The sequence below is a fragment of the Sorangium sp. So ce281 genome, assembly GCF_051527395.1.
Classification (GTDB): Bacteria; Myxococcota_A; Polyangia; order Polyangiales; family Polyangiaceae; genus Sorangium; species Sorangium cellulosum_B.
This window is the reverse complement of record NZ_CP150322.1, coordinates 7,957,543-8,014,775: the sequence shown is the minus strand read 5'-3', so window position 1 is coordinate 8,014,775 and position 57,233 is coordinate 7,957,543. Positions and strand designations below refer to the sequence as shown.

Genomic DNA, 57,233 nt, shown 5'->3' with positions numbered 1-57,233 from the left:
GCTGCCAGGCCCACCGGGGCCTCCGCTGCTCTGCAGTCCCACGCCGCCGACACCGCCGAGCGAATCGTCGCTCGGATCGTCCGGCGTACCGCAGTTGTTCACCGTGACATCGCCGCCGAAGATCATGTTGGCCGAGCAGGCCGCGTTCCCCGCGCTCCCGTCGCCCCCTTGCTGCGCCGGCTCCGCGTGCGCCGCGCCCTCTTCACCCGGCGCCCCATCGCCCGCCTCCAGCGCGCAGCGCGCGAGCTCCACCGCCACCGCCTCCGCCACCGCGGCGATCGACGAGAGCCCGCGCTTCTCCGGATCGCTCGCGTCGATGCTCCGCGCCACGATCGCCACATCCTCGATCCGCGCCACGCCCTCGCCGCCCCGCAGCGCCAGCGGGATCACGCCCCCCGCCGCCGTCAGCGTCGTCCTCGCGCTGTCGCTCGCTCCCGCGTAGGCCCAGCCGTCCGCGCAGTCGAGCCCGCCGTAGAGCGTCACCCCCGCCGGCATCTCCACCGGCGCGTCGACCTCGAACGTCTCGGCGCACGCATATACTCGCGCCGTCCGGTTCTCCCGCGCCCGAGCGATCGCCGCCCCCAACGTTCCCAGCGGCGCCGCCTTCGTCCCCTCCGCGCCGTCGTCGCCGCCCGCCGTCACGAACACGCCGCACGCGTCGTCGACCGGCGCTCCGCGCTCGCTCGGCACGCACGTCGATGGCGCGCCGCCGCCCTCGGTCGCGCCCGACGCCTCCGGCGCACAGGTCTGCGACCGCTCGCACGGCGAGCTGCATCCCCCCGCCAGGCTGCTCCCTGCCGCCGCCGCCATGCCGAGCGCCGCGCTCGCCACGGCGACCTGCCAGCCCCTCGCCTTCGGCCTGCTTCGCATCGGCTCCCTCACCGCCTCCAACGCTTCACCCTTACGTCGTTCCGCCACGTCAGAAGCGCCCCGCTACGCCGACCCCTCCGCCTCCGGGCGCAAGCCATGGCGCTGCCATCACCTGCGCCTTGCCATGGCTGTCCCCCGCGGACCTCGACCACAGCACGTACCCCGCCGTCGCCGCGATCGCCGCGCCCCCCACCACGTACCCGACGACCGCCGTGGTCGTGAACGCATCGAGCTCGTCCACCGCGTCACCGAGCCGCACGCACGCCGCGCTCTGGCTCCGGTAGCAAGCCGACCGATCGCCGTCGCCAACGCGCAGCGGCCCGTCGACCTCCGCTGCCTTCGCGTTCGCCGCCAGCGTGAATCCCAAGCCCACGCCGAGGCCCACCACCCCGAGCGCTCCGCCGATCACCAGCGGCACCACCGGCACCCGCGCACCTCCCGCCGGCCGCTCCGGCGCCGTGCTCGCCGCCGGCTCCGGCGCTGCGCTGGCCGGTGGCTCCGCGCGCGGCGGCGTCGTCGACATGTTCAGGTTCCCTTCCTCGAGCACCACCTCCACCGACGCCGCGCCGCCCTTGTCGACTTGCACATTGCGCGCTGCAAAGCGTTGGCCTCGCCGCGCCGACACCGCGTGCATCCCGGGCTCCACGAACACCGGAGCCGAAAGCGGCGCGACCCCCACCACCTCGCCGTCGACCAGGATCTCGGCGCCGTTCTCGGAGGCCGCAATCGACAGCGCGCCCACCTGCGCGCTCGCCTCCGCATACAGCGCCTCGGCCGCCTTCACCTCGGCCGCCGGCGGCGGCGGTTGCTCCTTCGGTGCCTCGCGCAGGTAGTGGGCAAGGTGCTGGGCCGCATCGCGGAAGCGGCCGAGCTTCATCTCGGCCTCGGCGAGGTTGCCCGCGATCTGCAGGCGCCTCTGCAGCGCCCACGCCGCGAGGTACGCCACGCGCGCCCGCTCGAAGTCGCCGCGCGCGTAGTGCGCGTTCCCTTCTTTGTGCAGCTCGCGCACCTTCTCGGTCATCACGTCGTCCTGCGCGCTTCCCGGCGCTGCCAGCGCGACCGCCGGCGCGGCCGTGACGAGCGTGATGGCGACCGCGATCCGTGCGATGGACTCTCGAAGCATCGTTCAGTACCTCGGCGGCCCCGCGAAGGGCCCTGGCATCGATGTCGCCGGCGCCGCCGCGGACGCTCGCGGCGGCGGCATCCTCTGCCCTGGATCACTGGGTGCTGCAACGGTGTTCGCGCCGCGCGCCGGCACGCGGCGCGCGATCGTCGACGCAGCGCCGCTCGGGGTTGGCGCAGCGGATGACGGCGCAGGCGGAACCGTCACCGCGGTGGCGCTGCTCTCGGCAGGCACGCGTGGAGTCGCCACCACCGGAGTCGGTGCCGGCGCGCTCGGCGACACGAGCGGCGCCCGGGGCGCCGGAGCGCTCGACGACAGAAGCGGCACCGCGGGTGCCGGTGTGGCGGTGGCCTCGACGGGGCCGGACGGTGCGTCGCGCGGCACGAACAGCCAGTAGATAAGCAGTGCAGGCGCGGTGACCGCGGCGGCGGCGCCGGCGATCCACCCGAGGAGACGCCATCGACTCGGCCGCCTGGGCTCCTTCCGATGCACCTCGCGGCGCACCGCGGGGCGCGCGAGCGCGGCGCGTGCGGCGGGCCCGAGCCGATCCGCGACGACCGGCGGCACCTCCTTCACGCGCGCAAGCGCCCGCCGCATGTTCTCGTCCGAGGCGGCTCGATCCGCGACGCGGCGGAACGTCTCCTCGGTGGGCAGGTACTTCTTCAGATCCTCGTCGCTCATTCCGTCGGACCTTCTCTAAAACGGGCGGCGCGGCGTCGGCGTGCGGCGCGGCGCTGATGGCGCAGGGGGCGAGATGCGCGGCGACGGCTTGAAATGAGGCTTCTCCTTCATGAGCTTCTCCTCTTCTTCCGCCCACGTATCGTTCGTCTGTGGCGCCCTCGCCGCGCTCGGCGCCTTCATCGGCTTCGCCTTCGATGCGGCGCTGCGCGGCGTTGTCCCCGCCTGCGCCGCGGAGGGACGGCCCGCAGCCGGACCGGCGCCGCGCAGCACCGCCGGCGCGGCCAGTGATGGCGTGGTGGCGCGAGGAGCCGCGTCGAGCGCCACCGGCCGTGGCGCGGCGGGCTCGGGAACCGCGGGCGCCGGCTGCGGCGCTGGGCGGTGCGCTCCGTCGACCGGCGCAGGTGAGCCCACCGACGACGGCGCGCCGCTCGGCGCATGCGAGCCTATCGGCGATGGCGGTGCATCCTCGATGCCTGAAGAGGAGAGCATGGCGCCATCGTGCGACGCTTCTACCGATGGTGTCCGTCGAGGGACGATCCACAACGCAGCGAGCGTGCAAGACAGCGCGCACGCGCCCGTCACGAGACCGATACGACGCTTACGCCGCGTCTCGGCCGCCGCCTGGCTCGGCGCATCCGCTATGCCGTACTCCCACGGCGACGAGCGCCTGCCTTCCGGCGCGGCCTCACGCACGGGTTGCACAGGCAGCACGGCCGGCGTCGCCTCGATTGCTGGCGCTGCGGCGTCCGACGACCTGCCCACTGCCTCGCCTAGCGCGGCCTCGCTCCATCTCGCCGAGGCAGCGGTGACCATCTCGCTCGACGCGATCTCGCCCTTCGCAGCAGGCAACGGCGACGTCGGCCCCGCCGTGAGTGGCGCCGCGGCCCCATCGCCAGGCGGCTCGCTCGGCGCCCTCCCTGGCAGTCTCGGCGGCGCGGACGGCATCCGCTCCGTCGTTAGCCAGCGCGAGCCCCGCGCTACCGCGCCATCCGGCGCCGCTCCGCTCGCAGCCGCGCCCGCCGTGAGCGTCTCCTGCCCGGGCCGCTCCGCAGAGGACCGGGCTGGCGGCCGGAACGGGAGCACCGCCCCGGGCGGCCGGTACCCCGCGTCTAGCGGCGCCGTCGCGAGGTGGACGGCCTCCGCCGCCGGGATCAGGCGCAGCAACGGGATCGAGGCGCGCGCCTTCGGATCGAGCACGAGGGATCCCTCGGTCTGCGCGGCCTGCACGGAGGAGCCGTCGAACTCCCTCGTGAGCGCGTCGAATGCCTCGTTCGCGCTGGGCCGCTCGTCCGGGGACTTTGCCAGCATGCGCGCCACGAAATCGCTCAAGCGCCTCGGGGCGATCTCAGGGATCGCCTCGGCGAGCGGCGCCGGCACGGCGTGCACCTGGTTCGCCCAGACCTCGTTCCGTGGCGGCAGCTCGCCGGTCCTCTCGGCGAACGCGTGTTTGCCGGCGAGCATCTCGTACAGGATTAACCCAGCAGCGTAGATGTCCGCGGGACGCCCGACCGGCCGCCGGAGCGCCTGCTCGGGCGACATGTAGTGCACCGTGCCGAGGTCCGAGAACACGTCGCTCGACGCAGGGCCTCCGACTCGTCGCGCCAGGCCGAAGTCGACGACCTTGACCAGGCCGCTCTGCATGACGAGAACGTTCTCGGGCTTGAGATCGCGATGCACGATGCCGCCCTCGTGCGCCACCCGGATCGCGTCCACCACCTGGATTGCGATCGAGAGCGCGGTGCGCACATCGAACCGGCGCATCGCGTGGAGCATCTGGCGCAGCGAGACGCCGTCGACGTGCTCCATTGCGATGTACATGACACCGTCGTTGGTGACCCCCGCGTCGTAGAGGCGCACGATGTTCGGGTGGTTGAGGTCGGCGAGCACGCGCGCTTCCTTGCGGTGCCCGCGGAGGAAGTCGGCGTCGCTCATCCGTTCTGGCCGGACGACCTTGAGCGCGACGGTCCGGTCGAGGTACTCGTCCACCGCCTCGTAGACGCGCCCCATTCCGCCCTCGGCAATGAGCTTCACCAGGCGGTATTTGTGGCAGCGGCCGCTCTCTTCGAGCCGATCGTCACGGCGCTCCATTCGGGTCCCCTGCCTGCTTGCAGCGCACGATGCCGGTCCAGGTCAGCACGGTCATCCGCCCCGCTGGACCAGCGCACCGCGCCATGCCCACTGATGAGCTTGCGCGTCAAGGGGAACCTGTCGGAGTCAGGATGATGCGGAGCGCCGGCAGCGTTCCGCGAGCCCGCAGCGCAGCGGGCGAGAATAAACCACGATAGGGCGCGCTGGTGTCACCACAAGAGCGCTGGCCCGAGCTCGCCCAGGCGGGCCCTCCTTGCCTCGTAGTCGGGCATCACCCTGCCGAGGGCTGCCCAGAACTCCCGCCCATGGCGGTCGTGGATCAGGTGCGTGAGCTCGTGGGCGAGCACGTAATCGACAAGCGGCCTCGGTGCCTGCACGATGCGCCAGTTGACCCGGAGAACGCCGCGGGAGCAGCTCCCCCAGCGCTTGGCCTGGTCGGTCACGAGGATGCGCCGGAACGACACGCCGAGCTTCTGCGCCCACGGCTCGGCCCACGCGGGGAGGCGCTCCGTGGCATGCCGCTTGTACCAGTCGATCAGCGCGGCGCGCGCGTACGCGCCGCGGTGCTCGGGCGCGAGCCCGCGCGGGAGCGGCAGCTGGAGCCAGCCGCCGTGGAGAGCCAGCGGGCGCGGGTCCTGCTCGGGGAGCAAGCGGAGCCGGGCCTGCCGCCCGAGGTAAAGGAGCGACTCGCCGCTCACGAACTCTCGCACGCTGCTGGCGGGCGGCCGCTCGCTCTGCCGCTTGAGCCGCGGGACGATCCAGGCGGCCTTCGACCGAACCACCGAGTCCAGTCGCGCGATCGGCGTCGCCTGGGGCGCCGTCACGACGAGCCCGAGGGCCGGGTCGATCGCGATCGACACCGTGGATCTCCGGGCGCTCCGCCGGATCTCGTAGGCGAGGTGCGTCGTGCCCCACGTCACCTCGGACCGCTCCGGGAGCATCACCGGCCCTTGCGATGCTTCATGAGGTCGACGATGCTCCCCGCCGTCGCATCGATCTTGTCCTCGTCGCCGAACCCCGCCGCCCGCAGCTGCCGCTTGATGCGTCTGCGCATCTCCCGTTGCACATCGTCCTTGTGCACCCAGTCGACGAGCGACACCTGGGGCTCGAGCTGCTCTTCCAGCAGCGAGGCCAGCTCCTTCTTGGACTCATCCACCTTCCCGTAGGCGTTCCCCGTCCTCTCCGCGGCGGTCAGGGGCTTGCGCTCGGAGATGAGTCCATAGATGGCGAGCCCTGTCTCCGAGAGGCCCAGCGTCTCGGCCGTCTCCGCCCGCCCGCGGATCTTCTTCCGGATCTCGTCGAGCACTTGCAGCTCCTTGGCCGCGTCGACGCGCTTCGCTTTGCGGTCCTCGATGAGCTGCTCGAGGCGCTCGCGCAGAGAGGTGAAGAACACGGGGTCGTCGTCGAGCCGGACGTGGATCTCGTCCCGGATCGCGTGTTCCATCTCGCTCGCCCGCGCCTCCGGCGTCTTCAGCTTCTTGAGCTTGTCCTCGAGCTCCGGTGCAAAGAGCGAGATGGGCTTGACCAGGATCTCGATCCCGTCCGCCACGACCGCTTCCTCGATGAGCTTCCGGACCTTGGCCCCGCAGTCGGCGATATCGATCTTCGCGTCGCGGAACTTGGCTGCTGCCGCCTGCCGGATCTTTCCGAGCCAGCGCGCGTCCGCGACATAGGGGAGCGCGCTCGGGTCCGGCAGTAACATGTCGAGGCTCTGCGAGAACCGCTTGAACGCCGCGTCGAACTCGGCCCGGACGTCCTCCGGCTCCAGGACGGCGACACATGCGTCGAGGTCGTCCTTGTCCTTCACCCGGACGAGGAACCGCACGGCCGCCGCGTGCCGCGCCTGGAGCCGCGGGAGCTCGTCGCTTATCGGCGTCATGGCGCCCTTTACCTCAGAGGGGGCGAAGATCTCGAGCGCCTCGGTGAGCGCCTCCGAGACACCCCAGTAATCGACGATGAGACCGTACCTCTTCCCGTCGGCGGTCCGGTTCACGCGGGCGATCGCCTGGAGCAGCGTGTGCTCCTTCAGCGGGGAGTCGAGGTACATGACCTGCTCGATCGGAGCGTCGAAGCCGGTGAGCAGCATATCGCAGACGACGAGGACCTTGAGCGGGTCGTCCTTCGCGAGGAAGCGGTCGATCAGGGCCGTCCTTTGCTCCTCGCTCGTGTGGTGCCGGACGAGGTGCACGGCGTCCTTGTTCGACCCCGAGATGATGATCGCTGACAGTGGTCCGTGGAGGCGATCGAGGGTCTCCTTGTACAGCACGGCGTTCTCGCGGGTGCAGGCCACGATCTGGGCCTTGAAGCCGCCGGGCTGGATGGCTTTTGCATAGTGGTCGAGGAGGTCGAGGCAGATCGTCTCGACCCGCTTTGGCGCCCCGGCGAGCGTCTGCTCGTTCGCGTACTTCTTCTTGATCGCCTCGCGCTCTTCGTCCGACCGATCGGCGAACACGCGGTCGAAGATGGCGTCGAGCGTGTTGCCGATGATCCGCAGCGCGGGGAGCCGGCCCTCGTAGAAGATGGGCACGGTGGCCCCGTCGGCGACGGCCTGCTCGATGGTGTATGTGTCGATGTACGGGCCGAAGGTCGAGAGAGTCGACCGGTCCTTCTTGTCGATCGGCGTCCCCGTGAAGCCGAAGAAGGCCGCGTTGGGGAGCGCCTTGCGCATGTTCGCGGCGAGCCCGCCGTACTGGGTGCGGTGGGCCTCGTCGGTGAGGACGAAGAGGTTATGCGCGTCGGAGAGGACGGGGTGCTCCTGCCGGGCGGCGCGCTTTCCTGGCTTCCCGCCGGCGGCGGCGAGCTCCTGGAACTTCTGCACGGTGGTGAGCACGGTCTTGCCGGGAGGGCCCGAGAGCAGCTCGCGCAGGTGCCGTACGCTCTCGGCCCGCTCGGGGTTGGGGAACTTGCAGGCCTGGAAGGTCCCGGTGATCTGCGCGTCGAGGTCCTTGCGGTCGGTGACGAGCACGAGGGTGGGGTTCTCGTGGAGCGGGTCGCGGCGGAGCTTGAGCGCGAGCCACAGCATGGTGAGGCTCTTGCCCGACCCCTGCGTGTGCCAGACGACGCCGCCGCGGTCGGCCGGCTTCTTGGCCGTGCGGGCGCGCGCGATCGCCTTGTTGACGGCGGTGAACTGCTGGTAGCGGCAGAGCTTGCGGACGACCCGGCCCGTGTCGCGGTCGCGGTCGAAGACAACGAAGTTCCGGACGAGGTCGAGGAGGTTCTGCGGGGCCAGCAGCCCCGCGAGGGTGACGTCCTGCGCCGTCGGTTCGCGGCCGACGAGGGCGTGGAGCTTCTCCGGGGCCATCGGCCAGGCGGTCTTCCACTCGGCGAAGAAGCGATACGGGGTGGTGACCGTGCCGTAGACGGCGGCTTGACGGCAGGTGGCGATGAGGACCTGCACGGTCTCGAACAGCCTGGGGGCGCCGAGCTCGCGGTACTTGTCGTCGAGCTCCTGGTACCGGCTGAACTGGTCGATCGCCTCGAGCTTCCAGGCCTCGCCGAGTTTAGGGCTTTTGCACTCGATGACGGCGAGCGGGATGCCGTTGACGAAGACCGCAATATCGGGGCGGATGGTCTTCTTGGCGCCCTTCACCGCGTACTGGCGCGTGACGAGGAACTCGTTGCTGGCGGGCTTGTCGAAGTCGATGAAGCGGACGTCGTGGCTCTTCCGGCCGTCGCCGAGGTCCTGCTCGAAGGAGCGGGTGTAGGCGATGGTCTTGTAGACCTCCTCGCTCGCCTCGATGAGCGTCGCCGCCTGGATGGCGCCGACGGAGCGAACGGCCTTGTGCAGGTTGTCGTCGGAGAGCCAGGGGTTGAGCTTTTTGAGGGCCTTGGCGAGGCGGGCGGTGAGGAGCGGCTGCTTGAGGCTCTCGCGTTCTGCTTCGAGGATCTCGGGGGCGACGTAGCGGAAGCCGAGCTTCTGGAGGAGGGCGACAGCGGGGTCCTCGGAGAGGGAGAGCTCGTTCCAGGCGTTGCCGGGAGGACTCATGGGGCGGCCTCGTCGGCGGTAACGCGGATTTCGCCGGTGAGGAGGGCGGATTGAAGGGCGACCTTAGACGACCTTAAAGTACACAAGTTGGCTCGCTCAGCTCTGATTCGGTCACCAATGACCGAACAGGCGAAAACGACGTCAGCCTGCTCTCTTGAAGAAGGAAGCGGCAAGAGGAGCTTTGCGAGGTTTGTGCTCGACAGATTTTTCTGCACCCCACCCGCAGCCATAGCCTGAATTCGAACTTGTACATCGGGATTCATCATTGCTAGCCGGATATATTCAGGGTTCGCATCAGGGCCGAGGCGGAAGCGAATAAGGAACGCGCCTGGAATAACTTCGAAGTCCTGACGCTTGAAGACGCAGACCACGCCACAGGTGCCTGAGCGGGTAACCACGATGTCCCTGTCTTGAAGTACATGCGATCGAAATTGTTCCGGGTTCAGGTTGGCACGAGGGATAGTGGAATAGTCAATGTCCCAGTCGTCTGTGATGTCTGTTGTTCGCAGGGTCCCATAGTTGCCGCACGTACTATAGTCTCAGGATTGATCATATTTCCCCCACCTCCCTCGCGGCGCTCCAGCCCTGGACGAGGGTGAGGAGCTGCTCGTAACCACGGCCCAGGGTCTGCCAGCCGGGCTCGCCGTTTCGCCGCAGGTGTCCGCCGAGCCCGGCGATTGCCAGGAAGGCATCGCGGGCCGTGGCGTTCTCGGGCAGGGGCTTGCGCGCGAAGACCCGCAGCACCTCGAGCTGGGTGGGCGTGAGCACGGCGGTCGCGGGCTGCTCCGGAGCGCGCCGAGCCTCGCTGCGCAGCAGCAATAGCTGCCAGGCGATGGGCGCGAAGAGCGCCAGCACGTTGCGCAAGCCGTGCAGGTCCTCGATCTGGCGCTTCTCGTAGGCGCATCCGGTCTTCAGGGCCTTGAAGAACTCCTCCACCATCCAGCGCGCCCGGTACCAGTCGACCAGCTGCGTCAGCTGCTCGACGGACTCGACCGGCTCGCTCGTGAGCAGCACCCACTCGACCGGCGCTTCGCCCGGCGGCGGCTCGAGCTCCCAGACGCGTACGACCTGGAGCGAGAGCGTCGCAGGCAGCTCGCGCGGCTGGGATCTCGGTCGCCGCAGGGTCACGCGCGTGCTTCCAAGAGCGAGCTTGGCCAAGCGTCCTGCGCGCGGAGGATGCAGCCGTTTCTGTTGAGGGCTGCGATTGCCCGCCGGCCGCGGCGAAAGCTCTACCTCGCGTACGGCCACCGCTTGAACATGCGCGAGCGCCTGCTCGAGCTTGGCCTCCTCTCCGAGGGCGTCAGCCTCGACGAGGCGATTGTGCGCGAGCCGAATCACGAACCGATGCCGTGCGCTCAACAGCTGCGCGAACAGGCCGTAGTCGTCTCCTTCGCGGTCCATGACGTGCACCACATCGTGCGGAGCAGCGCCCAGGGCCGCGACTCGCTCCACCTGCTCTCCCCAGCGGTCGTGCTCGTTGTCCGTCGTGCCGTCGTCGCGCACGTGCGTGCTCAGATCGAGCACGCCGAGCGGGCGGCGCGTTCCATCGCCGCTGACCGCCAGCGTGAAGTGGGCGAAGAACGTCTGCCCCGAGGAGCGCAGCCGTCCGAGCCCCTGCCGCTGGCCGTCGGAGCGGAAGGAGAGGGTCGTGGTGTCATGGATGGCGAGCACGACCGGCTCGGCCTCCATGCGCGCGAGGGTGGCGCGCACATGCGGAGCCAGAATCGCCGCGGGCGTGACGGCGTCGTTGCCGAAGAAACGGTACGCCGCCTCCAGCTCGCTGTCGGACAAGAGCGAGGGGAAGCTCTTGTCCGGCGCCTGCGCCAGCTTCTGCACCAGCTTGCTCTGGCGCTTCGAAAGCCGCGCATCGCCGAAGTGCGCGTCGCTCATCTCCTCGGCGAGTGCCGCTGCGTGCTCTGCTGCAGGTGAACCCATCCGCAGCTTTGATCACGTCGCCCAGTACACATCAAGCGAGATGTGTAGGATCCTGAGACTATAGTATGTAGCTGGGAAACGCGGTCCAAAAGCGCTCTCGCTAGTAATTCCTCCCAAGGAGACGACCTTCCACTCCTCCGGCACTTCCCCGATCTCGGTCTTCCTAAACCGCGTGTGCCGGCCGGGAAGCCCTCGCGTCAGCAGCTCGGCCATCATCGCCTTCTTGACGACCTGGAGCTGGTCGATGACCGTCTGGGTGGCCTCAATGGCGCCGTCCACGGAGCAGAGGATGGCAGCGATCTTTCGCTGCTCGCCGAGCGGGGGGAGTAGGAGCGGAAGTTTGGCGAGGATGCCGGTGTTCAGGTTCAGCATTGTTTGGCCTACCGCATGGTCCGTAAGCCACTCAACGCTCGGCGTTGCTGTTAGTGCGTGGATCAAGAACGAGGGGGACGTTTGCGTGACGTCAACTCGGGCACGCAAGCAGCCTGTGCCACACAGCCAGTCTCGCTCGTCTTCCGTCACAAGGCCACATCGGCCGATGTCGCCGCGACGACCGAATAAGATGTCCCCCGGGAGAACACGATGCCTGGCAAGCTTATCGGCGAGCGACTCTGGAACCTTGGCGATGGTGCTCGTGACGATTCTGCCATTCGCCAAGTCTTTAGGCATCACAACCGGAACTCCATCGGTCGAGTAGTCCGCGGCGTGCAGTTGTGACCCGAAAGGCCCCGTTTGGAGGCCGGTATCAGCTGTTACTATCTGTCCGAGCGTCGATGCAGACCATGCCTCAGGCGTCATACCCCAGCTCCTTGAGGTAGGCGTTCATCCTAACCTCGGCCTCGCCCCGCTTCTTTTCCAGCTCGCGCAGCTTTTGCAGCGCATGCGCCACCTCGACCCTCTCCGCCGCCTCGGCCGTCTCGACGTACCGCGAGATGTTCAGGTGGAAGTCGTTCTTCTCGATCTCCTCGAGCCCCACGACCCGCGCGTACTTGTCCACATCCTTGAAGGCCTTGAACGTCGCCGCGATCTTCTTGACGTCCTCCTCCCGCAGGAAGTTCTGCGCCGACCCCTCCTTGAACTCCCGCGACGCCTCGATGAACAACACCTTCTTCTTCCGCCCGGCCGCCTTGCTCCTGTTGAGCACCAGCACCGCCGCCGGGATCCCCGTCCCATAGAACAGGTTCGTCGGCAGCCCCACTACGGCCTCGATGAGATCCTCCTCCAGCAGCCCCTTCCGGATCTCTCCCTCCGCCGCGCCGCGGAACAGCACCCCGTGTGGCATCACGACCCCCACCTTGCCCGTCTTGTTGGTGGTCGCGATCATGTGCTGCACGAACGCGAGGTCCCCCTTGGTCTTGGGCGGCACGCCGAAGCGGAAGCGCCGGTGCGTATCGTTCTCCGCCACCTCGCGCCCCCACTCGTCGAGCGAGAACGGCGGATTGGCGATCACCCGGTCGAACACCATCAGCCCGTCGCCGTCCCGCAGCTTCGGATCGCGGATCGTGTCCCCCTTCTCGATCTTCGCGGATATCCCATGCAGCAGCATGTTCATCTTGCAGATGGCCCAGGTCCCCAGGTTCTTCTCCTGGCCGTAGAGCGACAGGTCCTTCGGGTTCTTCCCGTGCCGCTCCAGGTAATGGGCGCATTCGATCAGCATGCCGCCCGAGCCGGCGGTCGGATCGCAGATCCGCAGCCCTGCCCTCGGCTCCAGGAGCTCGACGATGAGCCGCACGACCATGCGCGGCGTGTAGAACTCCCCGCCCTTCTTGCCGGCGTCGTCCGCAAACTTCTCGATCAGGTACTCGTACGCCCGGCCCAGCATGTCCGGCTCGGATAGATCGGCGTTCCGGAGCGACAGCTTCGAGAAGTGCTGCACCAAGCGCCCCAGCACCACGTCCCGGTTCTTCGCGTCGCCGAGCTTCCGCTCGTCGTTGAAGTCGATCCCGGCGAGCACCCCTTCAAGCTGCGTATTCGCATCCTCCAGCGCCGACGCTGCCCTGTTGAGCGCCTCGCCGACCTGGCTCGCGACCTTCTGCAGCTCGGACCACCGGGCCCGCTTCGGCACGAAGAAGTCGTGCTCGTCGGGGTCCTCGGGGTTGGCGTTCGGCACGCCCTTCAGCGCCTCGACCTCCTCGTGGAACCGGTCGCTCAGGCGCTTCAGGAAGAGCATCCCGAAGATGAAGTTCTTGTAATCGCTCGAGTCGATCGACCCCCGCAGGATGTCCGCGGCCGACCAGAGATGCCGTTCGAGCCGGTCGATCGTAAGCTTCTCCCCGAGGGCCAGCTCGACCTGCTCGGGCGCGGCCCGCGCCGCCCCGTTCGCCCGCGAAGGCGCCGGCGGCTCGGACGCCTTCCCCCCGGCGAGCCTCGCGACCAGCACGGCCTTCTCCCGGCCGCCGTCATCGAGGTGCAGGGCCCGGCAGAGCTCCTTCAGCCGGTCCCGCGAGTACGACGGTAGAACGGCGGCCAGCGTGGCGCTCGTGGAGGCCGCCACGGCATCCACCAGCTTCTCCTTGCTCCGTCGGTCCTGAACATGGACGTCGAACGCGTCGGCGATGGCGATCAGCTCGGCGCGGGTGAGGTGTTCGAGAACGGTTCGCTTCTGTACCATCGGCACGAGCCGACGTTACGCGGGCCGGCCCGAGACGATCAAGGCGAAGGCGGGTTGGCGGAGGCTGGAGACCGCGGGCCTCGGAGGATGTGCTCCAGGGCCGCTGCTCGTGGGAGGCCCGCCCGACCGGTCCACCGCGGCCAGACCGACCAGCTGGCCGAGCCCGAACGACCGATCGGCGCGGCGGATCGACGGCCTGCCGGCACCTGCCAGCGGTTCACGCGCCCCCTGTCGGCAGCTGACACCCTCGTCTGCGAGGCAATCTTGCTGTTAGATCGAGCCGGTCATGCCCCCTGAGTCCGGTCATCGCGACCCGCCGCCGGTCGCACAGGTCGCGCAGACCGAGGAGATCGAGCCGGTGAGCCTCGAACGGCTTTCCCAGGCCCCGGTACTGCCGTGGACGGCGGCGGAGCGCGGGCCGGACGGCGCTCCGCGCGCCAGCCGCTCGACGCCAGCGCCCCCCTTGCGCAGGCAGGTCGTCGCTGACATCCCCGCGGCACCGATCGCGCTCATGGCGCCGCTGCCTCTGCCGCTCGCGCTTCCGACGGCAAGCTTGGCGGCCTGCTTGACCGAGCCGCTTCCTCCATCTCCGCCGCCTGCAACGACGCGCGGCGCCATCGCTCCGGCCGCGGAGGGCGCGAGCCCGTGGGCCAAGCGCGTCACGATGCCGGCGCTCACGGTCGGGCAGCTCGCGGAGCCTGTCGAGCGCGCGGGCCGCGACGCGACACCGGTGCTGGCGCTCCATGCGGGGCTCGCCGCGCCTGGGCCGCGGTCGCCGCTGCCGGCGCGGGGGCTCTCGACCGAGCCGCCCGCCGAGATCGTCGAGCTCCTCTGGTTCGAGGCGAAGGCGCTCCCGCGCATCCGCGCTTCGTGGAGCGACGTGATCCTCGATCTCGACTTCGAGGCGCTCGATCCGCGCCACGACCTGCCGGCTGGCGATGCGGGTTCTCCCAAAGATCACCACCACCTCGCCGGCCTGCTCACCAACGGCACACGGATCGAGCCGAGCGGCGTGCCGCAAGCCATCCTTGCGTCCATCAGCGAAAAGGGCCGCTTCACGCCGCCGCTCGTGCTCGTGGAGGGCGAGCTCCGGTTCGTCTTCGATGAGATCGAGGCACTCAGGGCGACCCTCGCCGTGGTCGCCCCGCTCGCAGGCGCGGACAGGAGCCTGAAGGAGGCGGTGGACCTCGCCAGCGAGCTCCTGAGGTCGCCCTACCCCGAGGGAGCGACCGGCGCGGCCGTCAGCTTGACGCAGCAGATCAAGGAGCGACTTCCGCTGCCAAGCCGTCCGCTGGCCGCCGCGCGCATCGAGACACAGGCGGAGCGGCTCCTGCTCGAGCAGCGGCGGTACCAGACCCGCGCCGTGCTGGGCGACACCTGGATTCGCGCGCTGCTCGGGGCGGGCGGACAGGATGCGCTGCCGGTGTACCTGCCGAAGCGCCTCGCGCCGTGGCTACCGATGCTGCCCAGGCTGCGCGTGCGCCTCGTCGCGGAGGCGCACCTCAGGCAGGACCAAGCCGAAAGCAGCCGGGTTGCCCTCAAGGCGCTCGCGCTCGGCAGGGTCGCCTCGTTGGAGGAGCTCCAGGGCGGCAGGCTGTGAGCTGGCCTCTGCTCAGCCAGGGGATCCTCGATGGCACTCGCTTCCGCACGGACCTCGACGGGGAAGGCGAGACGTCAGCCCTCGGGCGAGCCCGCGATCCTGACGCTCGCGAAGATTCGATCGAACATCGGGTCGAGCCGTGCGACCTCGTCCCTCGGAATCGTCGCCGTGAAGCTCAGCACCGTCGGCCGGGGCCCTGCCATGAACAGGAGCCGCTGCTCGAGCGGCCCGCTCTGACCACGCCACGCGAAGCGCAGCTCCAGCCCTGGCCGGCCGCCGACCGCGCGCTCGTCCCGCGCGAGGAGCTGGAACCCTTCGAGCCGCTTGGCCAGCTCCAGGAGCTGCCGGTCGCCGTACTTGCGGAAATCCTCGCCCGCCGCGAGCGCGTCGCGCGTCATCACCACGCTGGCGGCCGTGGCCTGGCCCGGCTCGGGCGAAGCCGCGAAGGCGACTATCGAGCGGTCCTCCCAGTCGCGCGGTACGTCGAAGGACACGTCGGAATTCTCGTAACGCGGCATGTCTCGGGCTCCCCGCTGGCGTCGCTGGCGTGACGCGCCGCGCGGAGCGCGCGACGCTCGCTTTGAAAGCACCGCGTCCGCCCCGGCGTCAAGGTGCTACCTGCGCAACCGCCGCGCTGCTGCACCGTGCCGGGCGAGGCGCGGCAAGGTGCGCCTCATCCCCGCGGCCCCCGCGCCCCGCCGTTGCCTTCGTCCTTGCCGGCCGGCGCGCTGTTGCCGGGACGTCCCGACTCCCTGGCCTCGCCGATCGTGGCTACCGAAGGCGCCTTCGCCCCCGTACTGTTGATGAACACGTTCGGCGTGCCGTCGATCTGCACCTCCTTGCCGGAGAGCTTGAGCACGCCGCCTGCCGAGATCTCGAGGTCACCCTGCGCATCGATGAAGATGCCGGAAGGCGTGATCCGGATCGACGCGACGCCGTTCGTGATGTGGACGGTTTGATCCTTGGTAATGGTGTACCCGACGCCGCCGCCGACCGTGACGCTCTGGCTCTCGCCGGCATCGATCGCATCCGATGTCCCGACGATCGCAGTGCGGCCCTTGCCAACGGTGCTCGTCTGGTGTTCGCCGATCGTCTGGTTGTGGCTCTTCCCGATGCTCGTGCTCTGGCTGCCCCCGACGGTCACCGCGTCGCCGTCGGTCACGCTGGCCGATCGGTTCCCAAACACGGTCGAACGCTGATCGCGCCGGATCACCTCGGTGTAATCGCGCTGCGCGTGGAGGTGGAGGACCTCGCGCCCCTTGGCGTCATCGAACGAGAGCTCGTTGTACCCGTCGGGACCGGGGGATGAGGCGCTCTTCCAGCCGCTCTTGGTTTTCTCGGCGGGCAGCGAATACGGTACGCGTATCGTGCTGTTATGGAGGCGGCCTACGATCATCGGCCGATCAGGATCGCCGTGGCAGAACTCGACCAGTACCTCCTGGCCAACGCGGGGGATCGCCATCATCCCATACCCGCCGCCAGCCCATCCCTGGCTCACGCGTATCCAGCACGAGCTCGTGTCGTCGGAGCGACCCTCGCGATCCCAGGGGAACTGCACGCGCACACGACCGAACTCGTCGGTATGGATCTCTTCGCCCGGAGGACCGACCACGATCGCGCCCTGCACGCCGACGACGCACGGCTTCGCCGTCTGCAGCGCGGGCCGGTAGGGCTCGCTCGTGAACACGGCGTCGCCGCGCGCGGTCCATTCGCCGTCGTGATCGCCCTCGAAGGTCGAGGTAACGACGAGCAACCCCCGGTCACGCGCGAGACCTTCCCGCGGATGATGTGTTATCGAGAAAGCGGTGCCGGGAGCGAGGTCGATCACGTTCGTGCGGAACCGGATGGACCGTCGGCCGCTCCGCTCGCGCTCCAGGCTCCGCGCTGCCAGCGCCTTCGCCTCCGCGAGATCGACCCGCGCGATGCCCCGGTCGTCAGCGACTGGCGTTTCGCCACCCTTGCCGGGCTCGACGACGAACGCCGCCGGATGGACAGGAAACTGCTCGTAGCGTAGCTCGTCGCTGGCGCCCATCTCAGCGTCGGCGAAGAGCCGCACATCAGGCCGGGTCCGGAAGTCGACATCGCGGAGGGTGACACGAGCGGGCCGAACCTCGTGGCGCACGACCACCTCGGTCACGAACTCGCGCCCGGCGGCCTCGTTCGGGTTGTCAGCGTAAGGGATCGGAGGCCCTCGGCGGGCTCCGTTGTTCTGAGGCACATCGCTCAGGATGAGCCGGCTGAGCGCAATTCCCTCGCCCCCGCTCTCCGCGTCGTGCGCGAAGTAGTATGAGATGCCCGCCTCTTCGAGCAAGCGGCTCAGGAAAGCGAAGTCGGTCTCGCCGTACTGAACGCGGTACTCGTACACCGGGTATTTCGCCCCGAGCAGGACCTCCGGCTGGATCTCCCACTCGCTCAGGATGCGGAGCACGATCTCCGGGATCGTGAGGTGCTGAAAGATGCGGCTGTTGCTCCGCAACGTCGTGCGAAACAGCCAGGGCACGATGCGCAGCCGGTAGGTGGACAGCCCCGTCGGCTCGGCCTTCACCTGCTCCATGTCGGCGCACAGGCCGGCCCAGACCCGCGCCGGCGAGAGGGCGTGCGCTGTACCCGACTCGACCTTGAAAGCGGCGGCCTTGCCGACGAGGCTGTCAAGATCGAGATCGTCACGCTCGGAGGCAGCCAGAACGGAGACCTCGAAGAGCGATGACATCCGCTCCTGGACCGAAAAGCGGCGCACGGAGAGCGACGCTTCCTTCGAGGCGAATGAGAGGGAGAGGTTCGGCATGATCGCTGCAGTGAGGATAGAGCCCGTGCCACGAGCTCGGCAAATTGCCGGGATCTGCGGTGCCGGCGCGCCCCGACACGAGCGCCCGCAGCCGGCGCCGCAGCCGGTGGGATCTGCTCCTAGAAGCCGACGCGGCGCCGGCCGGTGCCGTGGCTCGTCAGCCGGACGCTAATCGTCAGGGCGCCATAGCGGACCGAGATCGATCCTTCGACAGTCTGCCCAGCGCCCGCGGTGCTCGTCAGCCGCTCCTCGTTTCCGGCGAGCGGGTTGCAGCCGTTCTCTGCCCGCTGATCTTGGCCCTGTCTCCCGCGCGCACCCATGGGCCGAGCGAGCGCGTGATCCTCCCGCAGGCGTAGGGTGTGGTAGGCCACCGCCGAAGTGAGCCGAGCCCGCTCGCGGGTGCGCGCTGGTCGCGTTCTGCGCGACGCGCCTACCTTGGCGCCCCCCCGTGTCGCCTCCACGCGCGGCGCCGACGCCGCGCCCGAAATTACCAAATCGAGCCCTTCACACCCCCGCTTGTTCGGCCTCTCCGCGGTGCTCTCCAGAGGACCCAACTCCGCGATGCGACAGGATGTTTCTCCCGGGCGGGTCTCCGGGTAATTCGTCGCGAGTTACCGCCGACGCAGAATTACCGTTTCGTGCCCCTTCCAGAAGCGTCGGTCACGGTTGCTCCCGAACCCAAAACGGACGGAGGGACAGTATGGCATCCGCGGCTCTCGCGCGTGTATCGGCACAACTTGTTCATCGTCAGGCTCGCAATGGCACGCGTGTGGTCGAGAGGACATTCCCGGAGGTGCCCGCCAGAGGATCGTGCCCCCCGAGGGGGCTCGCCCAGCCCGCTACGGCGACGGCGACGCTCGCGATCCCGCTGGATGGGCTCACGCTCACGGCGCCGCAGCCGGAGTTGCTCTCGCAGAAGAACGTCGAGTCGGTCACCGGGATCCCGGCACGCGTCTTCCTCGACACGCTCCGCGGGCTAGGCTTCCCCCTGCCGGTCATGAAGCTCGGCAAGCTGCGCCTCGTCCAGCGCGAGGCGTTCGTCGCCTACCTCCAGGCGCTGGCCAGTAACTCGGCGCCGCCGCGAGCCGCGGCGGAGAATGAGCGGACGGGGGTTGTCGCGGTGCTGGCTGCTGTCGGTCTCGAACCGGTCCGGCAGCCGCGGGCCGCTCGAGTGAGCGCTGTTTCCGAAGGCCCGAGGCGTGGCTGGCCGTCGCCGAAGTAGGGTAGTGCTCAATTTTGAGCAATGGTCACTTCGTCGTCTTGACGGTCGACCTGATGCCGCACCCACGCGATGAGCGCGGTCTCCTCCTCCACATCCCGCCCGTCCCGCTTCATGAGCTCGATGTAGGCGAGGTGCGCCTCCGGAAGGCGCTGCGTCACGAGCTCTTTGATGCCCTCGGCGAGGTCGACGTGCGCCTCGCCGCACTCGGTGTCGCATTCCATGGCAGAGACGCATCGTGCGCTCGCAGCGCCACTGCCACGGGCGCGTGAGCATCACCTAGACACCACGAACACCATCGCCTACTAGTTGGCTGTAAAGTCCCAGCGACACGCCGGAGAGCATCCCAGCGGCCTCCTCAAGCGCACGCCGAACATCAGGCAGTGGATTCCCTTCGAATCTGAACGCCTCGACGAGCGCCCCATCGTCTCCTTTGACAGCAAGAAAAACCTCACCAGGCTCGTCCTTAGCGTCGAGGTGCGACGCCATCTCTGCAAGGCCGACGGCCTGGAACCCGGATTTCTTTACGTCTCCCACAGGCGACTTCGTTGCTGGATATCGAAAATACGTACTCTTAGCGTCCGCCTTTTCGATCTCAGAGATCCACCCGCCGAGCTCCACAGGAAACTGCGACCAGTCTGTGGTGGCAATAGCGTTTATTTTATCCACATTACTTAGGACCATTGACTGGAACGCTGCATAGAGCATGCCGACGCTGTGCGTTTGATGGAGAGGTTTCCATTTGCCGGCATCGAGAACTTTCGGTTCTTTCTCGTGTACGCCACCAGCGGTGGGAAGCTTGAGCGCGCGGTGGATGATCATCAGCGCAGACTTAAGAAACAACTCTACCGAGTGACGATACAGGTAGCAAATAGGTAGATGGCCATTGATGAATGCGAGCTGCCCCTCGTGTTGCTGGGCCAGCAAGTCGGCGGCGTCCTTGAACGCTTGACCCGTTGCGCCTAGGCCGTCGTCGAAGTGGCGGTCAAGAGGTGTCATGAATCTCTCGAACATGCGCAGAACCTCGGTTCGAAGATGATGGGCGGATGCCAGCGTCCGTACATAGCATCACTCCAGGCACTCGCGCCAGGCGTAGCCTGGGGTACCCCAGGCTACGTCAGCGTGTGTCAACGGCATCGCGGAGGGAGTCGAACACATATCCAGCTATGTTGCAAACTGGGCCTGAGGCCCTGCGGCGCTATGACGGCGCGTGTCCTATCTGCACCGAAACGCCGAAAAACATAGGCATTTCGTGCTACACGGCAGGGTACTTAGTAAAGCGCCCTGCCCTCGGCTGGACCCCGGAAGCAGGGCTGCGAAACATCGGGCGGTGGCCCGTCGAACGCGCATCGCACCGCGAGCATGGGCCGTCGTCCGGGGAGAGGCAAGGCCCTGCATGGCACACGTGCTGCCCTTGGCGAAGCGCGTCGAGGTCGTGGCTCATCTTGTCGAGGGGGCGGGCATCCGACCCACATCGCGGCTCACCGGCGTGAGCCAGCCGGCGATCCTGTCGCTGCTGCTCCGGGTCGGTGACGGCTGCGAGCGGCTCCACAACCGGCTCGTGTGCGACGTCGACTGCCGCGCGGTCCAGGTCGACGAGATCTGGAGCTACGTGCAGAAGAAGCAGGCGCGCGTGCAGCCGGGCGACTCGCCCGAGGTCGGCGAGGCGTACGTGTTCGTCGGCATGGCGAGCGCGTCGAAGCTCGTGATCGCCTACCGCGTGGGGAAGCGGGACGAGGCGAACACCGTCGCCTTCATCAAGGACCTCCGCGCGCGGCTGGTGAGCGTCCCGCAACTCTACAGCGATGGGGGGGGCGCCCTACGTCGCGGCCGTGGGCGCCTCGTTCGCTGGCTCGGTCGACTACGCCCAGGTGGTCAAGAACTACAGCCGGAAGGTCCGCAGGGACGACGATCACAGGTACGAGCCGCCGCGCGACCCGTTCATCACGAAGACGCCCGTCTTCGGGATGCCCGACATGAAGCGCGCCAGCACGAGCCATATCGAGCGGCAGAACCTCACGATCTGGATGCACATTCGCCGGTTCACGCGGCTCTGCAACGGCTTCAGCAAGCGCCTCCCGCACCACAAGGCCGCCGTCGCGCTGCACATGGCGTTCTACAACTTCTGCCGCCCGCACGAAGCGCTGCGCGTGACGCCCGCCATGGAGGCCGGGCTGACCGATCATGTCTGGAGCATCGAGGCGCTCATTGCCGCGGCGCTCGCAGAAGCGCCGGGGGAGCCACCGAAGCTCAAGGCGCTCAAGCTCCCGGAGCCGCCCGCGGGGGCGCCTACGACGCCCGCCAGGGCCCTGCCGAACGGGCGCGGGTTCCTGCGGCTCGTCGGCAGCGCGCCGGCTGCGCCGGTGGCGCCTACGGAGCCGGAGCCGCCGTCAGAGCCGCCGCCCGCCCCGAAGCCGAGGCGGATGGTGCAGCTCTCGCTGTTCGGAGAGCCCAACGACAGCTGATCGGCTCATCGAGCAGCAGAGCGAGGTGCTAGCTGCGTCTTGTACGTGGACATCGTCCGATCCATGCTGGCACGACGAGGAGGCGCCGATATGCACCAGCGGGCAGTGCGGATAGTCGAGGCTCCAACCGAGCCGGATGTCATTCTTGGCCGTGCTGTCGCTCCAGACCAACAAGGGCTGACGGTTTACACACTCGTTCGAGGCTTCAAGCCGACGGGGTTCCTGTACAGAGATCGACATGGCAAGTCGCGCCATAAGTCTACGGCTCTCTACGACGCGCGCGAGTGGGAGGGCGTGTTCCACGAAGGGGAACCCTTGTACATGCGGCGGTTCGAAGTGCCACTTTCGGTCAGGCTAAACACTGTGCGCGAACTTGCTGCGCAGCACATCAATCACTTTGGAAGTAAAGTTCGCCAGCTCTTCCGATTCAACCGTGGCAACGTGTAGCTCTACTGGGGTACCGTCGATGTCCGCATAGAGCGTACTACTGCTATCGTCGCTCTCGTCGCAGCGCAGGTGCGCGGGTACCGATTTGTTCCGTCGCACGATAGAGCAGCTAGCGCTCCAGTTCATGTCGTCGTTCGTTGCCTCAGCCGGTCCAAATCCAAGGTCGTTCGGATCGGTGACGTCGGCGTCACTCCAAGTTTTCCGCACGGCATCTCTAAGGTGTTGATGGATCCGTTTCATCTGCTGAAGAGTGCCCATATCCGATCTCCCGCCCGCGAGGGGCCGTGCGAGAGCCGACCCTTGACAGGGGGGAGCGTCCGCCGGGCACACTGATGCCCGTGCGCGAAAGCGCTCCGCCGATCGAGGGGTCGGCGACTTGAGAGGCCGGGTTGCAGCCCGGCCTTTCGCTTAGACACCGTCTTTCGGGCGTCGCGTCAAGCACGTTTCTGCGCGCGCGTTCAGATTGACAGATCTATTTCTTGGGAAATGGACGGTTGGTCAGGGCAATGCCTGCTCAGCGCCGCCACATCCGCAGCTTCATCGCCAGCGCCTCGCGGGCGATGCGGAGCCGGCTCGCCGCGGTGCTCGGGTTCATGCGGCGCCGCTTGGCGTTCGCGACGAGGCTCTCCGGGTCGTCCACGGAGAGGAGCGCGTCGACCTGCCAGCCCGGGAGCTCGGCCATGGCGTCGAGCACTTCGCGGGCTTCGATCTGCGCGTGCATGTCGATGCCGACGGGCTCGCGCAGCAACCCGAGCGGCGACGGATGCAGCACGGCACGGCGCGCCCACGCGCTATGGACGTAGTGCGAGGCGAGGCGCCACGCGATGCCGTGCAGCCACTTCCTCAGCGCGTCGCGCGGCTTGTCCCGCGGGTCTGGGCGATAGAGCCCGCGACGGACGGCGTTCCAGGCGTTGAGCAACACCTCGGCCTCCACGTCGCGGCGGTCGCGTCGCGGGATGCCGGCGAGCGTCGCCAGGACGATGCCGCGCTCCGCGAGGATCGCGTCGATGCTCGGCTTCTTTCTGGGATGTCACGCGGTCGGCTGGCTCTTCGCCCCCTTCCGCCGGGGCTTCACCCGGATCTCCCGCACATGGGGCAGCGGTCCGCCGCTGCAAGCCCACCGAGAAGCTGCTCGACGGTGACGCCCGCTGCCTTCGCGGCGCGCTGCGCGGTCGCGGGCGAGCCGTTGAAGCGCCCGTTGGCGATGCCCTCGACGCAGTTCACGGACGTGCCCATGACCTCGGCGAGGCAGGCCCATGAGCCGTACGCGGCTCGCAGGTTCTTCAGCGCCGCCCGGAGGCGCTTGCGCTGCGTGGGGGTGAGGGAGAGGCAGGGGACGGAGCGGCGACGGCGTGCGGGCGCACCTCCGCCTTGCCCGCCGTCGGGCGGGATCAGGTATCGCTGCACTGTCGGACCTCGGTTGCTCGGGGTTCGGCCACGCAGCCCGGGGTGGTGGAACACCCGCGGGCTGCACTTCCTTGCGGCCGAACCTACGCGGCGAGATCCTCTGTCGCCACGCCCGTCAGGCAAAGTTGAGCACTCCGGCTCAAAGTTGAGCGTTACCCGAAGTAGAGTGTGTCGGCCTGGCGCTGCCAATGGCTTCGCGTAGGCGCGTGTGGCTGACAGGGGGCAGCCACGACAGCGCTGGTCTTCCAGCTCTCGGTACAGGACGCCCCATGCTGGGCTGCCTGTGGCTCGCGCGCTTACGCGCCAGCTGAGCGCGTGGTCGAGGCCGAGGTGGACCACGTTCACGCTCGAGGTCTCCGGCGGTCTTTCAGGGCGTGATTCCGCGAGATCGCCGGCCCTCTCTCGATGGCGCCTCCGGCGCGGGCGCGACCGGCGGCGTCGGGAGGCCGGCCTTCTGAGCGAGTGCTCCGGAGCGGGCGCGGATCCGGTCGACGAGCGCGGCTTGCATCGCGATCTCGGCTTCGTGGAGCTCGTCGAGATGACGTACCCATGTCGAGACACGCACGCGTGGCGGTCGTTGCCGGATCGGCTCCCTCGGGTCCGGCCCAGCGCCGAGCGCGGCTCGCGCCCTCGTCCGCCGTGCGAGCGCTTGCTCGAGGACACGCTCCTCGGGCCCGAAGGCGGCGGCGAAGGACCAGGTGACCATGTCGGACCTTGTAAGCAAAGCCTCCATAGCCGTCCACCAGTCCACCAATCAATCCAGGTGGGACCTAATCTGTCATATCCGGCGTTTCTTCGTTCGACACGGTAATTGGGCCATGCCACAGAATTTGAGCTGCGCGCAGGTCGCGCAGCGGAGGGTAGCTGTATGAGTAACAAGCCCAAGACTGTTCCTGTCGATCCGCACAAGCGGTCGACGCCTTCACCGGTTCCTCCTGGTGGTCGGGACTACCCCAAGCCCGGGCCGAAGAACGTCCCTGTAGACGGTCACAAGAGGTCCCCGCCCTCGCCGTTACCGAAGGGAAAGTAGAGATGTAGCGCCGGCTCGTCGCTCGGCGAGCGTGCTGAGTGGTGCTCGCGTCCGCACGTTGCCGGCGGCGTGCGGACGGTTCTGATGCTGTTGGCTGGGCGCTTCAACGGACGACGCCCACGGCAGGCGAGCCCGGTTTCCCGCTCCTGCGATGCGTCTGAAAGCTGTCGTCCATCGAGCGTGCGGCAGTCCTCGCATGACTCAACCCGTGGCAGGACGCCGGCCCTGCGCTCGCGACCGCGCGACGGACCTGACACGCTGAGTATGGCGGCGTGGCGGCGGTGCCCCCCATGCGGTCGGCCTCGCGCTGGCCCCTCCGCCGGCGGGCCGTCGAGGGCGTGAACCCGACCGCGGATCGCGGTAGAAGAGGGGCGCCATGCCCCGTTCGCCGACCGGCACGCTGTTTCGCAACGCCTGGGGAAAACTCTACGTTCGCGTTCTCGTCGGCGACAACGAGCGCGAGAGCTTCCCGCTCGATCCGAAGCTTACCGAGGAGCAAGCCGAGCAGCGCAAGGAGCTCGTCGCCGACCTGGCCGCGCGGCTGCGTGCCTCGCGCAACGTCACGCGCGACGCGATCGTCGCGCTGCTGGAACGTGCTGCGGTGCGCGAGGGTAGGGCGCTCCGCGACGTCGTCCAGGCGGTCGAGGTCGTCTGCAAAGGCGGCACACAAGCGAAGGTCGTCCCTGGCGGCAGCTCGGTGCCGAAGCAGGTCACCGTCCAGCAGTTCGGCGAGCTCTGGACCTCCGGCGAGCTCGCGCGCATGTACCCCGATCACGTCAAGACGAAGCGCAGCGTGGAGCAGGACTTCTACCGGTTCGACCGCCACGTGTACCCGATCGCCGGTCGTGTCCCCGTCGCTGCTTTCACACTCGATGACGCGGAGCGCGTCATGCGCGCGCTCCCGGCGATGTCGCCCGCTTCTCGCCGTCACATCGCGCAGCTCCTGCACCGGCTCATGGCAATGGCCGTCTTCCCTTGCCGTCTCCTCGCGACGAACCCGCTCCCCCGCGGCTTCCTCCCGAAGCTTGGCCCCGCGAAGGCGAAGGCGTGCCTCTATCCCGACGAGGACGCGCGCCTGCTGGCTTGCACCGCAATCCCGTTGTGCTGGCGCGTCCTGTGGGGGTTCTTGAACCGAGAGGGACCGCGCATCAGCGAGGCGGCGCGCCTGCAGGTGCAGGACGTCGACCTCGATCGCGGTGCGCTGCGCCTGGAGAAGAACAAGACGAACGACCCGCGCGCATGGGCGCTGTCGCCCGGCGTTGCTCCAGCGCTACACGCATGGCTCGCGCTGCGCGGCAACCCGGCTCCCTCTGCTCCGCTGTTCATCAACGAGGATGGCGAACGCTTCAGCGTCGAGCACGCGGCCGAGCGGTTTCGCGCGCACCTCCAGCTTGCTGGCATCGATCGCCCGGAGCTCTTCGAGGACTCTGACGAGCGTCAGCAGGTGCGCGCCCACGACACGCGCTCAACCTTCATCACTGTCGCCCTCGCGAATGGCCGGAGCGAGACCTGGGTCGCCGACCGAACTGGACACCGGAGCTCGATCATGATCCAGAGGTATCGCCGGGCGGCCAGGACGTTTGCAGAGCTGGGCCTCGGCGAGCTAGCTTCCCTCGCCGAAGCGATCCCCGAGCTCGGGGGAAAAGGCACGGGAAACGGCACGGAGGAGGGTGGGGGCAGGACGGCGAGGCGAATAACAGAAGTAAAATCAACATCTTGGCCCCGTGGCGAAATGGCAGACGCGGTGGATTTAAAATCCGCGGCCCTCGCGGGCGTCCCGGTTCGAGTCCGGGCGGGGCTACCAGGCAGGGGAGGTGCTCGTCGGCAGGGTCATGCTCTTCGACGAGAGCAGCGGTCGTACCCGAGCAGCTCGCTGCGAGGAGGGCCCGGCCAGAAGGGCCTGCCCGGCAGGCATGGCCGATGGACCGGTCCACAGGCGGCACGTACATCGCTCCGCTGGCAGGCTCCGCCGGCGTGCTGACCGTTCTCGCTACGTTGGGCTTTTCCTTCTGAGCCGGACTGTCCCGTCGTCTCCGACCGTCCGCGGGCCCATGGCCGGCCGCATCGTTGCGCATTTGTGATATTTGTTACGTTTCGAGGCTGTCGAGAGCCTCCCCGGAGAGTTGCAACTCAACCCGGAGGCTGTCGAGAGCCTCCCCGGAGAGTTGCAACTCAACCCGGAGGCTGTCGAGAGCCTCCCCGGAGAGTTGCAACTCAACCTGGAGGCTGTCGAGAGCCTCCCCGGAGAGTTGAAACTCAACCCGGAGGCCGGCGGGAGGTTTTCCCGCGGCGTGGCGTCGTCTGTCCGTGCTCCGAGACGCCCTTCTCCTGCCTGGGACAGTCGGCCAGGACCACGGCGGCTACACCCTCTGCGCTCCGGCCATGTCAGCTCACACGGTCCGATGATCGCCGCGCCGACTTGCCCTGGACGCCGCGTGCCCGTCACGGGTTTATGGAACCCTGTGGCCGTGCGATGAAAGACAAGAACCCGCTCGCCTCCGCTCCTCTGGGCTCGACAAGGCTCTTGGGTTCGAGTAAGGGGGAGCGCCATTACATGGATCTGGACATCGACTGTCTGCGCGAGGCGAAGGTAGAGAACGTAGAACGTCTTGCTCACGCGCTGGGCGTCAAGCTTCCCGAGCACAAGCGCCACGACAGGCGCGCCTACAACCGTGAGCTCATCCGCGTGGTGATGCAGGGCATCCGGCGCGACGCCGAGCGGTCGCGTGGCCGCAGGTTCTTCGGTCGCAGCTGACGATTCCAGCCCCACAGTAGGCCACGGAAGGACGCTGGCCGACACTGTCCCTCTCCCGCTCCTGACAAGACGGCAGTTCTCCGCATCGTTCGGAGAACCGCGCTCCAGCCGCCTACCGCCCCTGCGGCTTGCTCCGCAGCGTCAGCCGGCTCCCGGTCACCCGGCTCCGGGCCGCCATCAGGAGCGGCGCCGCCGGGGTGAGCGGATCCACCAGGTCGTTCACCTGGAGCATCGCCCTGTCCGCCACTTTCCACGCCGCCGACAGCCCCGACGCCCCCTGCTGGGGCGACCCGGCCAGATCCAGCGCCCGGCTCAGCTCCTTGCCCACCTGCGCGATGCGAGCGAGCTCCTCCCGCGACGACCCCCCCTCCTTCGCCGCCGCGTAGATCGTCCGCACCACCCCGAGCAGATCCCGCACGGCATCGAAGGGAAACGGCGGGACGCTGACCGGAATCGGCACTGAGCCAATGTACAGCAATTCGCCCCGCAATGGACCGATCGCATTCCCTTATCTCGCGTAAGATTTCCTCTAAATCGTCTCAGATGTAACTTTAGTAACAGAAATAATCAGTTGAGCGGCCCCACCGCCTCCTCCACCGCGGCGATGAGCGCTCCGCTCTGGATGAGCTCCGCGGCCGCCGCGATGTCGCGGTAGAGGGGGCGGTCCTCGGTGAGCCCGGGCACCACGCGGCGGATGGCGGCGTGGGCGGCGGCGACGCCCGCGCTGGGGCGGAGCGGGAGCCGCTGGTCGACGCCCTGGGCCGCCGTGATGAGCTCGATCGCCAGCGAGCTCCGGACGTTCTCGATCACCTGCGCGAGCTTTCGGGCGCTGATGCTGCCCATGCTCACGTGGTCCTCGCGGCCGGCGCTCGACGGGATCGAGTCGACGCTCGCCGGGTGGCAGAGCACCTTGTTCTCGCTCACCAGCGAGGCGCTCGCCACCTGGGCGATCATGAACCCCGAGTGCAGCCCGCTGTGCGGCGCCAGGAACGGCGTCAGCCCGGTCGAGAGCGCGGGGTTGACCAGCTGCTCCACCCGCCGCTCGCTGATGTTCGCGAGCTCCGCCGCCGCCATCGCGGCGAGATCCAGGGCGAGCGCGACCGGCTGCCCGTGGAAGTTGCCGCCCGAGATCAGCTCGGCGCCGCCGTCCGGCCCCTCCCCGAGGAACACCGTGGGGTTGTCCGTGACGCTGTTGACCTCGCGGGTCAGCACCTCGGCGGCCCAGGTGACCGCGTCGCGCGTCGCGCCGTGGACCTGGGGCATGCAGCGGAGCGAGTAGGCGTCCTGCACCCTGGGGCAGTCCGCGTGGCTCTGCATGATCTCGCTGCCCCCGAGCAGCGCGCGCAGGTTGCCGGCCGTGCCGGCCTGACCCGGGTGCGGGCGGACGCGCATCAGCCGCTCGTCGAACGGGCGCTTCGAGCCCATCAGCGCCTCGAGGCTCACCGCGCCGGCGATGTCCGCGACCGTGCACAGCGCGGCCGCGTCCCGCAGCGCCAGCGCGCCGAGCGCGGTCATGTACTGCGTCCCGTTGATCAGCGCGAGCCCCTCCTTCGCCGCCAGCTCGATCGGCGCGAGGCCGGCCTTCGCGAGCGCCACCGCGCTCGGCAGGAGCTGCCCCTCGAAGCGCGCCTCCCCCTCGCCGATGAGCGTCAGCGCGAGGTGCGCGAGCGGCGCCAGATCGCCCGACGCGCCGACCGACCCCTGCGCTGGGATGCGCGGGCTCACGCGGCGCTCGAGCAGGGCGGCGAGCAGATCGAGCACCTCCGTGCGCACCCCCGAGTGCCCCAGCGCGATCACCTGCGCGCGCAGGACGATCATGGCGCGCACCTCGGCCTCGCCGAGCTCCGGCCCGACCCCGCAGGCGTGGCTCCGCACGAGGTTGCGCTGGAGCGCCCGGATGTCGTGATCCGCGATGCGCGTCTCCGCGAGCGCGCCGAAGCCGGTGTTGATCCCGTACACCGCCGGCGCAGCGTCGCCCGCCGCCGCGATCGCGTCGATCGCCCGGCGCGAGGCCGCCGCCCGCTCGCGCGCCTCGGCGCAGATCGCCACCGGACGACCGCGCCGCGCGACCTCCTCGAGATCCGCGAGCGAGAGCGATCGACCGAGGAGCAACGGACGTGACGGACGTGACGGACGTGACGGACGTGACGGATCCGACGGAGGAGGCGGCGAAGAAGGAGAACCAGCGGCGGCGCTCGGCGTGGAAAGGGTCACGAAGGCGCACGCTAGAGCGGCGGATGCCCCGCGAAAAGCCAGCTGCGCGCCGTTGACGGAAGAATCCAGTGCCCCGCGGGGATCGAACCGCCTATCCTTCGGGCGCGCGTTCCCGGCCGAGCGCTGGTGAGCGGCTGCTTGCTTCCGATGCGCTTCGCCTTCGTCACCCTCGCCCCCCTTGCGTTTGCTGTCGCGCTCGCCTCGCCGAGCGCCGCTCAGCCCGTCGAAGGAGCGAGCTCCACGCAGGACTCTCCACCAGCCGCGCCAGCCGCGCCGGCCGCTCCGGCCACCGACGACTTCGAGGAGCGGCTCGTGCTCGACACCGGCCGCAAGCCGCCGCCGCCGCCGGATCCCACCCGGTGGACGTTCTCGTTGCAGGGCGAGTACCAGCTCCGCTACCGCGCCATGAGCGATCTGCCGCTCCGGGCGCCGCCCCTGTCGGCGCCGGGCGCGGCGACGCTCGGGCAGAGCCAGTACATCGCCCACTGGCTGCGCCTCTCGCCGCGCCTCCACTTCAAGGACAAGGCCTCGATCGTGGCGCAGATCGACGTCGTCCGGGGGCTCATCGCCGGGGACACCACGCGCGACGTCGAGCAGGTGCGCGACGCGCGCGCCGCCCTCGCGTGGTACGAGGTGCACCCGCGCGCCCTCTACCTGGAGCTGCCGTGGGCGCTCGGCGTCGTCCGGGTCGGCCAGCAGAGCGCGCACTGGGGGATGGGGCTCGTCGTCAACGACGGCGAGCGCGCGAGCGTCTTCGGCGACCACGAGCGCGGATCGCTCATGGAACGCGTCCTCTTCGCGGCCGCGCCGCTGGGGAAGGGCGGGCCGCTCCACGTGACCGTCGCGGCCGACCTCGTGTTCGAGGACAACGCGGCCGACCTGCTCGGAAACGACGTCGAGGGGCAGGACGAAGGCGAGGGCGATCGCGCTTTCCAGGCGGTCGTGTCCGCGCTCTGGCGAGAGCGGTACGGCGAGATCGGGATCTACGGCGCCATGCGGCGGCAGGCGCGCGAGCGCCGCGCGAAGACGAGCTCGGCCCGGTTCAACGAGATGCTCACGGCCGGCATCCTCGACGTCGCAGGCAAGTTCAACGCGCCGGTGCCGGGGGGCGGCGCCCACATCTACGGCGAGCTCGAGGCCGCGGTGATCCTCGGCGCGGCGTCGTTCGCCCCGAGCGGGCCCCCGCCGCCCTCCGGCCACGGGTTCGGGCGCTCGCCCGTGGCGGTGCGCTCGATCGGCGGCGCGGCGACGCTCGGCGCGGTGCACGTCGCGGGCCGCGGGGGGCGGCCGGCCGAGCGGTGGGGGCGCGTCGTCACGGAGATCGAGGCCGGCTACGCCTCGGCCGACGACGACCCGACGGACGGCGTCTCGCGGCGCTTCACCTTCGACCCGAGCCACAACGTCGGGCTCCTCCTGTTCGACGAGGTGCTCGCCTGGAAGACCGCGCGCGCCGCCACGATCGCCGAGCGGGAGCTCTTCGCCGCGTCCCCCGAGCCAGGCATCAGGTCGCTGCCGTCCAAGGGGGGCGTGCCCGGCGCCGCCTACGTGAACCCGCGCGTCCTCGTGCGGCCGGCGCGCTGGCTCGACCTCAAGGCGGGCGCGGTCATCGCCGAGGCGACCTCGGATCTGGTCGATCCTTACGGCGCCCCGCGGGCGGGCGGCAGCCTGGCCAACTACGACGGCGGCGACAGCCGCCGCCGCGATCTCGGCGTCGAGCTGGACCTCGGCGTCGACGCGCGCATCGCGATGGGCAGGCTCGTCACCCTCCAGTTCGGCACCGAGGCCGGGGTCCTGTTCCCCGGCGGCGCCTTCGACGACGCCGCGGGCGCCGAGCTCCCCGATCAGTACCTGCTCACGCTCAAGCTGGGCGTGATCCACTGAGCTGGCCAGGGCGCGCCGGGCCCCCGGTCGAGCCCGCGCGGGACACAGCAGACGAGGGCCGCCCAGGGTGCTAGAGGGCGGTTGCGAGGGCCGCCCGCCCGCGCGCCGCAGCGGGCGCCTCTGGCAGACAGCAGGGAGAAACGATGCGCAAACGACTCGCGCTGAGCCACCTTCCGACACCGATCCAGCGCCCGCAGCGGCTCGCCGAGGCGCTCGGCGTCGACCTCTACGTGAAGCGCGACGACATGACGGCGGGCGCGGAGGCCGGCAACAAGATCCGCAAGCTCGAGTACCTGCTCGCCGCCGCGCGGGAGGAGGGCGCAGGCTGCGTGATCACCTGCGGCGGCCTCCAGTCGAACCACGCGCGCGCGACCGCGCTGGTGAGCGCCTCGCTCGGCCTGCGTTCGGTGCTGTTCCTGCGCACGAGCGACCCGTCGGCGGCCGCGCCGCTCGAGGGCAACGTGCTGCTCGACCGGCTCGCCGGCGCGGAGATCCGGCTGATCTCGCCCGAGGCGTACAGGGAGCGCGCCGCCCTGATGGCCGAGGCGGCCGCCGAGATCCGCGCGGCGGGCGGCCGGCCGTACGTGATCCCCGAGGGCGGCTCGAACGGCCTCGGCGCGCTCGGCTACGTGCGCGCGATGGAGGAGATCCGGAAGCAGCTCGATCTCGGCCTCGCGGGGGGCAAGCCGTTCGACGTCATCGTGCACGCGTGCGGCTCCGGCGGGACGGCGGCGGGCACCGCGCTCGGCGCGGCCCGCTACGAGGTCGCCGGCGAGGTGCGCGCGATGGCGGTCTGCGAGGACAGGGCGACGTTCGCGCGGATCGTGGTCGGGATCATGGACGACGCGCGCGCGCTCGAGCCGCGCCTCGGCTCGCCCGCCCGCCTCGTGATCGACGACGCGGCGAAGGGCCCTGCCTACGGGGTGTCCACGCCGGAGCAGCGCGCGCGGATCCTCCAGGTGGCGCGGCTGTCGGGCCTCGTCCTCGACCCCGTGTACACGGGCAAGGCGTTCTCCGGGCTCTGGGACCTGGCCGAGCGAGGCGAGCTCTCGGGCAAGCGGGTGCTGTTCCTGCACACCGGCGGCCTCCCCGGCCTCCTCGCCCAGGGCGCGACCTTCGCCGACGCGCTCTAGAGCAGATCAGCGCCTCAGGGCGCGCCGCGCCACCACGCGTCGGCCATCGACGCGTCTTCCAGGGTGTCGATCTCCATGTAGCCGCCGTGGGTGTCGAGCTTGTGGAGGTCGGCGCCGGACTCGATCATGTGCTCTAGCAGATCGATGAGGTACGCCCGCTGGAACGTGCGGCCCTCGCGGAACTCCGGCCGCTCCGAGAAGGCGTCGCGCGCGGCGTCGAAGGCGGCCAGGAACTGCCCGGCGCCCCGCGCCGAGAGCTTCATCACCCCGATGAACTCGCCGGTCGCGGCCTCCGAAGGGATGCGGCGCGAGATCTGGAGGACGCGATCCCCCCCGGCGCCGCCGGCGCGGAGCTTCTCGGCGTCGGTCTCGGGGTGCTGCGAGCGGCCCACGTAGCGGCGCCGCCAGTCCGTGTCGCACGCGAGCGCGATGTCGTGCGGGGAGCGGACCAGCCCCGCCACGATCTCGGGCCGGTAGACGATGTCGGCGTACGTCGAGACGAAGCCGCCCTCGAGGTGCTCGCGCGCGCAGAGGAGCGAGAGAAGGATGTTGTTCTGCTCCCAGTCGCGGTTCTCGACGTACGTCAGATCCGGGTAGGCGGCCCGGATGACGTCGGCCTTGTAGCCGCAGACGAACACGATATCCGACCGCCGGAAGCCGCCCGCGGCGAGCGCCTCGAGGATGCCGTCGAGCATCGGGCGCCCGAGGATCGGGACCAGCGTCTTCGGCAGCTCTTCGGTCAGGTGACGCAGCCGGCTGCCCCGGCCCGCCCCGATGATCACGGCCTTCACGACACCGCTGTTAGCATGAACGGAGTCGGTTCATCACGGACAATCACGGGGATTCCCGCGGAATCCCGCGAAGATAGAGGCGACCCGAGGCCGCGCGGACCCGGGGCCCGTTACGGAATCGTGACCGTGAGCTGACCCCCTGCCGCGCGCCCCCGGGTTAGGACGCGAACATGGAGATCGCGATCGTCCTCATCGCCCACTCTACGCTCTCGGTCTTTTTCCAGACCTTCTTCCTGCACCGGTACGCCTCGCATCGGATGTTCACGATGTCGAAGCCATGGGAGCGGATTTTCCACTTCCTCACGTACCTCACGCAGGGCTCGTCGTACCTCGTCCCCTGGGTTTACGCGATCTTGCACCGCATGCACCACGCGTACAGCGACACGCCGAAGGATCCGCACTCGCCGCGGTACTACTCGAATGTCGTCCGGATGATGCTGGACACCGCGCACCGCTACGACGAGATCTACGCCAGCACGGCCAACGTGGAGCCGCGGTTCCTCGGCGGCTACCCCCAGTGGCCCACGCTCGACCGCATCGGCAACGCGTGGATCGGCCGGCTCGCGTGGGGCACCGGCTACGTGCTCTTCTACGTGGCCTTCGCCTCGCACTGGTGGCAGTTCCTGTTCCTCCCGCTCCACTGGACCATGGGCCCGCTGCACGGGGCGATCGTGAACTGGTGCGGCCACCGCTACGGCTACCGCAACTTCGACAGCGACGACGACTCCCGCAACACGCTCGCCCTCGATCTCGTGACGCTCGGAGAGCTCTTCCAGAACAACCACCACAAGTACGCGATGAGCCCGAACTTCGCGGTGCGGTGGTTCGAGATCGACCCGGCCTATCAGGTCATCCGCGTGCTTGCCTGGGTGGGGATCATCCGGATGTCCGACAAGGTCCAAGTCGCCCGGCTGGAGCCCGAGGTCGCGCGGGCCGAAGGGTAGAGCGGTCCGCCGGCCGCGCGCGCAGCGCGGCCGGCCGTGAAGCGCGGCGCGCGGCGCCGAGGCCCCGCGCGCAACGGCTCACGCGAACAGCTGCCGGAACGCGCCGGGGACGTCCTTCGGGCCGATCTGCTCCTTGCGCTTGTTGAACTCCGGCAGACACGCCTGGTAGGCCGCGTCCACCCGCAGATCGCTCCCGTCCCAGCCCGGACGCCAGATCTCCATCGTCTCGCCCGCGAGATCGATGACGTCCTTGAACTGCCCGCGCTCCTTCAAGATCTGCGTGCTGAGCCCGTACATCAGCAGCCCGCCGGGGATCGCCCCGAGCGCCGTCGTGGCCAGGGCCGGATAGCAGATGCGCGCCGTCTTCGCCCCGAACCGCTCCCGGATCTCCGCCATCGTCTTGCGCTGGAGGATCTTCGCGCCGGCGAGCGGGCCCATCGCGTAGACCGGATCGTCGCTCGGGTAGTCGTAGTCGCAGAAGGACACCACGCTCTCGCCCTTCGCGATGAGCCCCGCCGCGGCGAGCGGCTCGACCCACAGGAGCGACGACGTGCCCATGAACTTGTTGGTGCGCTCGATGTCCGCGTCGTTCGCGACGTCCACCTCGACGAGGCCGAGCTTGCGGATGTTCTCCGGGCGCGAGAAATCAGGGATCTGGAGCACCGGATCGAACGCGACGTCGAGGTCCTTCACCTTCGTCGGCCCGTGCTCCGCGTACCGCTTCATCGCGCCGGCCGCGATGCCGTTCACGAGGTGCACCGCCCGATACCGCTCCTTCAGCGCGGCGACGACCTCGTCGATCACCTGCGGCCTCGTGGCGTCGTTGTTCCAGAAGCGCGCGGTGAGCCCCTCGGCCGCCGCCGCGTCCGAGATCGCCTTCACGTGGTGCGGGCCGATCTGCATCTTCTCGCTGTCGAAGTGCACGGCGAAGACCGCGGCCCGCTCCCCGAAGAGCAGCTGCAGGGCGAGCGCCCGGGTCATGCCGTTCGAGCCGCCCAGGATCAGCACCGCCGTGTCCGGCGCGATGCGCGCGCCCGCCGGGCTGATACGGGCGCGGTGCGCCGCGAGCTGCTCGGTCGCCACGCGGGCGCCGTGCTCGGCCAGCGAGCCCACGAGCGCGCGGCGATCGAGGCCGCCGAGAGGAAGCTTCTTGAAGGTCTCTAGGTCATCCATCACGTCCGGGGTCTTACCGTCTCCAGCGCTCGGCGTCACGACTGGACAGCTGCAGGCCGTCCGAGCGCTCCCTGGGCGGCGCTCGAAGGGAAGCCCCGCCTCCGTCCGAGCCGTGATAGATAGATCGCGTGAAGACGGTTCTTGTCACTGGCGGCAGCGGGTTTATCGGGCGCGGTCTCGTGAAGGAGCTGCTCGCGCGGGGTGATCGGGTCACGGTGCTGACGCGCGACGTGGGGCGGACGCAGGCGGCGCTGCCCGGGGCGCGCGTCGTGTCGTGGAGCTCGGACGCCCCGGGGCCGTGGTTCGAGGAGGTCGACGGCGTGGACGCGGTCGTCCACCTCGCGGGCGAGACCATCGTCAAGCGGTGGACCGAGGAGGCGCGGCGCGAGATCCTGAGGAGCCGCGTCGACACGACCCGCCTCATGGGCGAGGCGATCGGCAAGGCCAGGCGCAAGCCCGGCGCGTTCCTCTGCGCGTCCGCCGTGGGCTACTACGGCCCGCAGCCGGGCGACAAGGTGCTCGACGAGGACGCGGCGCCCGGCGAGGGCTTCCTCGCCGACGTCGTCGTCCGCTGGGAAGAGGCGGCCCGCGCCGTCGAGGAGCAGCACGGCGTCCGCTCGGTGCAGCTGCGCATCGGCGTCGTGATCGGCGAGGGCGGCGGCGCGCTCGACAAGATGATCGCCCCCTTCCGGTTCTTCCTGGGCGGGCCGGTCGGCGACGGCAAGCAGGTCATCTCGTGGATCCACCGCGACGACGTCGTGGGGATGACCCTGCTCGCCCTGGACAACGACGCGGTGCGCGGCCCCTTCAACATGACCGCGCCGCACGCGCAGACCGGCGACGAGGTCGCGCAGGCGATCGGCGCGGTGCTCCACCGGCCGTCGTGGCTCCGCGTGCCCGAGGCCGTGGTGAAGCTGGGGATGGGCGACGCGGCCGAGATCGTCACCACCGGGCAGCGCGTCTATCCCAGGCGGGCGGAAGAGCTCGGATACCAGTTCCGCTACGCCCGCATCGCGCCCGCGCTCGAGTCGATTCTCCGCAGCTGAGCGCCCCCGCGCGGGCCGAGCGCCGGCCGCCCTGCGCCAGGGCGCGGCCGCGCTCCGGCCCCGTTGAAGCGGCGCCGCGCTGGCGGGCAGCTGGGCGCCGCGGCACGGCGCCCAGCTGCTGCCTGCACGAGACAAGAGCCGCCGGTGGCGCGCTGAGAAGTCGACCTGTGTCGAGCAGCGCACCATCGGGAGCCCGGACGGCGGTTTCCCAGCGCTCCCCCAAGCGCTCCGTCCGCTTCCATGCTTACGTCATCGCGCTCCGAGAATCTCTCGGGATGAGTTGGATTGGCGCGTGCAGGGTATCCCGACTGGATGTCGACGTGTACCCCTCCAGAAGCGCCGCGAGAACCAAACTCGTTAGGGGAATCCCTTTGCCGCAGCGCACAATCGCGGGGTTGCTCGTCTTCCTCTTCTGAGGCTCGTCCGAGGCGCAGTTTCTGGTGCGTGAGAGAGGGGAGGAGCCAGGCGCAGTCTGCGCTCGCTGTCCGGACAGCGGATCACCCCCGCGCGGCTCCGTTGTGGTTCGTCGTGGAGCCCCGGCGCGGCCGGCGGGCGCGCGGTCGTGCAGGCGCGCTCAGGGGCTGAGGCCACGACTCTGGAGGATCTCTCGCACCACCGCCTGCGCGGAGCCTGTCAGCTCGGAGAGCGAGCCGCGGGCGAGCTCCACGAACTTCATGCCGCGCACGCGCTTGAGCGCCTCGACGGCCACGGCGCGCTCCTCGGCGCCCTCGTGCTGGAGGATGCCGAGGAGCATCTCGCCGGCCTCGAGGGTGTCGATCTTCGCGATCGCCCGCACGGCGCTGGCGCGCACGGCGGCGGCCTGCGACTCGCGGTAGATGCGGGCGAGCGGATCGAAGGCGTGGGCGAAGCGCAGCTCTTCCAGCGCGCGGGCGGCCTCGTGGACCACGGTGGGGTCGGGATCCACGAGCGCGTCGCGGATGGTGATGAACGTGCGCTTGTAGAGGAAGTGGGAGAGCGCGCGGACGACGGCCACCCGGATCTTCGGCTCGGCGCGGCGGAACAGGCGCTCGAGCGGCGAGAGGATCGTGTAGAGCTCGACCGTCGCGAGCTGCTCCGCGAGGCTGATGAGCTGCTGCGCGGGGGCGGCCTCGGGCGTCGCGCCCTCGACGGCGAGCGCGGTGAGCCGGGCGAGCATGGCGCGGCGGCGGGTGACCTCGGACCACTGCGCCGGGTCGAGCACGATGTCGCCGCACGCCTGGGCGGCGCTGCCGGCTTGCTCCCACTCGACGAGGTCGATGTGCCAGACGTCGGGGAAGCCGAGCTCGTGGCGGAGGTGCGCCGGCAGCGGAGCGGCGTCGATCGGCAGGTCCTGCGCGTTCACGTAGCGGCGGCCGGCGCGGGCGTAGTGCTTCTTCCGGGTCTCCTCGAGCGGCAGCTGCGTCAGGGCGCGGTAGACGCCGCCCACCTTGCTGTACTGCCCCGCCTCGCCGAGCGCGATCACCGCGGCGAGCAGCGCGTTCTCGGCGATCTCGGGGGGGGCGGCGCGCTTCTGCGAGACGGCGGACACCTCTTGCCAGAGGCGGGCCTGCGCGAGCACGGCGAAGTTGGCGACCGCGACGAGCCCCTCTTTCCGGGCGTACGCGGCCATCTCGCGGGCGAGCGTGGCGGCGGCGGAGATCTCGCCCTGCTTCTCGGCCGCGGCGACGGCCTCCTCGTAGGACTGGAGCGCGTAGTAGCGCAGGTGGTCCTCGCGCAGGATGCGGATGACGTTCACGTAGCCCTCGAGGACGTGCTCGAAGGCGCGGCTCTCGCGCCCGACGGCGATGAGGACCTGGTAGCAGTCGAAGGCGCGCTCGCGCTGGCCGATGGTCTCGTACCTGTCGGCGGCCTCCTCGAGCAGGTGGACGGAGGCGAAGACGGCCTCGCGCGCCGCCGCGGCGTCGCCCGTGCGGAGCGAGGTGCGGGCGAGGTTGAAGCGGGCGAGGCCGGCGGCGTAGAGGTCGCTGCCCGACGAGGAGAGCAGCTGGGCGAGGCGCGACCAGAGGGCGCGGGCGCGGGCGAAGTCCTGCCCGCGCTCGCGGGCGATGGCGGCCTGCGCGACGAGGCCGGCGGCCTCGTACTCGTCGGCGGCGCGGCCGTAGAGCCGCTTCTGCCGCTCGGGGTCCTGCTCGCGCTCGGCCCAGGCGAGCACGGTGCGCGCGCGGTCGATGTGCGGGACCTTGGCGATGAGCGGGCGCTGGCTCTGCTCGTTGCCGCCGTACCAGGAGACGGTGAGCGCGCTCCGCGCGTCGCCCAGCCGGACCAGCACGTCGCGGAGCTCGTCCGTCATGGCGACGTACTCCTCCTCGCGGGCGATGGTGTGCTGGAGGGCGCTGAAGAGCGCGTCGCGCGCGCGCGTGAGGTCGCTCCTGGCCAGCGCGGAGCGGGCCTCGTCGCGGAGCTCGTGCAGGGGGCGGACGCCTTGGGTCATGCCGGGAGCGAGCGTAGTACACCGGCCCAGGCCGAGGGGGCGGCGTGTGGGGCGAGGGCTCGAGGCATCCCCTCGAATTCTTCGGAAAATTCACAAGGAGACGGGGAGGCGGGGAGGGAAATCTTCAAAATACTCCCCGTCTCCCTGTTCAATTTTTCCGCTGAAAAGGGCTGCAAAACGAGGGGATTCCTCAGGGGCGCGGGGATGGAGTAGCCGTCAAACGGCGCATCGCCGGCTCGGCGTGAGGCAGCCCGCGGAAGCGTGAGAACCGGGCGGTCGATGCGGCGGCGGGCTGCTAGAGCGCGGCCGATATGAAGCTGTTTCACCAGACTCTGATGCTCGCCTGCTCCGCCGCGTTCTCCGTCTCTTGCGGCGGCGCGGCCGAGCGCGCGACGCTGCTCGACGAGGTGGGGAGCGCCGAGCTCGCCGCGTCGGCCGCGCCCCGCGCGCGGCGCGCCAGCCAGGCGACGCGCGCGCCGGGCGATCACCGCTTCTGCGGGTGGCTGCACGAGTTCCTTGGAGATCCCGAGTCGACGGAGCTCGGATACGACACCTTCGCGGCCCACGCCGGGGCGTTCGACGCCGTGCACCCGAAGTGGTGGCGCGTCGCCTCGCCGACCAGCTTCGAGAACCACCCGCGCGGCCGGGAGGCCCCGTTCGCCGGCTTCCACGACCGGCGCGTCCTCGACGGCACGACGGCCGGCGGCGCGCGGACCCGGCTCATCCCCCTCATCGCCGCCATCGACCGGCCCGACGTCGCCGCCGTGCACGCCATGCTCCACGATCCCGCGCTCCGGGCGCGGCACGTGGCGGGCGTCGTCGCGCTCGTGATGGAGAACGGTTACGACGGGATCGACATCGATTACGAGCACCTCTCGTCCGTCCTCGGGCCGGGCGAGACCGTCCGGGCCGAGCGGGCCGCCTTCTCGGCGTTCGTCGACGAGCTCGCGCGCGCCCTCCACGCGCGTGGAAAGGAGCTCTCGCTCGCGGTGCCGGCGGTCGCGTCCGCGAAGGGCGTGTTCGACTACGAGGCGCTGAGCGCCTCGGCGGATCACGTGCACGTGATGAGCTACGATTACCACTGGCACGGCGGAGCGCACGTGGGCCCGGTCGCGCCGCTCGGTTGGCTGGAAGAGACCGTCTCGTACATCGGGTCGCTCGACGGCGGCGCGCGCCGCGAGAAGTTCATCTTCGGGCTGCCGAACTACGGTCTCCTCGGGCCGGAGGCGCCGGCGAGCGGGGGAGCCGTGGTGGGGTGCGAGCCGCTCAGCAAGTGCCTGGATCTCGCGGGCGACGGCTACGAGACGAGCACCGACCACATGAGCCGGTGCCCGGACGACGAGGGGGGGCGGCTCGCCGCGGGGAGGTCGCCGAACCGGCTCCTCTCGAGCGGGGAGCGCCTCTTCTTCGAGGATCTCGCGTCGCTCGAGGAGAAGGTCGCCGTCGCCGAGCGGGGTGGGCTCGGCGGGGTGACGTACTGGAGCATCGGCGGCGAGCCGGGCGGGGCGGCGTTCTTCTCGATGATCGAGCGCCACTTCCCGAGGTGATCGCCGCGCCCTGCGGGCGCCCCATGTCCCTGCCGGGACAGGCGCTCAGACCTCGAGCGCGCCCCGGCGCTGGAGAGGGCAGGGGAGCGCGAGCCAGAGGACGGCCGCCGCGGGCGCGAAGGCGGGGGAGGTGTTCAGCGGCGAGGGCCGCGGCGTGGTAGGGTGCGCGCCGTTACAGCGAGAGGAGAATCCTGTCATGGCACGCACCCCGTCCACGATGCTTGAGCTGGGCACCCCGGCGCCCGACTTCAGGCTGCCCGACTTCACAGGCAAGCAGGTCGCGCTGTCGGATTTCAACAGGCAGCGGGCGCTCCTCGTGATGTTCATCTGCAATCATTGTCCGTTCGTCAAGCACATCCGCCACGAGCTCGCCCGGCTGAGGCGCGATTATGGCGCTGACGACGTGGCCATCGTGGCCATCAACTCGAACGATATCGTCGCGTATCCAGCGGACAACGCCGAGGCGATGGCGCGCGAGGCGCGCGAGGTCGGCTACACGTTCCCTTACCTCCTCGACGAGGCGCAGCAGGTCGCCAGGGCGTACCGGGCCGCGTGCACGCCGGACTTCTACCTCTTCGGCCCCGATCGCCGGCTGGTCTATCGTGGCCAGCTCGACGACAGCCGCCCTGGCAACGACGTCCCCGTGACGGGCCGCGATCTCCGCGCCGCCATCGACGCGGTGCTCTCCTCGGCGCCCGTCGCCTCCGAGCAGCGCCCGAGCATCGGTTGCAACATCAAGTGGAAGCCCGGCAACGAGCCGGCGTATCACGGCTGAACGCCGTAACGATCCCGAGGCGCGCGAGGCGAGGTCGCCCCCCGTCGGCCGCCGCTCTGGGCAGAACTGGCGCCGAGGGGCGGCGGGGGAGACGCATCGGCAACGTGGTGCCGGGTGCGTGTTCAGGCGACACGGACGCGCTGGAGCCGCCCGGCGGCGCGCCCAGGGGCGCCGAGGCGCGGACCACACCTTGTGCGGTGATCGCGCCGCTGCAGGCTGCGTTTGTCATGGAGCATAGACCGTCAGAACACTGATACTATGGAGACGCAGCACGGGGGAGTGAGACCGCATCTCGGGGGCGCGTTCCTCGCGACGTCCTACATTCGCCTGCATGGTGAGTGGATCGCGGCATGAGGCCGAGGTCAACTCCAGTCACGCTCTCAGATCAACAAGCGCGGTCCGAAGGCGGTCGGCTCTCCCACTTCGTGAGCACCCATGCGACATGACACGGCCAAGGCCAAGGAAGAGGATCTCCTATGCAGAGCTGGATCGGCCCGGAGCGCCAGGCGCTGGCGAAGAGCGCGGCGAAGGTGCTCAAGGACAACGCCGTACACAACCGCAGCGGTCTCCCACCATTTCGATTGCCGCAGGTCGCGCAGCAGATCCTCGACGGGCTGTTCCATTTCTCCTCCGCCGGCGACACGGCGTCCGTCCTGTCGTTCGGGCAAAAGCTCGGGCAGCAGGGGCTCGGGCTGCGAGCTCTCCTCGGGCTGAGCCGCGTCCTCTTGCGCGAGGTGCTGGCGCGTCTGCCCGCAAGCACGCCCGAAGCGCTGGACGCGGTGGCGTTCGTGAACGACTACCTGACGCTGCTCGTCGACGCGGTGGCAGAGCAGGAGAAGCGCGAGGTCGGCGTCCAGCGTGACGAGATGCAGCTCGCGCTCGAGCGCGCCATCCATAACCGCGAGCGCGAGCTGCGCCGGGTGATCATCGAGCTCTCGACGCCGATCATGCCCGTGCACGATCATATCCTGGTGCTGCCGCTCATTGGAAAGCTCGACACCGAGCGAGCGGGGAGGATCACCGAGTGCCTGCTGCGCGAGGTGGTGGACCGGCAAGCGCGCACCGCGATCATCGACGTGACCGGCGTGCCGGCGATGGACGCCGAGGCCGTCGACGCGCTCGTGCGCACCGCGCGCGCGCTCGACCTCCTCGGCACCCACCCGGTGCTGGTCGGCATCCGCCCTGAGGCCGCCCGCGCGCTGAGCGATCAGGACGCTCACCTCGCGGGCATCGTGGTCCTGGCCAATCTTCAAAGCGGCATCCTCTACGCGCTGCGGCGGGAGGGGCTCGAGGTGTGTGGCAGTCCGACCCCGCAGCGAGGGGCTGCTCGATTGTACCGCGGCCGTTGACGAGCGCGCCGCGAGCTCACCCTGGGAGGAAACCATGGAGATTGACACGACCAAGCCGCACGTCGGCCGGGTTTACGACTACGTTCTTGGAGGGCACCACAACTACGAGGTGGATCGCGCCGCTGCCACGGCGATCATGAAGCTCGTACCCACCTATCCGAAGTATGCGAGGCTCAACCGCTGGTTCATCCAGCTCGTGGGGCAGCGATGGTCCGATGCGGGTATCACGAGCGTGCTCGATCTCGCCTCGGGGCTACCGACGCAGGGCCATCTCAACGACTACCTGCCTGATGCGCGCATCCTGTTTTCGGACGTCGACCCGGTGAGCGTGATCTATGGCGAGCAGATCCTGGCTGACAAGCCGAACATGCGTTACATCCAGGCCGATCTGCGAGACCCGCCGCCGTTGCTCGCGGCGGCGGCGCGGTTCTTCGGCGCAGAGCGCCGCATCGCGGTCGGATGCATCGGCATTCTCTACCTGATGGACGATGAGAGCTTGCGCGACCTCCTGCAGAAGCTGCACGCGTTCTGCGCCCCTGGCAGCGTGCTGGCGCTCAGCTTCATCATGTCGCGCGGCGCCGAGGCGGCGGGCCAGCTGAGCAGCGCCGGATCTCTCGCCGGGGTCAAGGTCTACCCGCGCACGCCCGAGGAGATCGCGGCGCTCATGGCCCCATGGAAGCTGGATGAATGCCGTCCTCTGGCGGAGTGGCTCGGCATCGACGACTTCATGACCGAGGAGGAGTACGCGGTGAACCCGTTCGAGATGCGGGGCTTGATCGCGCATCACTGAAGGAACGGCCGAACGCCATCTCCCCATCCATTTCGGTAAGAGCACCGAACAGGTTGAAACTCGCCTGGATTCGTTCTGCCGCGCGTCGCCTGGGGGATGGGCCGTCTCCATCTCCCCATCTCCCCATCTCCCCATCTCCCCATCTATTTCCGTAGGCCCGAGGAGGGAGGTTCTGCCGCACGGCGCCTGGGGGATGGGCCGATGTTTGAGCACGTGGCCTGAGCCTTGCCCAGCGGGCAAGGCTCAGGCCACGTGCGAGTTCGGCGGGGCCCCCAGGCGCCGTGCGGCAGAACCTCCCTCCTCGGGCCGGTCCTGCCGGTCTTTCTCCCCGAGGATCGCCTTGGCCGCACTAGCCCGAGCCGCCCCACTCGCCACCGTCGCGTGGTCCACCACCCAGTGCGCATCCAGCAGATCCAGGTAGTCGAGGTCCAGCTCCCCCCCGGAAGGCAGCATGAACACCGCCGAGATGTGCGCGTGGCTGTGCACCGCCTGCACCATCTCCCGCGGGATGTAGAGCGCCGCGTGCGTGAAGAGGTGCACCACCGGCGTGCGCGGGTCGTGGTGCCGCGTCAGATCGAGATCCGTCGCGAGCTCCGCGAACACGCGCGCCGGGTTCCTGCCCCGCTCCCCCTTGAACGACAGGAGGTGTGCCGTCGGCAGCTGCCCGTTCTTCGCCCGGTAGAGCTCGTACAGCCGCGCGTCGAAGAAGCGGAACGCCACGTCCTCGCCCTCCAGCAACAGCCGCTTGCCCGTCGCGATCGCCATCCCCCGGGCGAACGTCTGCCGATCGCCGCGCATCGACGCCGACGCGTCGATGAGCAGGTAGTGGATGCGCCGCTGCTCGTCCCGGCTCTGCTCGCGCGCGAAATACAGCACCTCGTTGTCCGCGATGCGGCGCGCCAGCTCCATGTCGTCCCACGCGAGCTCCGTCAGCACCATGCTGTCGATCGAGCCGCGCGTGCCCAGCCCCGAGTAGCCGTGCGCCGCCGTCGTGCCCGCGGCCGGGCGCGTCTTCGTCTCGAGCACGCTCGGCAGGATCTCCAGCGAGAAATTCACGATGTCGTTCGCCTCGGGCGACGAGAGCGCCGCGAGCAGGTCGACCTGGGCGAGCGCCCCGGCCGACGCCTCCGAGCCCAGCATCCCGAACAGGCGCAGCGTCTCGATGTCGAGCGCGTCGGACATCGTGAGCACGTACAGCCGGGAGACGTCGAGCGCCTCCAGCGCCCGCTGCTCGAACTCGCGCCGCGCCGACAGGAACAGCCCGCGGAGCTGCGGCTCGATCCCCTCGAAGAGCGCCGCGTCCGCGGGGAGCATCGCGCGGTAGGCCGGCGGCGTGTGGGTCCGCGCCGCGACCGCGCCGAAGAGGCGCGACAGCACGACCGTGACCAGGTCGTCGCTCATCCGGAGCTGCGCCGCGCACCGCGCGGCCTCGCTCTCCGCGAGCTCCCGGAGCACCGCCCGGTACCCCTCCACGATGCGCTCCGCGTCCCGGAGCCGGCCCGCGAGCTCCTTCGGATCGCAGCGCGGGCCGAGCTCCAGCTGCTCGCGCGGCGTCGAGAAGAGCAGGCCCGCGTCGTGCACCAGCGCGAACGGCAGGACCACCCCGAGCCGCTCCAGGCTCTGGTGCCACCGGATCGCGCGCAGCGCGAGCGACGAGCTCAGCGGGCGCACCTGCGAGAACGCCAGCGTGCCGAGCGGGCCGGCGATGGAGGGGTTCGCGAGCTGCGACGTGGGGACCGGCACGGCTACAGGCGCGCGGCGCAGCGGAAGCCGATGCCCGGCGCGCTCGCCGCCGCGAGCTGGTGGTAGCGGAACGCCGGGTTGAGCCAGAGCGCGAAGCCGCCGTTGTAGGCGCCGCCCCGGATCGCCTTGCGATCGCCGGCCGGCGCCCCCTTCGGGTTCACCTGCTCCTCGTCCTTGTAGGTCTCGAACCAGTCCGCGGTCCACTCCCACACGTTGCCGACCACGTCGTCGGCCCCGAACCGCGTCCTGCCGTTCGGGAACGAGCCGACCGGCGCCGTGCCGGAGAAGCCGTCGTCGGCCTCGTACATGCGCTCGCTCGGCGTGAGGCCGCGCGCCTTCTCCCACGCCGTGCACTCGGTGCCGCACGCGTTCATGAAGGTCTGGTCGCCGGGCTGGTCGCCCCAGGGGAATTTGCGCCCGTCGGAGCCGCGCGCCGCGTACTCCCACTCCGCCTCGGTCGGCAGGCGCTTGTCGTGGACCTCGCAGTAGGCGTTCGCGAGGCTCCACGGCAGGCAGTTGATCGGGTGCTTCGCGAGCTCGGGCTTGCCGAAGGTGCACTGCTCGGCGAGGACCGCGAGCGTCTTCTGGTGCGCGGCGGCGGGCGCGCCGCTCGTGTTCGGGAAGTCGGGCGTGGCCGGGGGCCGCTTGCACTCTCCCTTGTCCGAGCACGCCTTGTAGTCGCCCGCGGTCACCTCGTGGACGTCGATGCAGAACGTGTCGATCGTCACCTTGTGCGCGGGCTGCCACAGCTTGAACTCCGGCTCGTCGGAGCCCATGAAGAACTTGCCGCCCGGGACGAGCACCATGCCTGCAGGGCACTCGGTCCGCCGCTCGGGGAGCGCGGCCGCCGCGGCCGTGGCGCTCGCCGCCGGCGCCGCCGCGGTGGCGGACGCTGTGGCGACCGGGGCGCTCCGCGACGCCTCTTCCGCGGGCGGCGCGCCGCGCAGCAAGCTCCAGGTGATCGCGCCGCCGGCCGCGAGCGCGAGCGCGACGCCGCCGAAGAGCAGCGCGCCCTTCGACCTCGGCGCCGCCGCGCCGCCCGCGGCGCTCGAGCCGCCCACGGCGACCGGCTGCGACGTCGGCGTGGGCGGCGGCCCCGGGGCCGTGGAGGGCGCCGCCATCGTCGGCGCGGTCTGCGCCTGCAGCGAGATCCGCGGCGAGGACGGGAGCCGCGGCGCGGACGCGCGGGGCGACGGCGCGCCGGACGGGGACGCGAGCGAGCCGCCGCCCGCGGAGAGCGCCCAGGCCGGGTCCTCGGGGAAGACCGCCCGGTGCAGCGCCGACCAGAAGCGGCCCATGGTGGGGAAGCGGTCCGCCGGCGCGACGGCGAGCGCCTTCGCGAAGACCGCCTCGACCTCGTCGCTGACCGTGAGGCCGAGCGTCCGCGGGGTCGGCCGGCGCGACGGATCGCGGCTCGCGACCGCGAGCTGGAGGTAGTCGTCGCCTTGCAGCGCCGGCGCTCCGCCGAGCATCACCTCGATCATGATGAGCGCCATCGCGAAGACGTCGGTCCAGGGCCCGGTCGCGCCGTGGGTGCGGCTGAACTGCTCGGGGGCGCCGTAGCTCGGCGTGAACGCGGTGATGTCCTTGCCCGTGTGGGCGAGCGCCGTCGCCGCCGCCGCGTGGTCGGCCATCACCTTGGCGATGCCGAAATCGAGCACCTTCACGAACGTCGAGGCGTCGCGCGGCTGGCCGATGACGAACAGGTTCGCCGGCTTGATGTCGCGGTGCGCGATGCTCCGCGAGTGCACGAGATCGAGCGCGATCGCGGCCGACTCGAGCAGCGCCATCGTCGCGCGCAGGTCGCGCGCCGGCGCGCCCTCGCTCATCTCGTCGAAGAGGACCCGATCGAGCGGCCTGCCGTCGAGCCACTCGAGGACCATGTAGGGCAGCCACTGCCCGTCCGGCGCGTTGAACGTGCCGATGTCGCGGGCCTGGACGATCGCGGCCGAGCGGCTGGAGAGCTCGGTCATGAGCTTGCCCTCCTGGATGAACGCCTGGAGCAGCTGCTCCCGCTGCTCGGCCGGCGCGCCCCCGAGGAGGGTGAAGCACTTGACGGCGACGGGCTGCTTCCAGATGACGTGCTCGGCCCTGTAGACGACGCTGAAGCCGCCCTCGCCCACGGCGTGCTCGATCCTGTACTTGTCGGCGATCAGGCTGCCGGCGATGTTGAGCGGATCGCTGCGGTCCGGGTTCTGGCTCATGAGATCCCTACGCACCGCGGCGGGGCCCCGATCGGAGCGCCTCGTGCGTGCGTCGGGGCCATCTTAGTTGCCTCGCGGTCGGTTGGAACCCTTTCGCGCGATCCGGCGCCCTCCCCGATCCGGAGGCGCCGCCCGCTCCGGGTGTCCGGTATGGCGGATGTTTCAGGGCCCCTTGGATGGTGAGGGAGCCCATCATTCAGGGATTTTTGTGGGCTCGATCCATCTCTTGACAGAGATCTTCGTCCGTTATATTGGATGACACATTCGGTGGTTCCCTGCTGGCGTCGCTGCTGCCCAGCCGGGTGCTCCTGACGGCGGCCTCTCGCCTGCGCGTCGTGCGTGGGACGCGGAGCGCAGGCCGTGGAGCGATGGTCCGCCGCCTGCGAGGGCGCGGTGTGCGTTCGCGCCGGCGGCTGGTGCCTGCCGTGCGCGCCGCGCGTCGTGCGTCGTGCGTCGTGCGTCGTCGGCAGCTGGTTTGATCCGAGGAACAACGCGCTTGAAATCGATCAACGGAAAGAAGTCGCACAGGGTCCGCGCGGCAGCGGCGCTCTCGCTCGTCGCCGCCGCGCTCCCCTCCCAGGCGTCCGCTCAGCAGCCCGCGGCGCCGCCCCAGGTCCCGGCGCCGCCCCAGGCCCCGGCGCCGCTTCCGGCCCTCGCGCCGCAGGAGACCGGGGCGGCGGCCGGCGTCGAGCCGCTGAGCCGCCGGGTCGCGGAGCTCGAGCAGCAGCAGCGCGCGCTGATCGAGCGCCTCGAGGCCGAGCGCAAGGCGGCCGCCGAGGAGCGGGCCAGCGCGGCGAAGGACAAGGGGAGCGGCGTCAAGGTGACGGCGGCTCCTGGAAAGGGCTTCACCGTCAAGACGGCGGACGACAGCTTCTCGTCCACGATCCGGGCCCGCGTGCAGGTCCGCGAGACCATCACGCACACGGAAGAGGACGATACGCATGAGATCAACGTGAGGACGGTGCGCCTCACGACGAGCGGGCATATCCTCTCGCCCGATCTCAAGTACAACGTGCAGCTCGCCTTCGGCGGCAACGATTTCGAGAAGGACAGCCCATCTCCCATCCTCGACGCCTTCGTCGAGTACACCGGGATCCGCGATCTCAACGTGCGTGTTGGCCAGTTCCTCACCCCGTTCAACCGGGCGCGGACCCTGCGCGAGCCCTCCCTCCAGCAGACCGATCGCCCGATCGCCGTCCGCGAGTTCAACCTCGATCGCGACGTCGGCCTGATGTTCTCGTCGCCCGATCTCTTCGGCTTCGGAGGCAAGCTGTCGTACAACCTCTTCGTCGGCGGCGGCGAGGGGCGCAATCGCTTCGGCGGCCAGAAGCACGGTCCGCTCGCGGTGGCGCGGCTCGCCGTCCGCCCGTTCGGCGCGTTCGACGACGACCAGGACGCCGACCTCGCGCGCGAGGCGAAGCCCCGGCTCGCGGTGGGCGTCACGGGCGCCTACAACCACCAGACCAACCGCCAGAACAGCACCTTTGGCACGACGCTCACGCTCGGGGCGGCCGACTACCTGCACGGCGCGGCCGATCTCGTCTTCAAATACGCCGGCTTCTCGCTCTCGGCCGAGGCCGTCGTGCGCCACGCCGAGCGGGATTCCTTCGAGGGCGAGGTCGAGGGCGCGGCCGTGCGGGAGTGGACCCGGTCGGGTTACGGCTACTTCGCCCAGGCGGGCTACCTGCTGACCGACCGGGTCGAGGTTGCCGCGCGCTGGGACCAGATCTTCGCGGAGCGCGGCACCGATCCGAGGCTCGTCGGCCTCGTCGACGCGCAGGGCAAGCAGGTCGGCGGCGGGCTCAATGTGTACCTGAACGGCTATGCGCTGAAGATCCAGGGCGATTATTTCTACATCTTCGGCAAGGAAGGCGCCGACGCCCGCCACGTCGGTCGGCTCCAGCTGGATGCCTCGTTCTGAAGGGCAGGGGGCGCGCCCGGGGAGCGCGCTCTCCGGAGAAGCTCCCCGAGGCGATCGGGCGATCGAAGGGACGGCTCGTCGCCGCGGTGGCCGTGCTCGAGGCGCTCACCCGGCCGCAGGGGGGCGATCCGGTCGAGACGAAGACCAAGCCGAAGGCCGATCGCATGCTCGACAACGCGTGGAGCGCGACGTTCGATTGGCTCGGAGGCTGGTGCAAGCTCCCGCCGGAGCGGAACCCGAGCCTCGATGACGCGAAGGAGCTCTTCAAGCTCCTTTATCCGGACGGCCTCTCCTTCACCCGGCTCCCGTACAAGCTCGAATGGAAGGAGTCGAAGGCGCGCCTCGACGCGATCCGGAGCGCGCGGCACGACAGGACGTTCAAGAAGCTGGGCGGAGAAGGCTACCTCGCTCACCTGGAGGAGGCGCACGAGGCCTATGGTCGGGCCCTGCACATCACCGCGCCGAAGCCCGAGAGCGCTCCGACGGGCGACGTGCGCGCCGCGTTCCTGGCGACGCTCGCCGCCCTCCGCGACTATGCCGCCCGGGTCGCCGCGCACGCGGACCCGGACGTCCCCGGCAGCGAGGAGGTCAGCGCGGCGCTGCTCGCGCCGCTCGCGGCGTGGGAGTCGCGGCCGGCTGGATCGAGCGGCGAGGCCAGGGATGCCGAGGAGGCGCCCGCGGCGCCGGTGGAGGCGGCGGAAGAGGAGCCGCTGGCCGATCCGGCGTGAGGTGAGCCCACGATCGTGATCTGGCTTGCGTTCTCTTGAAAAGCCGAGCGGTATTCACAGGATACAACTCCGCGGACCACGACGCGTTGTGGTGGCGGGCGAGCGCACCGGTGGTGCTGTCATTTGCCCAGAGAGGGTTCACATGAAGGCGGTAAGGCGGGAAGATCATTGAGATTTTCTTCCCGCCTTACCGCCTTCATGTTCAAATGACAGCACTACCAGCGCACCTGCGGGGGACCAGATCGCGTTGTGGTGGCGGACGAGCGCGCTCGCGAGGGGACCAGGATGCATTGTGGTGGCGGACGAGTGCGCTCGCGAGGGGACCAGGGTGCATTGTGGTGGCGGGCGAGCGCGCTCGCGAGGGGACCAGGATGCATTGTGGTGGCGGGCGAGCGGGCTCGCGAGCGGACCAGGATGCATTGTGGTGGCGGGCGAGCGGGCTCGCGAGGGGACCAGGATGCATTGTGGTGGCGGGCGAGCGCGCCGGTGGTGGCCTAATTTGCCCCGGAGTGATTCACGTGAAGGCGGGAAGATTGTTGATCTTTTCTTCCCGACTTCATGTTCAAATTGGGCCACCACCAATGCCTGCGGAATGACGTGCACTCTGTTGAGCTCCGTCTCGCCTTTACCTTGATCTCGGCGAACCGGCGCGCCGCTGCTTCGTCGAACGGCTGCAGACGAAAGAAAGTGAGAAGCCGATCCACCCGCGACGTTCTCACGCACACGGATTGAGGCGCGAGCACCGAAGTAGAGCTCGGCGATCACCGGCGCCGGGAGAAGGATATCGGCCGCATCGACGGCAGCAAGCCTGGCCGGCACCGGCGGCACCCCGTTCAGCGCGGCGACAACGGTGTTGGTGTCAAGCGCGTACTTCATCACAGTGCTGACGGTTCCCCGCTGCCACCACGGCGTCGCTCCTCCTCGATCCGCTTCCAGAGCTCCTCCGTCGACTCGCCCTCCCAGGGACCCACCTCGCGGAACAGATCCGCCGCCGAGCGCGGCGCCTTCACCCGGACCTCCACCCGGAGGTCGCCCACGACGGCTTCGACTGGGTGAGTTGGATCGTCCCGGAGTCGCTCGATGGCCTCTTCCAGGTTCTTCGCGATCGCTGCGCTCATGGTGACAACCTCGTCAGGGACGATTATCCCCTCGCGCGCACCTGTCCAGGGGGGGGGCGCGCCTCGGCAGGGGGCCGAGCGAAGCCAGGGCGCCGCGCCTCACCCGCCCGCTCACCCGCGCGGCGCGTCCGGTCCAGCGGAGCAAGGTTGCTCCCGTCTGGTGCGGAGAAAGGTGTTTGCCGCACTTCGCACCTCCGGCTCTCGGTAGCGTCCGAGCACCGGCTCCAGAGGCGTCCGTCGACCTATCCGTCGATTGGTCAACCGGAGCCGGCCGACCAGGTCCGAGAACTCGGCTCGGAAGAGCTCAGGAGCGCACAGCGGGAGCGCGTCGGCTCCTCAGCTCTCGGTGCGCCATCGCGCCACGAGGTCGCGCGCCGCCGCCGACCACTCGGTGAAGGCGAACGTGAACCCGGCCTCGCGCAGGCGCCCGGGGACGACGCGCCGGCTCTTCAGCACGAGCTCGGTGTCCGTGCGCATCACGAGTGCGCCGACCTCCAGCATCCATTTCATCGCGGGCAACCCGAAGCCGATGCCCCAGGCCTCGCGCAGCGCGCGCATGAAATCGCGGTAGGGGAGCGGCCCCGGCGAGGCGAGGTTGACCGGCCCGGAGAGGTCGTCCCGCTCGATCAAGAACCTCGTCGCTCGCACGAAGTCGCGATCGTGGATCCACGACACGAACTGCTGCCCTCCGCCGGCCGGACCGCCGAGGCCCCGCCGGGTGAGCCCGAGCAGCACGTCGAAGATGCCGCCGCGATCAGGGCTCATCACCATGGAGGCGCGGATCGCGATCTTGCGTGTGCGCGGCGTCCTGGCCTCGTCCAGCGCCTGCTCCCACGCTCGGGCGATCTCGACGCTGTTGCGCCAATAGGAGGGGACGTCCGGCTCGTCGCCGCCGAGGAGCCCGGTCGCCTCGTCGTTGGGCGCGTCGTGGCGGTGCGCGTAGATCGTGGCCGTGCTCATCTGCAGCCACACGCGCGGCGGCTGTGAGGCGGCGGCGATCGCCTCGCCGACGGCGCGCGTCGAGTCGACACGAGAGCTCCTCATCGCGCGAAGGTTCTCGTCCGTGTAACGGCAGTTCACGCTGCGGCCAGCGAGGTTGAACACCACGTCGGCGCCGTCGAGCTCGCGCGCCCAGGGGCCGAGCGTGCGTCCATCCCAGGGCACGACCCGCCCTGCGGGCACGCTCGCGCTGCGGCACAGGACGATCACCTCATGTCCGTCGGCCGCGAAGGCGCGCGCAAGGATCTGACCTACCTGTCCGCTCCCGCCCGGAAGGATGATCTTCATGCCGCGAGCCTATCCCGGGCCGCCGCGAATGCACAGCCCGCTCCTTCTCCTCGTCCAGGGCTGGGGCGCCGCGAAGGAGATGGGGAAATCATGATCACTTCTGCCGAGCGCCCGCGCGCGCTACGCCTGAGTACGCGCTACGCCTCCGTGCGCGCGTCGCCGAGGTAATGGTCGCGCTGCGCCGGATAGTAGTCGGCGAAGCTGGGCAGCGGATCGCCGAGCCTGGAGGCGACGAGCATGTCGAGGTAATACTCCCAGCCCGGCCCGACGTCGCCGGCGAGCGCTGGATCGGCGAGGCGCTGGATGAAGGTGAGCTCGGTGATCTCACCCTTCGCCGCGAGCGACAGCTCGAGCCGCCACCCGCCGTGATCGTCCTTGGCCGTGAGCGCGAGGCGATGCGGCGGCTCGCACGTGTCGATCGACATATCGCACCACGGTGCCCCCTGCTCGAACGCCATCTGAAAGCGCACCGTCTTGCCGGGCCCCGCTTCGCCCTCCCACGGGCCGATCCAGCGCGCCGTGCTCTCGGACGCGGTGACGCTCTGCCAGACATCCTCGATGGGGGCGCGAAAGCTGCGCGTGATGACGAGATCGGCGCCTGTCGCCGTGCTCCGGACGCGGCCTGTGGGGCGGGGGCTCATGCGGTCTCCTTCCTTCGTTTCGCTTCGTTGCGGGACGGGGGGGCGGTCGCCATGCGCCGCTGCCGGCCGACGCGGTGCACCTCGGTCTCGAGGGCGTCGAACCGGCGATGCCACGGGCTCTCCGCGTGCAGCCCTCGCAGGAACGCCTCGAGCTCGGCGAGCGCACCGAGCTCGAGGCGGTATTCGCGCTCGCGACCGCACTGGACGTCGCGCACCAGGCCCGCCTCGCGCAGCACGCGCAGGTGCCGGCTGACCGCCGGGCGGCTGACCGGAAACGCGCCGGCGATGGCGCCCGCCGTGGCGGTGCGATCGCGCAGCATCCGCAGGATCTCCCGCCGGATCGGATCCGCCAGCGCCTGGGCAACAGCGTCCATCGGCGTGATGTGTAACCGATGTGTTACGCGTTCGTCAAGCCGCACGGCCGAGCGCGCAGGTAAATTTCGTCCAATACGCGGTCGGCGCGATGGTCCAGGATGAGCGCCGACCCGGATCGCCGAGGCGGCGGGCGCCGGGAGAGGCTCGCCTTCCCCCTGGCGCCCGGGCGCGCGAGGCGCGCTGCACGACCGTCAAGGCAATTCCCGCCGTTCCCCCGGGAAAGGTCACGACTCGATACGAGCACGAAGGAGCGCGACGATGACGAAGAGCAAGGTCCACCCCGTCCCGGAAGGCCAGACGTGCTTCCCCTACCTGAGCGCGCGGAGCGCCGCGGAAGCCATCGAGTTCTACAAGCGCGCGTTCGGCGCGCGCGAGGACTTGCGCATCCCGATGCCCGACGGGCGGATCGGGCACGCCGAGCTGTCCATCGGCCCCGCCCGGTTCTTCCTGTCGGACGAGTATCCCGAGCTCGGCGCCGTCAGCCCCGAGACGCTGGGAGGCAGCAGCCCGGCCGTCGTCGTCTACGTGGAGGACGTGGACGCGCTCGTCGCGCAGGCCGCGGCGGCAGGCGCGACCATCGACCGCCCGCCGCAGGACAAGCCGTTCGGAGACCGGACGGCCTGGCTCCGCGATCCGTACGGCCATCGCTGGTCCTTCGCGAGCCGGATCGAGGACGTCTCTCCCGAGGAGCTGCAGAGGCGCCTCTCGGCGATGTAGCGAGCCGTCACAAGGGCGGCCCGGAGCGGGCGGGGAGGGCGAGCGCGAGAATTGCGGCGCTTCACGAGGGGGAGCTTGCTAGGGTGTGCGGACGTCCATGCTCCCTGACGAACGCGCTCCTCTCCCGCTGCCGGCTCCCGCTCCGCTCACGCCTCCGGAGGGCTTCGCGGAGCGCCTCGCGGCGATCGGTGTCACCCTCGACGCCGCGGTGATCGCCAAGCTCGGCGATTACCTCGCGCGCCTGCTCGCGATGAACGAGCTGATGAACCTCACCTCGATCACGGATCCGGTCGAGGTCTGGGAGAAACACGTCCTCGACTCGCTCACGCTCCTGCCCCTCCTGGAGGAGCTGAGCGCGGGGGCGCGCCTCGCCGACATCGGCTCGGGCGGGGGCCTCCCCGGCCTTCCGCTCGCGATCGCTCGGCCCGATCTGAGGGTGACGCTGGTGGAGGCGACGCAGAAGAAGGCTTCGTTCCTCGTCGCGGTGGCCGCGGGCCTCGGGCTCACCAACGTGTCGGTGCGCGCCGAGCGCGCCGAGCAGCTCGGCAAGGGCGATCTCCGCGGCGCGTTCGACGCGGTGACGGCGCGCGCGGTCGGGCGCCTGGTCATGCTGATCCCCCTGACGGTGCCCTTCGTGCGGCCGAGCGGGATCGTGCTGCTGGTGAAGGGCCAGCGCGCCGAGGAGGAGCTCGCCGAGGCGAGCTGGGTCCTCGGGCGACAGCGGGCCGCGTTCGTGAAGACCGTGGTGACGCCGACGGGGAAGATCGTGATGCTGCGGAAGTCGGGGGAGGAGCCGAAGCGCCATCCCGGGCGGTGATCCCCGGCGGTGTTCGGTTCGCCCCGCTCAGCGATCAGGCAGGGCCACGATCCCGACATAGGTGGGCTCGGGGACCTCGGTGACACGGCCTGTCGGCTCGAGGGCGCCCGTCGCCTCGTCCACGCGAAACGCGACGATGTTCCCCGAATCCTGGTTCGCGACGAGCATCAGCTTGCCTGTCGGCGAGAGCTGGAAATGGCGCGGCGTCATGCCCTGCGTGGAGGCATGGCCGGCGGGCGTGAGCGTGCCCCGCTCGGGATCGACCGCGAAGATGGCGATGCTGTCGTGGCCGCGGTTCGACCCGTACACGAACTTGCCCGACGGGGACACCTGGACCTCGGCGGAGAAGTTTCCCTCGGCGCTCACGCCGTCGGGCAAGGTCGAGACGGTGGCCATGGCGGTGAACGTCCCGCGCGACGCGTCGTAGCTCAGGGTGGTGATCGAGCCGGCAGACTCGTTGATCACATAGGCGAACCGGCCGTTCGGGTGGAACTCGAGGTGTCGAGGCGTCGTGTCCGCGGGGAGCGAGAGGGCTTTCGGGTCATTCGGCTCCATCTGGCCCGTGTCCGCGTCGAAGGTGAGCTGCGCTATCTCGTCGAGCCCGAGGTTGGTGACGAACGCAAACCGGTTCGCCGGATCGGTCATGGCGTGGTGCGGCCTCGTCCGGCGACCGAAGGACACGTCGAAGGCCGCCTGGCCGAGCGCGCCGTCCTGGCCCACGGGGAGCACCGCCGCCGTTCCGCCGCCGTAGTTGGCGACGAGGACGAAGCGCCCGGAGCGATCCGTGGACAGGTGGGCGGGGCCCGCGCCCTTCGAGGACGCCCTGTTGATGAGCTCGAGCGTCCCGCCCTGGGGATCGATCCGGAACGCGCTGACCGCGCCTGACGGCTCCCCGTCCACCTCGCTCAGCTCGTTCGCCGCGAAGAGGCGCTGGTGCGCGGGGTCGACGGCGAGGAAGGTCGGGTTCATCTCGGCGTCGAGCGGGCCCTGCACGGCCGAGAGCGCGCCGTCGGCGCCGTCCAGGCGGAAGACGAAGAGCCCCTCGTGACCGCCGACATAGACGACGAACGCGCGTTCGGCCTGCGAGCCGCCGCCCCCCGCGCCGTTGCCGCCCGCGCCGCCGCTGCCGCCCGCGCCGCCGCCGCTCGTGCTGCTGGCGCTCGTGCTGCTGGCGCTCGCGCCGTCACCGCCGCCGGCGGTCACGCCCGTCGTGGCGCCGTTGTTCGCGGCTCCGGCGCCGGAGCTGCCGCACCCGAGCCACAGTCCCGCCGCCAGAAAGAGGAGCGCGCGCCGCATCGACCTGGTTTCTCCTGCCTCCTGCGTTAGTCCTGGCCAGCGCCGCGGCGCAAGCGCCACGGCGCGATCCGCTTCGCGGCGCGCGGCGGCAGGTCCGCGGCGGACGCGCCGCCCCGCGGCGATGGCCGGGGAAGACGCGCGACGCCGCGCGGCGCCTCAGGCGCGCCCGCGCAGCGCCCCGGCGGCGGCGCCGAGGAGCGCGCCGGCCGCGATGGGCACGCCGTGGGCGAAGGTGACGTGGATGACCTCGTCGAGCGAGCAGTGCGCCTGGATGCCCATCACCGCCCCGAGCCCGCAGAGGGTCCCGATCGCGGCGCCCCGCCACGCCGGGGCCGAGAGGAACGAGCGGCGCAGCACGAGCGCCGCCAGCGCGAACGGCACGAGCGCCATGCTGAGCGCGACCGCGCTGCACTCGAGGTGCACCACCAGGGGCGCCAGCACGTCGTCCCCACGCGACGTGACCACCGCCGCGGCCAGGAACCCGACCGGCACCGCGGCGACGAGCGCCTGGAGCGCCCGCACGCCGGCCGGCAGGCCCCGGGCGCGCGGCAAGAGCGCGAGCAGCAGGCCAAGGCCGGCGAGCGCCGCCCAGAGGACGAGCGGGAGGGCGACCCGGGGCGACCCGAGGTCGTCGCGGAAGCCCTCCCACCACGTCAGGAGCAGGATCCACGCGAGCCCCGCAAGGATCGCGCCCACGACGAGGCGCTCGCGCGCCGGGCGCGTCGGCGACGGCTCGGCCGGCGCATCGACCAGGGCCGGCGGCGGGCGGGCGGCGAGGTGGGCCGCGGGATCGGGGACGTCCTTCAGCTCGATCAGCAAGTCGCGATCATTCGACATTGGCACCTCCCCGGACGCCCCCTTGTCCCTTGCCCCGGCGGCGCTCTTCCGCGCCTCCTGGTGTCGCCTCGGGGCGCCGCTTGAGATCGTCGAGCGCCGCCCGCAGCGCCTCGTAGGCGCGGAACGCGCGGAGCTTCACCGCGCTCGTGGTCGTCCCCAGGACCGCCGCGGCGTCCTGCACGCTGAGCCCCTCGTACCGGAGGAGGATGAACGCCTCGCGCTGCGACGCCGGGAGACCCGCCAGCGCCCGCTCCACCGCCAGCGCCGTCTCGGAGGCGATCGCGACCGCCTCGGCGTCCGCGCCGCGCGCGTCCGGCGGCTCCGCGCCCGGATCGCTCGGGAGGCGCTCGGTGCCGCGGTGCTTCTGGGCGCGCGCGTGATCCAGGTAGACGTTGCGCGCGATGGCGTAGGCCCACGGCGCGACGGCGCCGCCGCGGGCGAAGCTCGATCGGGCGCGGTGCATCCGCAGGAACG

General features: G+C 70.1%; 47 protein-coding genes, 1 tRNA gene and 2 pseudogenes (2 of these 50 only partly in view). 18 read left to right on the top strand and 32 right to left on the bottom strand.

The features are described 5' to 3' along the window. From WMF27_RS30365 to WMF27_RS30320, 10 genes are all read right to left on the bottom strand, one after another. Positions 1-870, bottom strand: partial view of a PGRS family protein gene (locus tag WMF27_RS30365; RefSeq protein WP_437765382.1) — the 5' portion only. The gene continues 723 nt to the left of window position 1, outside the view; the window shows 870 of its 1,593 coding nt (coding positions 1-870); its start codon is at positions 868-870; its stop codon lies off the left edge, out of view. A 49-nt stretch (positions 871-919) separates the two neighbouring features. Beyond that, a complete protein-coding gene (locus tag WMF27_RS30360; RefSeq protein WP_437765383.1) occupies positions 920-1,993 on the bottom strand; it encodes a hypothetical protein in 1,074 nt (357 codons plus the stop codon). Positions 1,994-1,996: 3 nt separating this feature from the next. After that, entirely contained in the window at positions 1,997-2,674 is a 678-nt protein-coding gene (locus WMF27_RS30355; RefSeq protein WP_437765384.1) for a hypothetical protein, read from the bottom strand. A 15-nt stretch (positions 2,675-2,689) separates the two neighbouring features. Further along, positions 2,690-4,762: a protein kinase domain-containing protein gene (locus WMF27_RS30350; RefSeq protein WP_437765385.1), complete on the bottom strand. Its 2,073-nt coding sequence runs from the start codon at positions 4,760-4,762 to the stop codon at positions 2,690-2,692. 209 nt (positions 4,763-4,971) lie between these two features. After that, positions 4,972-5,703, bottom strand: coding sequence for a M48 family metallopeptidase (locus tag WMF27_RS30345; protein ID WP_437765386.1), 732 nt, complete (start codon positions 5,701-5,703; stop codon positions 4,972-4,974). After that, entirely contained in the window at positions 5,703-8,747 is a 3,045-nt protein-coding gene (locus WMF27_RS30340; RefSeq protein WP_437765387.1) for a type I restriction endonuclease subunit R, read from the bottom strand. Before WMF27_RS30340 ends, WMF27_RS30345 begins: the two co-directional genes overlap by 1 nt. After that, a complete protein-coding gene (locus tag WMF27_RS30335; RefSeq protein ID WP_437765388.1) occupies positions 8,744-9,145 on the bottom strand; it encodes a restriction endonuclease subunit S in 402 nt (133 codons plus the stop codon). The genes WMF27_RS30340 and WMF27_RS30335 overlap by 4 nt, the downstream gene beginning before the upstream one ends. A 151-nt stretch (positions 9,146-9,296) precedes the next feature. Beyond that, positions 9,297-10,682 carry an IS4 family transposase gene (locus WMF27_RS30330; RefSeq protein ID WP_437943004.1) on the bottom strand — a complete coding sequence of 462 codons (1,386 nt, stop codon included), beginning with the start codon at positions 10,680-10,682 and terminating at the stop codon, positions 9,297-9,299. 12 nt (positions 10,683-10,694) lie between these two features. Continuing rightward, positions 10,695-11,480 carry a restriction endonuclease subunit S gene (locus WMF27_RS30325; RefSeq protein WP_437765389.1) on the bottom strand — a complete coding sequence of 262 codons (786 nt, stop codon included), beginning with the start codon at positions 11,478-11,480 and terminating at the stop codon, positions 10,695-10,697. Then, the gene (locus tag WMF27_RS30320) at positions 11,470-13,293 is read right to left on the bottom strand and encodes a type I restriction-modification system subunit M (RefSeq protein ID WP_437765390.1); all 1,824 of its coding nucleotides are present in this window, start codon (positions 13,291-13,293) and stop codon (positions 11,470-11,472) included. The genes WMF27_RS30325 and WMF27_RS30320 overlap by 11 nt, the downstream gene beginning before the upstream one ends. A gap of 565 nt (positions 13,294-13,858) precedes the next feature. Between WMF27_RS30320 and WMF27_RS30315 the strand changes: the two genes are divergently transcribed. Then, positions 13,859-14,893: a hypothetical protein gene (locus WMF27_RS30315; RefSeq protein WP_437765391.1), complete on the top strand. Its 1,035-nt coding sequence runs from the start codon at positions 13,859-13,861 to the stop codon at positions 14,891-14,893. A gap of 74 nt (positions 14,894-14,967) precedes the next feature. Here WMF27_RS30315 and WMF27_RS30310 read toward each other — a convergent pair whose 3' ends face one another. Together WMF27_RS30310 and WMF27_RS30305 are read right to left on the bottom strand one after the other, a co-directional pair. After that, complete coding sequence (locus WMF27_RS30310) at positions 14,968-15,387, bottom strand: DcrB-related protein (RefSeq protein ID WP_437765392.1); 420 nt, start codon at positions 15,385-15,387, stop codon at positions 14,968-14,970. Between the two features lie 179 nt (positions 15,388-15,566). Then, a complete protein-coding gene (locus tag WMF27_RS30305) occupies positions 15,567-17,678 on the bottom strand; it encodes a type VI secretion system Vgr family protein (RefSeq protein ID WP_437765393.1) in 2,112 nt (703 codons plus the stop codon). 793 nt (positions 17,679-18,471) lie between these two features. Between WMF27_RS30305 and WMF27_RS30300 the strand changes: the two genes are divergently transcribed. Next, on the top strand, positions 18,472-18,900 hold the full coding sequence (locus tag WMF27_RS30300) for a hypothetical protein (protein WP_437765394.1): 429 nt from the start codon (positions 18,472-18,474) through the stop codon (positions 18,898-18,900). 8 nt (positions 18,901-18,908) lie between these two features. Here the strand turns inward: WMF27_RS30300 and WMF27_RS30295 are convergent, their stop codons facing one another. After that, positions 18,909-19,121 carry a hypothetical protein gene (locus WMF27_RS30295; protein ID WP_437765395.1) on the bottom strand — a complete coding sequence of 71 codons (213 nt, stop codon included), beginning with the start codon at positions 19,119-19,121 and terminating at the stop codon, positions 18,909-18,911. Positions 19,122-19,176: 55 nt separating this feature from the next. Then, on the bottom strand, positions 19,177-19,911 hold the full coding sequence (locus WMF27_RS30290; protein WP_437765396.1) for a hypothetical protein: 735 nt from the start codon (positions 19,909-19,911) through the stop codon (positions 19,177-19,179). Between the two features lie 382 nt (positions 19,912-20,293). On the opposite strand from WMF27_RS30290, the pseudogene WMF27_RS30285 reads away from it, so the two are divergent. Then, positions 20,294-21,362: pseudogene (locus WMF27_RS30285) on the top strand (IS1 family transposase). Between the two features lie 354 nt (positions 21,363-21,716). Here WMF27_RS30285 and WMF27_RS30280 read toward each other — a convergent pair. The 3 genes from WMF27_RS30280 to WMF27_RS30270 form a co-directional block, all read right to left on the bottom strand. Further along, positions 21,717-22,067, bottom strand: coding sequence for a hypothetical protein (locus tag WMF27_RS30280; RefSeq protein ID WP_437765397.1), 351 nt, complete (start codon positions 22,065-22,067; stop codon positions 21,717-21,719). 256 nt (positions 22,068-22,323) lie between these two features. Beyond that, positions 22,324-22,731 (bottom strand): sigma-70 family RNA polymerase sigma factor, encoded by a 408-nt coding sequence (locus tag WMF27_RS30275; protein ID WP_437765398.1) that lies wholly within the window; start codon positions 22,729-22,731, stop codon positions 22,324-22,326. 149 nt (positions 22,732-22,880) lie between these two features. Beyond that, positions 22,881-23,216: a transcriptional regulator gene (locus WMF27_RS30270; protein WP_437765399.1), complete on the bottom strand. Its 336-nt coding sequence runs from the start codon at positions 23,214-23,216 to the stop codon at positions 22,881-22,883. 1,406 nt (positions 23,217-24,622) lie between these two features. Between WMF27_RS30270 and WMF27_RS30265 the strand changes: the two are divergent. The 3 genes and pseudogenes from WMF27_RS30265 to WMF27_RS30255 form a co-directional block, all read left to right on the top strand. After that, positions 24,623-25,759 (top strand): annotated as a pseudogene (locus WMF27_RS30265) (tyrosine-type recombinase/integrase); the annotation flags it as partial. A 205-nt stretch (positions 25,760-25,964) separates the two neighbouring features. Then, positions 25,965-26,050, top strand: a tRNA-Leu gene (locus tag WMF27_RS30260). Positions 26,051-26,719: 669 nt separating this feature from the next. Next, on the top strand, positions 26,720-27,001 hold the full coding sequence (locus tag WMF27_RS30255) for a hypothetical protein (protein ID WP_437765400.1): 282 nt from the start codon (positions 26,720-26,722) through the stop codon (positions 26,999-27,001). A gap of 112 nt (positions 27,002-27,113) precedes the next feature. Here WMF27_RS30255 and WMF27_RS30250 read toward each other — a convergent pair whose 3' ends face one another. Together WMF27_RS30250 and hutH are read right to left on the bottom strand one after the other, a co-directional pair. Then, entirely contained in the window at positions 27,114-27,461 is a 348-nt protein-coding gene (locus WMF27_RS30250; RefSeq protein ID WP_231864341.1) for a hypothetical protein, read from the bottom strand. A 107-nt stretch (positions 27,462-27,568) separates the two neighbouring features. Continuing rightward, positions 27,569-29,113, bottom strand: a complete 1,545-nt coding sequence (hutH, locus tag WMF27_RS30245) for a histidine ammonia-lyase (protein ID WP_437765401.1) — start codon at positions 29,111-29,113, stop codon at positions 27,569-27,571. Between the two features lie 249 nt (positions 29,114-29,362). On the opposite strand from hutH, the gene WMF27_RS30240 reads away from it, so the two are divergent. After that, the gene (locus tag WMF27_RS30240) at positions 29,363-31,096 is read left to right on the top strand and encodes a hypothetical protein (RefSeq protein WP_437765402.1); all 1,734 of its coding nucleotides are present in this window, start codon (positions 29,363-29,365) and stop codon (positions 31,094-31,096) included. 143 nt (positions 31,097-31,239) lie between these two features. Further along, positions 31,240-32,229, top strand: coding sequence for a D-cysteine desulfhydrase family protein (locus WMF27_RS30235; RefSeq protein ID WP_437765403.1), 990 nt, complete (start codon positions 31,240-31,242; stop codon positions 32,227-32,229). A gap of 14 nt (positions 32,230-32,243) precedes the next feature. Here the strand turns inward: WMF27_RS30235 and WMF27_RS30230 are convergent, their stop codons facing one another. Then, positions 32,244-33,020, bottom strand: a complete 777-nt coding sequence (locus tag WMF27_RS30230) for an NTP transferase domain-containing protein (RefSeq protein ID WP_437765404.1) — start codon at positions 33,018-33,020, stop codon at positions 32,244-32,246. Between the two features lie 170 nt (positions 33,021-33,190). Between WMF27_RS30230 and WMF27_RS30225 the strand changes: the two genes are divergently transcribed. After that, the gene (locus WMF27_RS30225; protein ID WP_437765405.1) at positions 33,191-33,964 is read left to right on the top strand and encodes an acyl-CoA desaturase; all 774 of its coding nucleotides are present in this window, start codon (positions 33,191-33,193) and stop codon (positions 33,962-33,964) included. A gap of 78 nt (positions 33,965-34,042) precedes the next feature. On the opposite strand, the gene WMF27_RS30220 is transcribed toward WMF27_RS30225, so the two are convergent. Continuing rightward, the gene (locus WMF27_RS30220) at positions 34,043-35,137 is read right to left on the bottom strand and encodes a hypothetical protein (protein WP_437765406.1); all 1,095 of its coding nucleotides are present in this window, start codon (positions 35,135-35,137) and stop codon (positions 34,043-34,045) included. Positions 35,138-35,265: 128 nt separating this feature from the next. Between WMF27_RS30220 and WMF27_RS30215 the strand changes: the two genes are divergently transcribed. Continuing rightward, a complete protein-coding gene (locus WMF27_RS30215; RefSeq protein ID WP_437765407.1) occupies positions 35,266-36,183 on the top strand; it encodes a TIGR01777 family oxidoreductase in 918 nt (305 codons plus the stop codon). Positions 36,184-36,757: 574 nt separating this feature from the next. Here WMF27_RS30215 and WMF27_RS30210 read toward each other — a convergent pair. After that, positions 36,758-38,614 carry a HEAT repeat domain-containing protein gene (locus tag WMF27_RS30210; RefSeq protein ID WP_437765408.1) on the bottom strand — a complete coding sequence of 619 codons (1,857 nt, stop codon included), beginning with the start codon at positions 38,612-38,614 and terminating at the stop codon, positions 36,758-36,760. A 311-nt stretch (positions 38,615-38,925) separates the two neighbouring features. On the opposite strand from WMF27_RS30210, the gene WMF27_RS30205 reads away from it, so the two are divergent. Beyond that, positions 38,926-40,161 (top strand): glycosyl hydrolase family 18 protein, encoded by a 1,236-nt coding sequence (locus WMF27_RS30205; protein ID WP_437765409.1) that lies wholly within the window; start codon positions 38,926-38,928, stop codon positions 40,159-40,161. 45 nt (positions 40,162-40,206) lie between these two features. On the opposite strand, the gene WMF27_RS30200 is transcribed toward WMF27_RS30205, so the two are convergent. After that, the gene (locus WMF27_RS30200; RefSeq protein WP_437765410.1) at positions 40,207-40,359 is read right to left on the bottom strand and encodes a hypothetical protein; all 153 of its coding nucleotides are present in this window, start codon (positions 40,357-40,359) and stop codon (positions 40,207-40,209) included. On the opposite strand from WMF27_RS30200, the gene WMF27_RS30195 reads away from it, so the two are divergent. The 3 genes from WMF27_RS30195 to WMF27_RS30185 all read left to right on the top strand — a co-directional run bounded on the left by WMF27_RS30195 (position 40,358) and on the right by WMF27_RS30185 (position 43,075). Next, on the top strand, positions 40,358-40,936 hold the full coding sequence (locus WMF27_RS30195) for a thioredoxin family protein (RefSeq protein WP_437765411.1): 579 nt from the start codon (positions 40,358-40,360) through the stop codon (positions 40,934-40,936). The two genes, WMF27_RS30200 and WMF27_RS30195, sit on opposite strands and share 2 nt — an antisense overlap. 476 nt (positions 40,937-41,412) lie before the next feature. Continuing rightward, entirely contained in the window at positions 41,413-42,285 is an 873-nt protein-coding gene (locus WMF27_RS30190; protein WP_437765412.1) for an STAS domain-containing protein, read from the top strand. Positions 42,286-42,319: 34 nt separating this feature from the next. Continuing rightward, complete coding sequence (locus WMF27_RS30185) at positions 42,320-43,075, top strand: SAM-dependent methyltransferase (RefSeq protein WP_437765413.1); 756 nt, start codon at positions 42,320-42,322, stop codon at positions 43,073-43,075. Positions 43,076-43,318: 243 nt separating this feature from the next. Here the strand turns inward: WMF27_RS30185 and WMF27_RS30180 are convergent, their stop codons facing one another. Together WMF27_RS30180 and WMF27_RS30175 are read right to left on the bottom strand one after the other, a co-directional pair. Further along, the gene (locus tag WMF27_RS30180; RefSeq protein ID WP_437765414.1) at positions 43,319-44,818 is read right to left on the bottom strand and encodes a hypothetical protein; all 1,500 of its coding nucleotides are present in this window, start codon (positions 44,816-44,818) and stop codon (positions 43,319-43,321) included. 2 nt (positions 44,819-44,820) lie between these two features. Further along, a complete protein-coding gene (locus tag WMF27_RS30175; RefSeq protein ID WP_437765415.1) occupies positions 44,821-47,022 on the bottom strand; it encodes an SUMF1/EgtB/PvdO family nonheme iron enzyme in 2,202 nt (733 codons plus the stop codon). A gap of 496 nt (positions 47,023-47,518) precedes the next feature. On the opposite strand from WMF27_RS30175, the gene WMF27_RS30170 reads away from it, so the two are divergent. Then, the gene (locus tag WMF27_RS30170) at positions 47,519-48,943 is read left to right on the top strand and encodes a porin (protein WP_437765416.1); all 1,425 of its coding nucleotides are present in this window, start codon (positions 47,519-47,521) and stop codon (positions 48,941-48,943) included. 86 nt (positions 48,944-49,029) lie between these two features. Beyond that, positions 49,030-49,671 carry a hypothetical protein gene (locus WMF27_RS30165; protein WP_437765417.1) on the top strand — a complete coding sequence of 214 codons (642 nt, stop codon included), beginning with the start codon at positions 49,030-49,032 and terminating at the stop codon, positions 49,669-49,671. A gap of 875 nt (positions 49,672-50,546) precedes the next feature. Here the strand turns inward: WMF27_RS30165 and WMF27_RS30160 are convergent. The 4 genes from WMF27_RS30160 to WMF27_RS30145 form a co-directional block, all read right to left on the bottom strand. Continuing rightward, entirely contained in the window at positions 50,547-50,789 is a 243-nt protein-coding gene (locus tag WMF27_RS30160) for a hypothetical protein (protein ID WP_437765418.1), read from the bottom strand. A 336-nt stretch (positions 50,790-51,125) separates the two neighbouring features. Then, a complete protein-coding gene (locus WMF27_RS30155) occupies positions 51,126-52,076 on the bottom strand; it encodes an epimerase (protein ID WP_437765419.1) in 951 nt (316 codons plus the stop codon). Between the two features lie 137 nt (positions 52,077-52,213). Then, positions 52,214-52,717, bottom strand: coding sequence for an SRPBCC family protein (locus WMF27_RS30150; RefSeq protein WP_437765420.1), 504 nt, complete (start codon positions 52,715-52,717; stop codon positions 52,214-52,216). Continuing rightward, a complete protein-coding gene (locus WMF27_RS30145; RefSeq protein ID WP_437765421.1) occupies positions 52,714-53,091 on the bottom strand; it encodes an ArsR/SmtB family transcription factor in 378 nt (125 codons plus the stop codon). Before WMF27_RS30145 ends, WMF27_RS30150 begins: the two co-directional genes overlap by 4 nt. 259 nt (positions 53,092-53,350) lie before the next feature. On the opposite strand from WMF27_RS30145, the gene WMF27_RS30140 reads away from it, so the two are divergent. Together WMF27_RS30140 and rsmG are read left to right on the top strand one after the other, a co-directional pair. Further along, positions 53,351-53,809: a VOC family protein gene (locus WMF27_RS30140; RefSeq protein ID WP_437765422.1), complete on the top strand. Its 459-nt coding sequence runs from the start codon at positions 53,351-53,353 to the stop codon at positions 53,807-53,809. Positions 53,810-53,906: 97 nt separating this feature from the next. Then, positions 53,907-54,626: a 16S rRNA (guanine(527)-N(7))-methyltransferase RsmG gene (rsmG, locus tag WMF27_RS30135; protein WP_437765423.1), complete on the top strand. Its 720-nt coding sequence runs from the start codon at positions 53,907-53,909 to the stop codon at positions 54,624-54,626. Between the two features lie 27 nt (positions 54,627-54,653). Here the strand turns inward: rsmG and WMF27_RS30130 are convergent, their stop codons facing one another. From WMF27_RS30130 to WMF27_RS30120, 3 genes are all read right to left on the bottom strand, one after another. After that, positions 54,654-55,922, bottom strand: coding sequence for a lactonase family protein (locus tag WMF27_RS30130; RefSeq protein WP_437765424.1), 1,269 nt, complete (start codon positions 55,920-55,922; stop codon positions 54,654-54,656). Positions 55,923-56,078: 156 nt separating this feature from the next. Beyond that, a complete protein-coding gene (locus WMF27_RS30125) occupies positions 56,079-56,759 on the bottom strand; it encodes an NrsF family protein (RefSeq protein WP_437765425.1) in 681 nt (226 codons plus the stop codon). Then, on the bottom strand, positions 56,749-57,233 hold the 3' portion of the coding sequence (locus WMF27_RS30120) for an RNA polymerase sigma factor (RefSeq protein WP_437765426.1). 157 nt of this gene lie beyond the right edge of the window; 485 of the gene's 642 nt are visible here — the last part of the coding sequence; its start codon lies off the right edge, out of view — the gene reads right to left on this strand; its stop codon occupies positions 56,749-56,751. Before WMF27_RS30120 ends, WMF27_RS30125 begins: the two co-directional genes overlap by 11 nt.

Coding starts and splice junctions, on each gene's coding strand:
- WMF27_RS30235 (WP_437765403.1), top strand. CDS start 31,240: ATGCGCAAACGACTCGCGCTGAGCCACCTTCCGACACCGATCCAGCGC.
- WMF27_RS30205 (WP_437765409.1), top strand. CDS start 38,926: ATGAAGCTGTTTCACCAGACTCTGATGCTCGCCTGCTCCGCCGCGTTC.
- WMF27_RS30140 (WP_437765422.1), top strand. CDS start 53,351: ATGACGAAGAGCAAGGTCCACCCCGTCCCGGAAGGCCAGACGTGCTTC.
- WMF27_RS30160 (WP_437765418.1), bottom strand. CDS start 50,789: ATGAGCGCAGCGATCGCGAAGAACCTGGAAGAGGCCATCGAGCGACTC.
- WMF27_RS30185 (WP_437765413.1), top strand. CDS start 42,320: ATGGAGATTGACACGACCAAGCCGCACGTCGGCCGGGTTTACGACTAC.
- WMF27_RS30150 (WP_437765420.1), bottom strand. CDS start 52,717: ATGAGCCCCCGCCCCACAGGCCGCGTCCGGAGCACGGCGACAGGCGCC.
- WMF27_RS30125 (WP_437765425.1), bottom strand. CDS start 56,759: ATGTCGAATGATCGCGACTTGCTGATCGAGCTGAAGGACGTCCCCGAT.
- WMF27_RS30210 (WP_437765408.1), bottom strand. CDS start 38,614: ATGACCCAAGGCGTCCGCCCCCTGCACGAGCTCCGCGACGAGGCCCGC.
- WMF27_RS30200 (WP_437765410.1), bottom strand. CDS start 40,359: ATGACAGGATTCTCCTCTCGCTGTAACGGCGCGCACCCTACCACGCCG.
- WMF27_RS30280 (WP_437765397.1), bottom strand. CDS start 22,067: ATGGGCACTCTTCAGCAGATGAAACGGATCCATCAACACCTTAGAGAT.
- WMF27_RS30320 (WP_437765390.1), bottom strand. CDS start 13,293: ATGGTACAGAAGCGAACCGTTCTCGAACACCTCACCCGCGCCGAGCTG.
- WMF27_RS30305 (WP_437765393.1), bottom strand. CDS start 17,678: ATGCCGAACCTCTCCCTCTCATTCGCCTCGAAGGAAGCGTCGCTCTCC.
- WMF27_RS30195 (WP_437765411.1), top strand. CDS start 40,358: ATGGCACGCACCCCGTCCACGATGCTTGAGCTGGGCACCCCGGCGCCC.
- WMF27_RS30360 (WP_437765383.1), bottom strand. CDS start 1,993: ATGCTTCGAGAGTCCATCGCACGGATCGCGGTCGCCATCACGCTCGTC.
- WMF27_RS30225 (WP_437765405.1), top strand. CDS start 33,191: ATGGAGATCGCGATCGTCCTCATCGCCCACTCTACGCTCTCGGTCTTT.
- WMF27_RS30255 (WP_437765400.1), top strand. CDS start 26,720: ATGAAAGACAAGAACCCGCTCGCCTCCGCTCCTCTGGGCTCGACAAGG.
- WMF27_RS30330 (WP_437943004.1), bottom strand. CDS start 10,682: ATGGGTTCACCTGCAGCAGAGCACGCAGCGGCACTCGCCGAGGAGATG.
- WMF27_RS30190 (WP_437765412.1), top strand. CDS start 41,413: ATGCAGAGCTGGATCGGCCCGGAGCGCCAGGCGCTGGCGAAGAGCGCG.
- WMF27_RS30290 (WP_437765396.1), bottom strand. CDS start 19,911: ATGTTCGAGAGATTCATGACACCTCTTGACCGCCACTTCGACGACGGC.
- WMF27_RS30295 (WP_437765395.1), bottom strand. CDS start 19,121: ATGGAATGCGACACCGAGTGCGGCGAGGCGCACGTCGACCTCGCCGAG.
- WMF27_RS30155 (WP_437765419.1), bottom strand. CDS start 52,076: ATGAAGATCATCCTTCCGGGCGGGAGCGGACAGGTAGGTCAGATCCTT.
- WMF27_RS30130 (WP_437765424.1), bottom strand. CDS start 55,922: ATGCGGCGCGCGCTCCTCTTTCTGGCGGCGGGACTGTGGCTCGGGTGC.
- WMF27_RS30145 (WP_437765421.1), bottom strand. CDS start 53,091: ATGGACGCTGTTGCCCAGGCGCTGGCGGATCCGATCCGGCGGGAGATC.
- WMF27_RS30340 (WP_437765387.1), bottom strand. CDS start 8,747: ATGAGTCCTCCCGGCAACGCCTGGAACGAGCTCTCCCTCTCCGAGGAC.
- WMF27_RS30240 (WP_437765402.1), top strand. CDS start 29,363: ATGCGCTTCGCCTTCGTCACCCTCGCCCCCCTTGCGTTTGCTGTCGCG.
- WMF27_RS30345 (WP_437765386.1), bottom strand. CDS start 5,703: ATGCTCCCGGAGCGGTCCGAGGTGACGTGGGGCACGACGCACCTCGCC.
- rsmG (WP_437765423.1), top strand. CDS start 53,907: ATGCTCCCTGACGAACGCGCTCCTCTCCCGCTGCCGGCTCCCGCTCCG.
- WMF27_RS30355 (WP_437765384.1), bottom strand. CDS start 2,674: ATGAGCGACGAGGATCTGAAGAAGTACCTGCCCACCGAGGAGACGTTC.
- WMF27_RS30325 (WP_437765389.1), bottom strand. CDS start 11,480: ATGACGCCTGAGGCATGGTCTGCATCGACGCTCGGACAGATAGTAACA.
- WMF27_RS30220 (WP_437765406.1), bottom strand. CDS start 35,137: ATGGATGACCTAGAGACCTTCAAGAAGCTTCCTCTCGGCGGCCTCGAT.
- WMF27_RS30350 (WP_437765385.1), bottom strand. CDS start 4,762: ATGGAGCGCCGTGACGATCGGCTCGAAGAGAGCGGCCGCTGCCACAAA.
- WMF27_RS30175 (WP_437765415.1), bottom strand. CDS start 47,022: ATGAGCCAGAACCCGGACCGCAGCGATCCGCTCAACATCGCCGGCAGC.